A 57,019-nucleotide genomic window follows, 5' to 3' on the forward strand; every position below is an offset into this window, starting at 1 on the left:
TCACCACCCTCCACCACCAACCGCCACAGATCCTCCGGAGAACCCACCCCACCCGGATACCGGCAGCTCATCCCCACGATCGCGATCGAATCCTCGACCGAAACCGCCACGGACGCGACCGACCCGACACCATCGACACCGGTGGCACCGACCAACTCGGACAGCAGGAAACGAGTGAGCGCTTCGGGGGTCGGCTGGTCGAAGACGAGGGTCGCGGGAAGCCGCAGGCCGGTGGCCGCGTTGAGGGCGTTGCGCAGCTCGACGGCGGTCAGCGAGTCGAAGCCGAGCTCCTTGAAGGGGCGTTCCGTCTCGACCTGGTCCGGTGTGGCGTGGCCGAGGACCGTGGCGACCTGACGGCGCACGAGGTCGTTCAGGAGGCGTTCCTGTTCGGCTTCGGGCAGTCCGGCAAGGCTGCCGGTCAGGGCGTCGGCCCGGTCCGCGGGAGCGGCGCCGGCGCTGGTGTCGTCGGGGCGACCGTGGGCCGGTCGCGTGGGGGGCTTGACGAGGGCCCGCAGGAGGGTGGGCACCTTGCCTTCGGTGGCCTGTACGCGGAGACCGGCGGTGTCGAGTGGCGCCGGGAACAGGACGTCCCCGTCGGCCGCGCACGCGGCGTCGAAGAGGGCGAGGCCGGTGGTCGAGTCCATGGCGGCGAGGCCCATGCGGCGGATGCGGGCGAGGTCGGCGGAGTGCAGTTTGCCGGTCATCGCGCTGTCTTCGGCCCACAGCCCCCAGCCCAGGGACACGGCGGGGAGTCCGGCGGCGCGGCGCAGCTGGGCCAGGGCGTCCAGGAAGGCGTTGGCGGCGGCGTAGTTGGCCTGGCCGGCTCCGCCGAGGGTCGCGGAGACGGAGGAGAAGAGGACGAACGCGGACAGGTCCGCGTCCCGCGTGAGTTCGTGCAGGTGCAGTGCGGCGTCCACCTTCGGGCGCAGGACGTGGTCGACGCGTTCGGGGGTGAGGGCGGGGACGACTCCGTCGTCGGTGACGCCGGCCGCGTGGATCACACCGGTCAGGGGCCGGTCGGCGGGGATCGTGGCGAGCAGCGCGGTGAGGGCGGTCCGGTCGGCGACGTCGCAGGCGGCGGTGGTGACGCGGGCGCCGAGTGCGGTGAGTTCGGCTTCGAAGTCGGCCGCGCCCGGGGCGTCGGGTCCCCGGCGGCCGGTCAGCAGGAGGTGGCGTACGCCGTGCTCGGTGACGAGGTGGCGGGCGACGAGCCGGCCGAGGGTGCCGGTGGCTCCGGTGACCAGGACGGTGCCGTCCGCCCGGAACGGCGGCGGCGGGTCGTTCGGCGCGGTGCGGCCCGCCCGTACCAGGCGAGGCAGCAGTACGGCGTCGGCGCGTACGGCGGCCTGCGGTTCGCGGGTGCGGAGGGCGGCGCGGACGGCGGCGCGTCCGCGGTCCCCGTCGGGGTCCAGGCCGGGTTCCAGGTCGAGGAGGACGAAGCGGCCGGGGTTCTCCGACTGGGCGGAGCGTACGAGTCCCCAGACGGCGGCCTGGGCCGGGTCGAGGTCCGCGCGTTCGGCCGGGTCGGTGGCGACGCCCCGGTGGGTAACCAGGACGAGCGGGGTCGGGTCGGGGTGTTCCTCGGCGAGGGCCCGGCGCAGGAGCCCGAGGGTGTGGTGGACGGCGGCCCGTACGCGTTCGGCCGGGTCGCCCGGCGGCAGCGCGCCGTCGGGGGCGGCGGGGGTCGTCGTGGCCACGACGTGGTCGGGGGTGGGGGCGCCGGCCGGTGCGTCGGCGGGGATCCAGTCGAGGCGGAGGAGGGAGTCGACCCGGGGTCGGGTGGCCTCGCGCAGCCGGGCGGCTGAGACCGGGCGCAGGACGAGCGCGCCGATGGAGGCGACGGGCCGGCCCGACGCGTCGGCGACCAGCACCGACACGGTGTCCTTGCCGGCGGGGGTGAGCCTGATGCGTACGGCGGAGGCGCCGCCGGCCCGCAGGGTGACGTCGTTCCAGGAGAAGGGCAGCAGGCCCTGGCCGGTCTCGGAGCCGGAGAGGAGGCCGAGCCAGGAGGCGTGCAGGGCGGAGTCGAGGAGGGCCGGGTGCAGCCCGTACGCGCCGGCGTCGGGCGCGGAGCTTTCGGGGAGGGCCGCGGAGGCGTACACCGTGTCGCCCTGCCGCCATACCTGCCCGAGGCCGCGGAAGACCGGGCCGTAGCCGAATCCAAGGTCGTCGAGGAGGTCGTAGAGGTCGTCGGTGGCGACGGGTACGGCGTCGCGCGGGGGCCATACGGCGAGTGCGGACTCCGGCTCCCGCAGCGCGGTCGCCGTGGGCGGTTCGGCGTGGAGGGTACCGCCGGCGTGACGCGTCCAGTCCCCGCCTCCGGAGGGGTCCTCCGGGCGGGAGTGCAGTTCCAGCGGGCAGCGGCCGGAGGTGTCCCGCGCGCCGACCGTGAGCCGGAGCTGGACCCCGCCGTGTTCGGGCAGGACCAGCGGGGCTTCGAGGGTGAGGTCCTCGATCCGTGCGCAGCCGGCCTCCTGTCCGGCCCGGAGGGCCAGTTCCACGAGGGCGGTGCCGGGGACGAGCACGACTCCGGAGACCGTGTGGTCGGCGATCCAGGGGTGGGTGGCGAGGGAGAGTCGGCCGGTGAGCACGATGCCGCCGTCGGGGAGTACGACGGTGGCGCCGAGCAGGGGGTGCTCGGTGTCGGTGACGCCGATCGCGGTGACGTCGGTGGTCGCGGGGACGTGCAGCCAGTGGTTCTCGCGCTGGAAGGCGTAGGTGGGCAGGTCCACGCGTTCGGCGCCGCGGCCGGCGAGGACGGCCGACCAGTCGACGGGCGTGCCGTGGACGTGGAGGTGGGCGAGGGCGGTGGTGACGGCGAGGTCCTCGGCCCGGTCGGTGCGCAGCAGCGGGACGGCGACCGCGTCCCGGTCCGGGGAATTCCGGTCCGCAGAGTTCCGGTCCAGGGACTCCTGGGTCAGGGCGGTCAGGACCCCGCCGGGGCCGATCTCCAGGAAGGTGCCCACGCCCTGGTCGGTGAGGGTGTCGACGGCGTCGGCGAAGCGGACGGCCTCGCGGGCGTGGCGGAGCCAGTGGTCGGGGGTGCCGAACTCCTCGGCGGGGACGATCCGTCCGGTGAGCGTGGAGACGATCGGCAGCGTCGGGGTGCCGAAGGCGACCGTCCGCAGGACCGTCCTGAACTCCTCCGCCATCGGGTCCATGAGCGGGGAGTGGAAGGCGTGCGAGACCGTCAGCGGCTTCGTCTTCCGGCCTTCGCCGGCCAGCCGGTCGACGACGGCCGCGACCGCCTCCGCCTCACCCGAAACCACCACCGACGTCGGCCCGTTGACGGCCGCGATACCCATACGGTCCTCGAAACCGGCCAGCAGCGCCCGCACCTCCGCCTCGGAGGCCTGGACGGCGACCATCACTCCCCCGGCGGGCAGCTCCTGCATCAGGCGACCCCGCGCGGCCACCAGACGGGCCGCGTCCTCCAGCGACAACACCCCCGCCACGTGCGCGACCGCGAACTCACCCACCGAATGCCCCGCCAGGAAGTCCGGCCGCACACCCCACGACTCCACGAGCCGGAACAACGCCACCTCGACCGCGAACAACGCCGGCTGCGCGAAGACCGTCCGGTTCAACAGCTCCGCGTCCCCACCGAACACCACCTCACGCAACGGACGCTCCAGATGGACGTCCACCTGCGCGCACACCTCGTCGAAGGCATCCGCGAACACCGGGAAGGCGGCATACAACTCCCGCCCCATACCGAGCCGCTGACTGCCCTGCCCCGAGAAGAGGAACGCGGTGCGGTCGGCTTCGTCCGGGGTGGCGGATTCGGTGCCGCCCGTGATGACGGTGTGGGGTACGGGGGTCTGCGTCCCCGCGCCCTCGCCGGCGAGGGTCGCCAGGCCGCGGAGCAGTTCGTCGCGGCCGGTGCCGATGACGGCGGCCCTGCGCTGAAGGGCGGCCCTGCCGGTGGCGAGGGAGAAGCCGATGTCGAGCGGGGTGGCGTCGTCGTGGTCGAGGAGGTGCGTGCGGAGGCGGTGGGCCTGTGCGCGCAGCGCGGTGGAGTTCTTCGCGGAGAGCAGCCAGGCGACGGCGGTCGGCTCGGTGGCGCGCTCGTGGGTGGGCTCGGGCTCGGGAGCGACCGAGGGCGCGGGTGCGGGGGCGACCGAGGGGGCGGGCTCGGGGGCCTCTTCGATGATGACGTGGGCGTTGGTGCCGCTCACGCCGAAGGCCGAGATGCCGCCCCTGCGGGTGTGGTCGGGTTCCGCGGGCCAGGCGACGGGTTCGGACAGCAGCTCGACCGAGCCCGTCGACCAGTCGACGTGCGGGGTCGGGGCGTCCACGTGCAGGGTCTTGGGCAGTTCGGCGTGGCGCAGGGCCAGCACCATCTTCATCACGCCGGCGATGCCGGCGGCGGCCTGGGTGTGGCCGATGTTCGACTTGAGCGAGCCCAGCCACAGGGGCCGGTCCGCGGGCCGGTCCTGCCCGTAGGTGGCCAACAGCGCCTGCGCCTCGATCGGGTCGCCGAGCTTCGTTCCGGTGCCGTGCGCCTCCACGGCGTCGACCTCGCCGGCCGTGAGACCCGCGTCGGCCAGGGCCTGGCGGATGACCCGCTGTTGCGCGGGCCCGTTGGGGGCGGTGAGTCCGTTCGAGGCACCGTCCTGGTTGATGGCGGAGCCCCGTACGACGGCCAGCACCCGGTGCCCGTTGCGCCGCGCGTCGGACAACCGCTCCAGCAGGACCATGCCGGCGCCCTCGCCCCAGCCGGTGCCGTCGGCGGATGCGGCGAAGGCCTTGCAGCGGCCGTCGGCGGCCAGTCCGCGCTGGCGGCTGAACTCGACGAAGATGCCGGGGCCGGACATGACGGTGACGCCGCCCGCGAGGGCCAGGTCGCATTCGCCCAGGCGCAGTGACCGGACGGCCAGGTGCAGGGCGACCAGCGAGGAGGAGCAGGCCGTGTCGACGGTCAGCGCCGGCCCTTCCAGGCCGAAGGTGTAGGCGAGGCGGCCGGAGACGACGCTGGCGGCCCGGCCGGTCAGCAGGTAGCCCTCCACGCCTTCGGGGGCGCGGCGCAGGCCCGAGGCGTAGTCCTGGCCGTTGGAGCCGACGAACACGCCGGACGGGGTGCCCTTGAGGGTGGCGGGGTCGATGCCGGCGCGTTCGAAGGCCTCCCAGGTGACTTCGAGGAGCAGGCGCTGCTGGGGGTCCATGGCGAGGGCCTCGCGCGGGGAGATCCCGAAGAAGTCGGCGTCGAACGCGCCGGCGTCGTGGAGGAATCCGCCTTCGCGGGAGTAGGTGGTGCCGGGGTGTTCGGGGTCGGGGTGGTAGAGGGCGTCGAGGTCCCAGCCGCGGTTGTCGGGGAAGGCAGTGAGGGCGTCCCGGCCTTGGGTGACGATCTGCCAGAGGTCTTCGGGGGAGGTGACGTTCCCGGGGAAGCGGCAGCTCATCGCGACGATGGCGATGGGCTCGTCGTCGGCCGGTCGGGCGGCGGGCAGGGGGGCGGCGGGGGTGGTGTGCGGGTCGCCTGAGATCCGTTCGTGGAGGTGGCCCGCGAGTGCGGTCGGGTTGGGGTGGTCGAAGACGACGGTGGTGGGCAGGCGCAGTCCGGTGGCGGCGGCGAGGCGGTTGCGCAGTTCGATGGCGGTGAGGGAGTCGAATCCGGTCTCGCGGAAGGCGCGTTGGGGCGGGATGGCGTGGGCGCCGGCGTGTCCGAGGACGGCGGCGGCCTGGGTGCGGACGAGTTCGAGGACGGCCCGGAGGCGTTCGGGGGCGGGCAGGTGCGAGAAGGCGGGGACGGTTCCACCCGCGGTGGTGGGTGTGGTGGGTGCGGCGGCGTCGAGGGCGCGTCGCGCGTCGGGGAGGCGCTCCAGCAGCGGGTAGTGGCCGGTGGGGGCGAAGGCGGGGACGAAGCGGTCCCAGTCGATGTCGGCGACGGTGACGGTGGTGTCGTCGTTGTCCATGGCCCGGCCCAGTGCGGCGACGCCGAGGTCCGCGGCCATGGGGAGGATGCCGCGCCGGGTGAGGTGCTGTTCGGCGTGGTCGCCCATCATGCGGCCGCTGCCCCAGGATCCCCAGGCGATCGCGGTGGCGGGGAGGCCTTGGGCGCGGCGGTGGTGGGCGAGGGCGTCGAGGAAGGCGTTGGCGGCGGCGTATCCGCCCTGGCCTCCGTTGCCGACGACGCCGGCGATGGAGGAGAAGAGGACGAAGAAGTCGAGGTCGTGGCCGGTGGTGAGCTCGTGGAGGTGGAGTGCGGCGTCGGCCTTGGGGCGCAGGACGTGTGCGAGGCGTTCGGTGGTCATGGCGTCGAGTACGCCGTCGTCGAGTACGCCCGCGGCGTGGATGACGCCGGTGAGGGGGTGTGCGTCGGGCAGGGAGTCGAGGAGGCGGGCGAGTGCGTCGCGGTCCGCCACGTCGCAGGCGGCGAGGGTGGCGTGGCAGCCGAGGTCGGCGAGTTCGTCGCGCAGTGCGGTGGCGCCGTCGGCGGCGGGGCCGCTGCGGCCGGCGAGGACGAGGTGGGTGGCTCCGGAGCGTGCGAGCCGGCGTGCGACGTGGGCGCCGAGGGTGCCGGTGCCGCCGGTGATGAGGATGGTGCCGTGGGGGTGGGCGAGGGTGTGTTCGCCGGTGGGGGCCTTGGTGTTCGGTTCCGCGCGGACGAGGCGCCGGGCGAGGGTGCCGGTGGCGCGGACGGCGAGCTCGTCCTCCCCGTCGGGGTCGGCCAGGAGGGTGGTGAGGAGGTCCAGGGCGCGGGTGTCGAGGTGTTCGGGCAGGTCGACGAGGCCGCCCCAGCGCTGGGGGTGTTCGGCGCCGGCGACGCGGCCGAGGCCCCACAGTTGGGCCTGGGCGGGGTGGCGCACGGGGTCCGCGGGGCCGGTGGTGACGGCGCCCGAGGTGGCGCACCACAGGGGTGCGCCGATGCCGGTGTCCCCGAGGGCCTGTACGAGGGTGAGGGTGGCGGCGAGGGCGGTCGGGACGCCGTGTCCGGGGGTGACCCGGGCCGTCGGGTCGTCGGCGAGGAGGGAGAGGACGCCGGTGACCCGGTCGGCGTCCAGGCCGGCTTCGGTGAGCCGGTCGGTGAGGTGTCGTGCCGCGGCGTCCCGGTCGGTGTGGGCGGCGGGGGCCAGGGTGAGGCGTTCGACGCGGGCGCCGCGGGCGGTGAGGGCGTCGTGGACGGCGGTGGCCGTGGCGCTGTCGTGGCGGGCGGTGGTGACGAGGAGCCAGGTGCCGGTGAGCGTCGGCCGGGTGCCGCGCGGGGTCCGGTTGGCGAGGGGGGCCCAGGTGACGCGGTAGCGCCAGTGGTCGACGAGCGCGGTGCGGGTGGAGCGGCGGCGCCAGTGGGCGAGCCGGGCGACCATGGTGTCGAGGGAGGCGTCGGGGGCCAGGTCGAGGGAGCCGGCGAGGGCCTGTACGTCGGCGTTCTCGACGGCTTCCCAGAAGCGGGACTCCTCTTCACCGCCGGTGCCCGTCGCGGCGGGGGCGGCCGGGCCGGCGGCGTCGAGCCAGAACCGGCGCCGCTGGAAGGGGTGGGTGGGCAGGTCGACGGTGCGCGGGCGCAGGCCGGCGAAGGCGGCGGACCAGTCGACGGGGAGGCCGTGGACGTACGCCTCGCCGAGCGAGGTGAGGAACCGGGTGGGGCCGCCGTCGCCGCGGCGCAGCGAGGGCAGTACGTCGGCGTCGGCGCCGGCCGCTTCGGCGGTCTCCTGGAGGCCGATGGCGAGGACGGGGTGCGGGTTGCACTCGACGAAGACCCGGTGGCCGTCCTCGATGAGCCGGCGGGTGGCGGGCTCGAAGCGGACGGTGGTGCGGAGGTTGGTGTACCAGTAGGCGGCGTCGAGTCGGGCGGCGTCGACGATCTCGCCGGTGACGGTGGAGTAGAAGGGCACGCGCGGGGTGCGCGGGGTGATGCCGTCGAGGGCTTCGGCGAGCTCGGCCTCGATGATCTCCACGTGGGCGGAGTGGGAGGCGTAGTCGACGGGGACGCGCTTGGCGCGGACGCCGTCGGCGGTGCAGGCGGCGAGGAGTTCGTCCAGCGCGTCGGCGTCGCCGGAGACGACGATGGAGCGGGGTCCGTTGATCGCGGCGATGCCGAGTCGCCCGTCCCACGGTGCGAGGCGTCGGGTGACGTCGGCGAGGGGTTCGGGTACGGACATCATGCCGCCGAGTCCCGCGAGCCGGCCGAGCAGTCGGCTGCGCAGGGCGACGACGCGGGCGGCGTCGTCGAGGTCGAGGGCGCCGCAGACGGCCGCGGCGGCGATCTCGCCCTGGGAGTGGCCGATGACGGCGGAGGGCTCGACCCCGAAGGAGCGCCAGAGTTCGGCGAGCGACACCATGACGGCCCACAGCGCGGGCTGTACGACGTCGTCGGCGCTGTCGAGCGCGGGCGCGTCGGGTGCGCCGCGCAGGACGTCCTCCAGGGACCAGTCCACGTACGGGGACAGGGCGGCGGCGCAGGCGCGGAGCCGTTCGCGGAAGACGGCGGATCCGTCGAGGAGTTCGACGGCCATGCCGGCCCACTGGGAGCCCTGACCGGGGAAGACGAAGGCGACGCGGCCGCTGTCGGTCGCGGCGCCCCGGACGGTGCGCGGCGAGGTGGCGCCGGCCGCGAGGGCGCGCAGGCCTTCGGTCAGTTCCGCCGTGGTGGCGCCGGTGACGACGGCGCGGTGTTCGAAGGTCGCGCGGGTGGTGGCGAGGGCGTGGCCGATGTCGGCGGGCCGGGTGTCGGTGTGGCCATCGGCATCGGCATCGGCATCGGGGGCGGCATCGGCGTGCGCCTCGACGTGGGTGAGGAGGTCGCGGGCCCGGGCGGTGAGCGCCTCGGGGGTGTGGGCCGACAGCACCCAGGGCACGGGGGTGACGGCGGCCGGGTCGGTGCCGGTCGGGGCGTCGGCCGGCCCGGGGTCGGCGGGACCCGTCTCGGCGGGTGCCTGTTCGATGATGGCGTGGGCGTTGGTGCCGCTGATCCCGAACGAGGAGACCCCCGCGCGGCGGGGCCGGTCCGCGTCGGGCCAGCGCGTGGCCTCGCCGAGCAGCCGTACCCGCCCGCCGGCCCAGTCGATGCGCGGCGAGGGGGTGTCGGCGTGCAGGGTCTTGGGGAGGACGCCGTGCCGCAGGGCCAGCACCGTCTTGATGACGCCGGCGATGCCGGCGGCGGCCTGGGTGTGGCCGATGTTCGACTTGAGCGAGCCCAGCCACAGGGGCCGGTCGGCGGGCCGGTCCTGCCCGTAGGTGGCCAGCAGGGCCTGGGCCTCGATCGGGTCGCCGAGCTTCGTTCCGGTGCCGTGCGCCTCCACGGCGTCGACCTCGCCGGCTGTCAGACCCGCGTTGGCCAGGGCCTGGCGGATGACGCGCTGCTGGGCCGGACCGCTGGGGGCGGTGAGTCCGTTCGAGGCACCGTCCTGGTTGATCGCGGAGCCGCGTACGACGGCCAGCACCCGGTGCCCGTTGCGCCGCGCGTCGGAGAGCCGCTCCAGCAGGACCATGCCGGCGCCCTCGGCGAGGCCGAAGCCGTCGGCGTCCGCGGAGAAGGCCTTCGAGCGGCCGTCCGGGGCGAGGGCGCGCTGCTTGCTGAACTCGATGAAGGAACCGGCGGACGGCAGGACGGTGACACCGCCCGCCAGGGCGAGGGAGCACTCACCGGTGCGCAGCGAACGGGCGGCCAGGTGCAGGGCGACCAGCGAGGAGGAGCAGGCGGTGTCGACGGTGACGGCCGGCCCCTCCAGGCCGAAGGTGTAGGCGAGCCGGCCGGAGGCGACGCCGGCCGTGTTGCCGGTCAGGAGGTGGCCGCTGACGTCTTCGGGCGCCTCGTACAGCCGGGGGCCGTAGTCCTGGGTCATGGCGCCGACGAAGGTTCCGGTGCGGGTGCCGCGCAGGGTGGCGGGGTCGATGCCGGCGCGTTCGAGCACCTCCCAGCCGGTCTCCAGCAGCAGCCGCTGCTGGGGGTCCATGGCGAGGGCCTCGCGCGGGGAGATCCCGAAGAACTCGGGGTCGAAGTCGGCGGCGTCGTGGAGGAGTCCGGCCTCGCGCTGGTAGTAGCGGCCGGGCCGGCCGGGCTCGGGGTCGTAGAGGCCCTCGACGTCCCAGCCGCGGTCGGTGGGCAGGGCGGAGACGGCGTCGCCGCCGTCGGCGAGGAGGCTCCAGAGGGCCTCGGGCGTGTCGATGCCTCCGGGGAGGCGGCAGCTCATGGCCACGATGGCGACGGGTTCGTCCCAGGCGGCCGTGGAGGTGTCGTCGGCGGTCTCCTGCCGGGTGCCGAGGGCTTCGGCGAGGATACGGCGGGCCAGGGCGTGCGGGGTGGGGTGGTCGAAGGCGACGGTGTGGGGCAGGGCGAGGCCGGTGGCCCCGCACAGGCGGTTGCGCAGTTCGACGGTGGTGACGGAGTCCAGGCCCAGGTCCCGGAAGGCCTGCCGGGGGTCGACGGTCGCCGGGCCGGGCAGGTCCAGCAGGGCGGCGGTGACGGACCGGACGAGGTCGGTGGCGGCGTGCTCCCGCTCGGCCTCGGGCAGGAGGGAGAGCCTGCGGGTCAGGGTCGCCCCGTCGGCCTCGGGCGCCGGACCGGGCCGGCGGAAGGGGTAGGTGGGCAGGGCGACCCGCTCGGAGCCGGCGCCGACCTCGACTCCGGGGAAGAGGGTCGCCCAGTCGACGTCGACGCCGTGGACGTGGGCCTCGGCCAGGGCGGTGCGCAGGCGGCGGGGACCGCCTTGGCCGCGGCGCAGGGTGGCGACCGTGACCGCGTCCCGTCCGGCGGCCGACGCGGTGTCCAGCATGGCGGTGGTGAGCGACGGGTGGGCGTTGATCTCCACGAGGGTGGCGTGGCCGTCGGCGAGGAGCGCGTGGGTGGTCTGCTCGAACCGGACGGGGCGGCGCAGGGCCTCGAACCAGAAGTCGGCGTCCAGGGTGCGGCCGTCGACGATGCCGCCGCCGGCTCCGGAGTAGAGCGGGGTGTGGCCGGCGCGGGGTGCGAGGGCGGCGAGCTCGGACAGCATCCGGTCGCGGACGGCGTCCACGTGCGGGGAGTGGGCGGCGGCGCCGACGTCGACCCGGCGGCAGCGGACGCCGTCGGCCTCCAGCGCCGCGCCCAGTTCGCGTACGGCGTCCAGGTCGCCGGAGACGACGACGGACGCGGGACCGTTGTACGCGGCGACGGCGAGCCGGCCCTCCCAGGGGCCCAGTCGCTCCGCGAGCCGGTGGCCGGGCAGGGCCACCGCGAGCATGTCGCCGCCGCGCTGCCCGATTTCGGCCAGGGCATCGCCCCAGGAGGTGACGACGCGGGCGGCGTCGTCCAGCGAGAGGGCCCCGGCCAGGTGGGCGGCGGCGATCTCGCCGACGCTGTGGCCCGCGAAGGCGCGGGGGCGTACCCCGTGGGCCTGCCAGGTCTTCGCGAGCGCGACCTGGAGGGCGAAGGTGGCGGGCGCGCTCACGGCCGGGTCGTCCAGGTCGGGGGCGCCGGGGACGCCGCGGAGCACGTCGGTCGGCCGTACGCGGGTGAAGGGTGCGAGGGCCTGCTCGCAGCGCAGGACGGCGGCCCGGAAGGGGGGTGAGGAGTCGAGGAGTTCCGCGCCCATGGCGGGCCACTGGCCGCCGAGGCCGGGCAGGACGAAGACGGCCGGCCGGCCGGCTGCCGTGCCGAGGACCGCCTCGGGGGCGTATCCGCCGTCCGCCACGCCGGCCAGGGCGTCGAGGAGTTCGGTGGTGGTGTCGCCGAGCAGGACGGCTCGGTGCGCGAAGCGGTGTCGGGTGGTGGCGAGGGCGTGCCCGACGGCGGCGGGGTCGAGCCCGGGGTGTGCGGTGAGGTGGTCGTGGAGCCTCCGTGCCTGGGCGCGCAGCGCCTCGGGCCCGGCGGCGGACAGGATCCACGGCAACGGTCCGGCGGCACCGGGCCCCGCCCCCGGCCCGTCGCCGGAGCGCTCGGTGGGGCGGGCGGCGGGGTACGGGGCGGTGTGCCCGTCGCGGTTGCCGTCGGGGGTCGCGGCGCGGTCCGCGTCGGGGCCGGTACCGGTCCCGACCCCGGTCCCGGTCCCGACCGGGATCGTCGGGGCGGTGCGTCCTTCGCCCGCGGGACGGGTGGCGACGGGGGCGAGCGCGTCGCCTCCGGCGGCGGTGAACCGTCCGTCGGGGGTCAGGACGGCCCGGATCGGGTCCCCGTCGGCCAGGGCCCGGGCCAGGGGCGCGAGCAGCACGGCCCCGTAGCCGGCGGGGTCGGCGCCCTGCGCGTCCTCGCTCCTCGGCGGGCGGACGTCCGGCCCGGCGGCCAGGGCGAGGGTGCTCCGGCCCGAGGCGAGGTCGGCGCGGGCCGCGCGCAGCGCGTCGGCGCCGGACGCGAAGAGGCGTACCGACAGGGCCGCTTCGGGCGCGGACCGCAGGGCGGCGCCCACCGCCGCCTCGACCTCGGCGTCCCGTGCGGGAGCCGCGTCCTCGGGTACGGCGAGGAAGACTCCGGTGCGCGCGCCCGGCACGGCCGTCCGCGCGGACGGGACCACTCCGGCGTCCTCCAGCGCCTCCCACCACACCTCCGCCGCGGCGGGCCCGTACGGCAGCGCCGCGGTACGGCTGTCGTCGAACGGGCCTCCGGGGCGGTCCGCGAGGAATTCCGCGTCGAACGCCTCGAAGTCGGGCGTCCGGGAATCCTCGCTGCCGCCCCGCGGGCGGTGCGCCGACCCGATCGCCACGATCACGTCGTGTTCGCCGGCACCGGATTCGCCCGGCACCGAAACAGACTCGCGCATAGTGTGTGCTCCATCGACCCGTTGAACTACAGCCAATTCGCTTTTTCCGCACCGCTTTTCGGCGTGCGGGCATGCCGGGGAGAGCCCCGTGCCGTTTCCGATGTTCCGTACCGGACGCTCCCCGGCGGGCGGGTGTGGATCGCCGCCGCCGAATTCCCGGCCCGCGTCAGGGGGCGGTGATGTCCTGCCGGATGACGCGTTCGATGTTCCGCTCGGCGAGGGCCGTGATGGTGACGAACGGATTCACGCCGATCGAGCCGGGGATGAGGGATCCGTCGGTCACGTACAGGTTCTTGTATCCGTTGACCCGGCCGTAGTCGTCCGTGGCCTCGCCGAGGACGCAGCCGCCCAGCGGGTGGTAGGTGAAGTCGTCGGAGAAGGCCTTCATCTGCTTGCCGAAGAGGTCGTAGCGGTACATCGTGACGTTGGCCTTGTTGATGCGGTCGAACAGCGACTTGGCGGCGTTGACGGCCGGGGTGTTCTGGTCGCGGGTCCAGCTCAGGTTCGCCCGGTCGGTGGCCGCGTCGTAGACGAAGGTGCCGCGCTCGGGGTTCTTCGTGATGGCCAGGTAGAGGCTGACCCAGGTCTCCAGGCCGGCGGGCATGGGGGCGATCTCGGCGAACACGGGGTTCGTGGGGTTGTCCCAGTCGTCGATGCCCAGGGCGGGGATGGAGGACTGGTTGGCGCCGGTGGGGTTCCACACGTGGTTGGCGCGGGCGGTCATGATGTTGCCGTTGGGGCCCCAGCCGGTGCCGATGCGGGAGCTGAGATTCGCCAGCGCGCCGGTCTCGCGGGCGCGCAGCAGCAGTTCGGTGGAGCCGAGGCTGCCGGCGCCGAGGAACAGGTGGCGGCAGGAGATCTCCTTGGTGGCGAGCAGCCGGCCGTCGGCGTCCTTGTGCTCGACGGTCAGCAGGTAGGTGCCGTCCTTCTGCTGCCGGATGGCCTTGACCCGGTGGAGGGTCTCGATGGTGACCTTGCCGGTGCCGAGGGCGGCGGCCAGGTAGGTCTTGTCGAGGCTCTGCTTGCCGTGGTTGTTTCCGTAGATGACCTCGGCGGCCAGTGCGGACTTGGGGACCTCCCCGGCCGCCTCGCGCCGCATGTGGTCGAAGTCGTAGACGTTGGGGACGTGTACGGTGCCGAGTCCGGCCTTCTGCGCCTGGTCCCGGGAGACGCGGGCGAACTTGTACCACTCGGTGCTCTCGAACCAGCCGTTGTCGATGTGGTTGACGCGGAGCATGGAGTTGGCGCGGGGGAAGTAGCGGCCGTACATCTCGGCGGCGTCCACGCGCGGGAGGACTTCCTCGAAGTAGGAGCGCTTGGGGGCGACGGCCATGCCGCCGTTGACGAGGGAGCCGCCGCCGACCCCGCGGCCCACGTACACGGACATCTGGTCGAAGTTGACCCGGTCCAGGACGCCTGCGTAGGGGTCGATGTCGCGGTTGGCCAGGTCGAGCCAGAGGAAGCTGCCGAGCGGTGCCTCGGTGCGGTTCTTGAACCAGCTGGAGCGCTTGTCTGGGGCGAGCATCCCCGAGAAGACCTTGCCGTCGGGGCCGGGCTCGTTCCACAGTCGGCCCATCTCCAGCATGACCGTGCGCACGCCGGCCTCGCCGAGCCGCAGGGCGGACACGGCGGCGCCGTATCCGGTGCCGATGACCACGGCGGGGACGAAGGCCGGGCCGGCGGCGCGGTCGGCGGCGAGGGCCCGGGGCGCGCCGATGGTGGTGCTGCCCGCGACGGCGGCGGCGCCGAGGGCCGCCAGTCCGAGCATGCGGCGGCGTGACAGGTGCTGTTCCACGGTGTGTACCTGGCTTTCGAGGGAGGGCGAGCGGTGGTGCGGGGGGGTGGAGGGCCCCGGTGGGGAGGCGGGTGGGGCCTCAGGGGGTGGTGTGGAGGGTGATGGCCGCGCAGGGGCACTGGTCGGCGGCCTCGCGCACGGCGGCGTGCAGGGCCGCGGGCGGGCGGGGGTCGAGGAGCACGACGACGCCCTCGTCGCTCTGGTCGAAGACCTCGGGGGCGACCAGTGCGCACATGCCGGCGCCGCAGCAGCGTCGTCGGTCGACCTCCACCCGGGGCGGGCCGGCGCTCACCAGGCGACGGGCAGCGCGTACACGCCGTAGACCTGCATGTCGTGGCGGAGGCGGATCTCCTCGGCGGGGCACGCGAGGCGCAGGCGGGGGAAGCGTTCGAGCATCGCGGTGAATCCGACGCGCAGTTCGATGCGGGCGAGTTGCTGGCCGAGGCACTGGTGGATGCCGTGGCCGAAGCCGAGGTGACCGGCGGCGCGGCGGGTCACGTCGAAGGACTCCGGGTCGGGGAAGCGCTCGGGGTCGCGGTTGGCCGCGGCGAGGGAGACCATCACGACCTCGCCCTCCTTGACGAGGACGCCGTCGATCTCGACGTCCTCCAGGGCGGCCCGGGTGGGACCGTGGTGGACGATGCTGAGGTAGCGCAGCGTCTCCTCGACGGCGCCCTCGACGAGGGAGGGGTCGGCGCGCAGCGCGGCGAGCTGGTCGGGGTGTTCGAGCAGGGCGAAGGTGCCGAGGGCGAGCTGGTTGGCGGTGGTCTCGTGGCCGGCGACCAGCAGCAGGAAGGCGATCGAGGTGAGTTCCTCGTCGGTGAGGTCGGGGTCGGCGGCGATCAGCCCGCTGAGGATGTCGTCGGCGGGTTCGGTGCGCTTGAGTCGGACCAGGCCGCCGAGGTAGGCGGCCAGGGCCATGAAGGCCTCGGTGACGTCCTCGGTGGATTCGCCGAAGCTGCTCCAGACGTGGGTGTGGTGCTGGAAGGTGTCGCGGTCGGCGTAGGGCACGCCGAGGAGTTCGCAGATGACCAGGGACGGGATGGGCAGGGCGAAGTGCTCGAAGAGGTCGGCCGGTGAGCCGAGCCGTTCCATCTCGTCGAGGCGTTCCGCGGTGATCTTCTCGATCCAGTCGGTGAGCTGTCGCATGCGTCGGACGGTGAACTGCCCGACGAGGAGCTTGCGGTAGCGGTGGTGTTCGGGGTCGTCGTGCTGGATGAACATGCCGGGCGGTGCGGCGGGGGCCTCGTCGAGGGTCGCGGCGCGGGGCACCGGCGGGTGCTTGAGTTCGCCGCGGGCGCTGAACCGGGGGTCGGCGAGGACGGTGCGGGCGGCGGAATATCCGGTGACGAGCCATCCGAGGTGGCCGTCCGCGAATTCCATGCGGGATATCGGTTCGGTGCGGCGCAGTGATCGCGTCGCCGGGGGCGGGTTGAAGTATCCCTCTCGGACAGTGGAAAAGGTGACCGGTGCGCCCTGGCTCATTTCCGCCCTTCCATGGCTGGCCTCGTTCGACTGGATTTCTTCGGAGGGGCGTCTCGTGGCGGGATGGACACGCCGTCGACGCTTTCCGAGCACGGTGTTCTTCTTCGAACACCGATTTCCGCGCTGTTCGATCACCGTCGAAAATGACGGTATGGAGGCGCGGTGAAGGGTGTCAACGAAATCAATCCGGGGCGGGCTAACCCTGTGGGCGTCGGGCCGGAGGTACGGTTACCGGGGGTACCGGGAGGGCTTCGGTTCGGTTCGGTCGCCCCCGGCCGTACGGTGCGCTACGGGTGGGTGCCGGGGTCGGCGTCGGCCAGCAGCGCGGCCATCGGGGCGAGTTCCGCGCGTCCGTCGATGCGCAGCTTGCGGTAGGCGTGGGTGAGGTGCTTCTCGACGGCCCTCGAACTGACCTGGAGCCGTTCGGCGATGGCCTTGTTGGGGGTGCCGGCCGCCGCGAGGCCGGCGACGCGGCGTTCGGTGCGGGTGAGCGTCGCGACCGCGTCGGCGCCCCGGTGGCCGGCGATGGTGCCCAGGGCCCGGGTGGCGCGTTCGGCGATCCAGGGCGCGCTGCAGGCGAGGCCCTCCTCGCGGGCCCCGGTCAGGCGGTGTTCGGCCTCGGCCTCGCGTCCGGCGGCCAGGAGCCTTCTGCCGAGGAGCAGTGCGGTGCGGGCCCGTTCCAGGGCGTTGGCGGTCCGTTCGAGCGTGGCGGCGGATTCGCGCAGCAGGGCCAGGCCCTGCTCCCCCTCGGTGAGGGCTCCCCTGCCGCGTTGGGCCCGGCCGATGGCCACCGGGCCGCCCCAGTGGACGGCGCGCGCGTACTCCTCGTCCATGAGGTCGTGGGCCCGGTCGGCGCTGCCCATGCGGTGGTGGAGCACGGACGCCGAGGAGCGCCAGGGGCTGATGGCCGGGTTGCGCCTGCCGGCGCCCTCGGCGGTGCGGCCCCAGTCGAGGAAGCAGGCCAGGGCGGTCGGCAGGTCGTCGCGCAGGACGGCGGCCGCGGCCCGGACCAGGGGGCGCAGGGAAGGGCGTTGTCCCTGGCCGGTGTGCTCCCGGCAGCCGGCCAGCAGCCGTTCGCACAGGGTGGCGTCCCGGGCTTCCAGGGCGGCCACCACGACGGGGGCCAGGGTCTGGAGCGCCGCCCAGTCGGTGACGCCCCGGTCGAGCGCCTCCCCGGCGTGGGCGCGCGCCCGGGCCAGGTCGCCCCGGGCCAGGGCGAGGCGGGTGAGTTCGACGGCGATGAGGGCGCGCGGTACGTCGACGTTCTCCCGGCGGGCCCGGTCGTAGGCGGTGTGCAGCCAGGGGTCGATCGTGTCGAGGGAGCCGGCGGCGGCCAGGATGTCGGTGAGCAGCGGGAGGGCGGTGTGGACGTGGTCGGGGGTGGCGGGCTCGTGTTGGAGTACGCGCTCGGCGAGCGGTACGGCCTCGGCGGCGGTGACCTGTTGGGTGGTGACGGCGTCGTGCAGCAGTACGGTGACCAGTTCGCGTTCGGCCGCGGTGTCCAGGCGGGGGGCGGGCCCCAGGGCGCGCAGTCGGTCCCCGCTCGTGGTGGGCGTCGTGGGGCCGGTCACCGCCGCGTGGCGCAGTCGGGCCTCCAGGCGCAGGGCGTGCCCGCGCGTGGCGGCGTCGGGGGGCGTGGCCGCGAGGAGTTCCGCGGCCGTGCGGACGACGGCTTCGACGGTGGAGGGCGGGCAGCCTTCGAGCAGGAAGGGAGGGATCCGGCCGGCGGCCCGGGCGCGGCGGTCGGTGTCGGGCAGCAGGAGCAGTGCCTCGGCGAAGTGGCGGAGGGCGGCTCTGGGGGCGAAGTCTCTTTCGATCCCGGCGAGTTCGCAGAGCAGTTCGGCGCGCTCGGATCCGTCGGGGCGGCCGGCGAGGAGGGCGCGGCGCAGGTAGCGGGCGGCGTCGTCCGGGGCCGCGCGCCGCAGTGCGGCGTGCGCGGCGGCCCGTAGGACGTCGAGGGCCCAGGCCTGCTCGCAGGGGGCGGCGGCGATCAGTTGGGCGGCGGCCCGTTCCGCCGGGTGGCCTTCGTGGTGCAGCAGGAGGGCCGCGTGGAGTCGGGTCTCCTGTGTTTCGGCCGGGCTCATCGCCTCCTCGATCGCCTCGCGCACCACCGGGTGGACGAAGCGGGGTCGGGTGTCCTCGGCGAGCAGGCCGAGTCGGCGCAGTACGCGGGCGGACTCGCCGCGTCCGGTGTCGTCGAGTCCGGCGAGGCGGCCGGCGAGTTCCTCGTCGGCGCCCTCACCGAGGACGGCGAGGGCGGTGGCGAAGGCCCACACCGTGGGGCGGGCGCTGCGCAGGGCCGCGGCGAGGCGTTCACGCAGTCCGTCCGGCCGGAGCGCCCCGAGGGCCCGCAGGGCGTCGGGGGTCGGTGCGGCGGGTCCGGGGTCGGCGGCGGCGAGGGCGTCGAGGGTGGCGGTGAGCAGCAGCGGATGGCCGCCGGTGGAGGCGTGGCAGGCGTGTGCGAGGGCCTGGTCGACGGGTCGGCCGAGGTGGGCGGCGGCGAGTTCCGCGGTGGCGTCGGCGGGCAGCGGGCCCAGGCGCAGGAGGTGCGCGGCGCGGGCGGTGAGGTGCTGGAGGTGGGGTTCGTCCTCGCCGGGGTCTCCTTCGCGCAGGGCGGCGACCAGGGTGACGCGCAGCCGGGGCAGCCGTGCGGCGAGCCGGCCGAGCCGGTGCAGGGAGGGGAGGTCGGCCCATTGGAGGTCGTCCACGAGCAGGAGCAGCGGTTTGCGCCGGCCGTGTTCGGCGACCAGGGCGAACAGCGCGGCGTCGTGTTCGGCTCCCGCTCCCGGGTCCGCGCGGTCGTCGGGCGGTGCGAGGTCGGTGCCGGGCAGCAGGGGGGTGAGGAGTTGGTCGAGCACCCCGAGGGGGAAGGCGCGTTCGTGGACCGACCCGGCGGCGGTGACGACGCGGATGCCGCGGCGTTCGGCGAGCGCCGGCAGGGCCCGTAGCAGGGCGGTCTTGCCCATGCCGATGCCGCCGGTGACCACGATCACGGATCCGCCGCCGCCGGCCGGCCGGGCGATGGCGTCCAGCGCGTCGGTGATCAGGGCGAGTTCCTTGCGCCGGTGGAGCAGTGGCCTCATCGGGTTTCCTCCCTCGTCGTGCGCTCCAGGGCTTCGGCCAACCGGGGGCGTCCTCGGATGCCGAGCTTGCGGTAGGCCTTCGTCAGGTGCAGTTCCACGGTGCGGGGGGTGACGGCCAGTTCCTCGGCGATGGCCCGGTTGGACATGCCGCCGGCGGCGAGCGTGGCGACGCGCGACTCGGCGACGGTCAGCGGCCCGCCCCCGGCCGGGGTGCCGGCCGCGCGGACGCCTCCGCCGTCCGGGGCCGCGGCGCCGGCGGCCCGGGGCGGGGGCCCGGCCGGCTGTGCGGAGGACGGCGCGGTCGGGGACTGCGTACGGGACGCGGGCGGCGGCGCGGTCGGGGACTGCGTACGGGACGCGGTCGGGATCTGGCCCCGGGGGGCGGGGATCGGCGCGGGACGGGGGGCGCGGACGGGTGCGGTCGCACGGGGCGGGGTCGCCGGCGGCTCGGGCGCCTGCGGTCGTGCGGGCCCGCCGGCCGGGGGCCGCGGCGCCCCGCCGGGCCGGTCCCCGCCGGGCCGGTCCGCGCCGGTTCGGTCCGCGCCGGTTCGGTCCGCGCCGAGCAGGCGGTCGACCGTGAGGTGGCCGGAGAACGGGGCCGTGCCGAGGGCGACCAGTGCCTGCCGGTAGCGCCAGCCGGCCGGCGGCGGTGGTGTCGTTTCCCGGGGGGCGCCGCCCCCGGGGGTCTCCCCCAGCGCCGCCGCCAGGGCGGCGGGCGAGCCCCACAGCAGGGCCCGCCTGCGCTCCTCGGCCAGCAGCCGCACCGCCAGCGGGTCCTGGGGGTCCCGGGTCCGCGCGGCGTACGAACGCCAGGGCAGCACGGCGGGGTTGGGCGCCTGCCGGGCCAACAGCTGTCGGCCGCACTCCAGCAGGTCGGCCAGGGCCGCGTCGCGCTGCCCGCGGGCGAGCCTGACCCGGCCGCGGGCGTAGAGCAGGTACGCCCAGGGCAGCCCGCCCTCGGCGCCCGGCGGCAGCCAGGTCACCAGGGTCCGTTCGGCGGCGTCCGGGTCGCCGCGCCGCAGGTGCAGCAGCGCGCGCAGTGCGAGGGGGCCGGGAGCCATCAGGGGGTGGTGGCGGCGCCTGGGCATGATCTCCTCGCACCGGTCGAGGGCGTCCGCGGCGGCGGCGTCGCGCCCGTCGCGCAGTTCGGCGACGCAGGTGACGAGGAGGACGAGGCCGGCGACCGGGGCGGCGTCACGGTGTGCGGTGCGCACGAGGACCGCGTCGAGGGCGAGACGGGCCTGCGCGAGGTCCCCGCACAGGACGAGCGCGTACGCGGCCGCCGCCAGGACGGTGCCGGGGACGGGTTCGCGCGCCTCGGGGGCCAGGGCCGTCCGGGCGAGCCGTCGGGCCCCGTCGATGTCGAGGCCGCGCTGCGCGGTGCGCCAGGCGGCCACGGCGGCCTCGGCGGCCCGCTCCGGGCCGGGGCGGACGAGGTCGGGCGGGGCCGGGGCGCCGTCCTCCGGGTCGGGGCGGGCGTACTCGGTGATCCGGTACAGGGCCCGCAGGCCGGAGTGTTCGGCGCTGCCCGGCCGCGCCTCGGCGACGGCCCGGGCGATCAGGGGCCGGGGGGTGACGATGTCGCCGCGGGCCACCAGCAGTTCCGCGGCGCGCAGCCGGGCCCCGGACATCGCCTCGTCGACGTGGCCGGGGCCGGAGCCAAGGCCGGAGCCGGGACCAGGGCCGGGGCCGAGACCGGGACCAAGGCCGGGACCAAGGCCGGCGCCGGGACCAGGGCCGGAGCCGGGACCGGGTGCCGGGACGTGCAGGGCCCGATGCAGGTGGCGGCTCGCGGTCTCGGGCTCGGCTGGCAGGACGGCCGCGGCGAGTTCGGTCAGCAGCCGTACGCGCAGGGCCGGCGCCACCGGTTCGCGCAGGGCCCGCTCCAGGAGCCGGGCGGCCCGGGCGGTGCGGCCGTCGGCCCGGCACGCGGCGGCCTCGCGGCGCAGGCACTCCACGGCCCATCCGGCGCCGGTCCTGCGGGCGAGCAGCAGCATCCGGGCCACGGCGCGGTCGGGCAGGGCGGCGCGGTGGGCCCATTGCGCGGCGCGGGCGTGGAGTTCCTCCCGCCGGGCGGTGTCGAGGTCGGCGAGGACGGCGCGGGCGGCGGCGTCGTCCCGGAAGGCGGGGCGCGGTCCGGGGGCCGGCAGGCCCGTGCCGGACAGCAGGGTCAGGGCGCGGGCGGTGCCGAGGGTGCGGTGGGCGGTCAGGGCGTCGATGAGGCCGGGGGTGGCCTCGGGCCCCGCGACGGCGATGGCCCCCAGGACCTCGCGCAGTTCGGCGGGGAGCAGGGCGAGCGTGCGGACGGTGCGTTCCCTGACCGCCTCCGCCGCGCTCTCGGCCAGGTGGTCGAGGTGGTCGGCGTCGTGGCTCCAGCCGTTGCGGACGAACCGTTCGACGACCGAACGGAGCAGGGCCGGGTTGCCCGCCAGGTGGTGGTGGGCGGCGGCGCGGAAGGCCGCGTCGGCGGGGGCGCGCCCGTCGGCGGCGAGGACGGCGGCGACGGCCTCGTCCGACAGCGGGGCCAGGTCCAGCCGGTGGTGGGCGACGGCGCGGGCGTCGGCGAGCGGGCAGGGTTCGATCCGGTCGTCGGGGGCCTGCGGCACGGCGCTGTTGTGGGAGGTGAGCAGCATGAGGGGCGTTCCGGCCAGGCGTCGGGCCAGCGCCTGCAGGCGGCGCAGGGACTGCGGGTCGGCCCATTGCGCGTCGTCGACGACGAGCAGCAGCGGCCGGTCGCGGGCGGCGGCCAGGAAGGAGGCGCCCCGGTCCTCGGCGCGACGGCCCATCGTCCCGCCCGGGTGGCCGGGGTCGACGGCCGCGCCCGGGCCTGCGGCCGTGGTCGGCGGGGCGTGGCCGGCGGTCGGGGCGGTCGCGGTGGGGCGGGGTCGGGCGAGGGGGGCTGCGGGCGGCCGGGCGTGGAGTTGGGCGTGGAGTTGGTCGGTCACGCCGTGGGGCAGGTGGGTCTCCTCGGGCGACGCCTGGGCGGCGGCGACCCGGATCCCCGCGTCCCCGGCCAGGGCCGTCGCGTGGTGCAGCAGGGCGCTGCGTCCGATGCCGGGCGGGCCGTGCACCTCGACGAGCGCGGCCCGGCCCAGACGTACGTCGCCCAGCAGGCCGCGCAGCAGCCGGTGTTCGGCTTCCCGTCCGGGCGGCGCCGCCGTCGGGTCGCCGGGGGCGTCCGGCCGGTGCCGGCGGGTCGGGGACGCCGATGTGGTGCGTGCCATGGCTGTCCGTCCTCCTGGATCTCGTGGATCGATCGGGCTCCCCGGCGGTCCGCCGGGGCCGCGCCGGCCGCGCGCCCGCGCGGCGTTCAGGACGCCGTCAGCCCGTCCGCGGGCCGGGGCGCGGCGGTGGGCCCGACGGGGCGGGCGCGGGCGTCGAGGCCGCGGTGCAGGTCGGCGCGGCCCCGGACGCCGAGCTTGCGGTAGACGTTGGTCAGGTGCATCTCCACCGTGCGGGGAGTGATGAACAACGTCTCGGCGATCTTCTTGTTGCTGTGGCCGCGTCCGGCCAGCGCGGCGATGCGGCGTTCGCTGTGGGTCAGGGAGTCCAGCGGGCCGGCGGCGAGCTGGGGCATGCGTCCGCCGGCGGTGAGCAGCGCCTCGCGGGCGAGGGCGGTGAGGACGTGGTAGCCGCAGCGGGTGGCGAGTTCGATGGCGTGGCGCAGGTGGCCGCGCGCGGCCCGGGCGTCGCCGAGGTCGAGCAGTTCGCGGCCCAACCGGTAGGCGGCCTTCGCTCGTTCGAGGCGGGCGGGTGAGTCGGCGAGCGTCTCGACGGCCTCGGCGAGCAGGGTCGTGCGGGCGCGCCCCTCGGCGACGGAGGCCGCCGCGACCGAGGCGAGGCCGAGGGCGCGCGCGGTTCCCCAGCGGCGGGCCCGGTCCTGGGCCTCCTCGACGGCCTCGGCGGCCTCGTCGGCCCGGCCCAGGCGGGCGAGGGTGGTGGCGGTGGGCAGCCACCAGGGGGCCAGCACGGGGTTGGCGATGCCGGCCTCCCGCTGGCTGCGGCCGCAGCGCCGCCACAGCGCGAGCGCGCCTTCGAGGTCGCCCAGTTCCCGCAGGATCCGGCCCTTGGTGTACAGGTAGTGGTGCCATTCCCAGACGCCGCGTTCCAGGTGGGGCGCGGTGCGGGCGAGGGTGTCGAGCACGGCGCCGGCGCGCCGGGCGTCGCCCTGGGACAGGAGTGCGGAGCCGAGCGCGATGTGGGCCAGCGGCGGGACGCCCGCGGGTGCGGTCGCCCCGACGGCCGCCAGCGCGTCGCGTGCGGCGCCGGGCACGTCGCCGATGCCGTGCAGGATGAGGGAGCGGCCGGCGAGGGCGGCGTGGCGCGGCCACAGGGGCGGGTGGGTCCGCGTCGGGGACAGCGCCTGGTCCAGTGCGGCGAGGGCCTCGTCGACGTGGTCGGCGAGCGCGAGGACGGCGGAGGCGCAGAACACCCCCCATCCGGCGGTGCCCGGCTCGTCGGCGCGCAGGGACTGCCGGGCGAGGTCGGCGGCCCGGTCGGCCGCTCCGCCGTCCAGGGCCGCGACGGCGCCGAGGGCCGCGAGGACGCGGCGGTCGGCGGGGCCGTGTCCGCCGGGTACGGCCATGCCGGCGGCGCGGGCCCGGGCGGCGGGCAGGGCGTCCCGGTCGTTCACGGCGGTGGCCAGCAGGGCGGATTCGACGGTGGCGCGGACCTCGCGGTCCGCCGGGTCAGGGGCGTCGCTCGCCGCGGTGGGCAGGTCGTCCAGGAGGCGTTCCAGTAATCGCAGGGCCTCGCGGGCCCGGCGGGTGCCGAGCGCCATCATGGCGTACCGCACGGCGACGGGGGCCCGCTCGCGCGGTTCGGGGGTGAGGGCGAGTGCCCGGCGCAGGTGCCACAGGGCGGGGGCCGGGGCGACGGCGGTGCGGGCGGCCGCTTCGGCCAACTCGACGTGCAGGCTCTTGCGTTCGGTGTCGGTGAGTTCGCGGCCCGCGTCGCGCAGGCCGCGGCCGGCGGCCCGGAGGGTGGCCCGGGTGGGGGCCTCGGCGGCGGCGTCGCGCAGGACCGCGAACATCCAGGGTTCGTCGATCCGGTCCAGCGGGGCGAGTTGCTCGGCGACCTCGGCCGCGGGCCGTCCGGCGTCGTTGAGGACCCGGGCGGCCCGTATCCGCAGGTCGCGCAGTTCGGGCTCGGCGACGCCGGTGAGGACGGCCGTACGGATCTCCTCGCGCATCCGCGGCGGTCCGTCGGCCGGTACGGCCCCGATCCGGCGCAGCCGGGCCAGGGCGGACTCCACGCGTCGGGCGTCCGTGCCGCAGAGCGCGGCGAGCGGGTCGACGGTGGTGCGGCCGAGCACCGCGAGGGCGGTGGCCACCCGTCGTACGGATCGGGGTCCGACGGCGAGGAAGCCGGGGACCAGGGGGGTGAGCGCGGTCTGGTGGAGGGTGCCCAGTCGGTGCAGGCCGTCCGCGTCCGGCGGGACGTCGGCGGCGCGCAGGACGGTGAGCAGGCGGTCGAGCAGCAGCGGGTTGCCGCCGGTGAGTTCGGCGCAGCGACGGGTGAAGGACGCGTCCGCGGGTCTGCCGAGCGTCCGGGTGATCAGGCGTCGGGTGCCGGCCTCGTCGAGCGGGCCCAGGCGCAGCAGGGCGCAGCGGTCCTGGGCGAGGATCCCGTCGAGTACGGGCGTCCCGGGGCCGGGGGCGTCGGTGCGGTGGGCGAGGAGGAGCAGCAGGGGGTGGCCGGTGGCCCGGCGCAGGATGAAGTCGAGGCAGCGCAGGGAGGCTTCGTCGCACCACTGGGCGTCGTCGACGAGGAGGGCGGTGGGACCGGCCGCCAGGAGGTCCAGGGCGTGTCGTTGGAGCCGCCGCCAGTCGTGGTGGACGTCGTACGGTTCGGGGGCGGCGCCGGTGCCGGGGTGTTCGGGGCGGGGGTGTTCGGGGCGGGGGTGTTCGGCACCGGGGTGTTCGGCACCGGGGTCTTCGGGGCGGAGGTGTTCGGTGCCGGGGTGTTCGGCACCGGGGTGTTCGGGGCGGGGGTGTTCGGCACCCGGGTGCTCGGGGCGGGGCGGCGCGGGTGGCGGTGTGAGGAGGGCGTCGACGGCGCGGGTGCCGGCGCCCTGCGGCCGGCCGGTGACGTGCCGTACGGCGAACGCGTCCGCCGCGAGCCGCTCCCCCGCCGCCGCGAGGAGGCGGGTCCTGCCGATTCCGGCGGGCCCGGCCAGCAGGACGGCCCGGGCGGCTCCGGCGCGGACTTCGGCGGCATGGCGCAGCAGCGCGGCGAATTCGGCGGTGCGACCGTCCGGGACCGGGGTCCGGGTCGGTTCCTGAACCGTTCCGGGGGTGAACGCCACCGCGGTTGCCTCCTCTTGCGCGAGAGGGCTTCCGGTTCCGGCTTTCCGCTCGCCGGCCGTCGGAATGTCCCTGCCTGACCAGGATCGTAGGGGATGGGATTTACCGACTCAGGGGGGATCCGGCCGATTTGAGACACAATCGGCGGTGGTGTGGCCGAAGTCCGGCGGGCTTCCGGAGGCCGTCGGCGTGCGATCGCGCCGCGTTTCGGACTTTCCCTTTCCTCCCCTTGTCCCGGGTCCGGAGAAACAAAGGGAATGGATCCGTGAGCGGGTTTCGTCGCGGCCGATATCCGGCCATTGATCCGCCCCCGTCGGGCTGGGTTATCGTGCCCGGGCAGTGGTCCGCCGCCGACCGAACGGAGTGTCCCCGTGCAGCAGTCCTCCTTGGAGCGCGCCTTCCCGCCGCCGGGCTGGACGCCCGCCCCCTGGCCCACGACGCGGCCCGGCCCCGCGGAGGGCGCGGTGGACCTGTGGCTGTTGCGGGTGCCGGACGCCGGGGCCGCGTCGGTGACCTTGGACCGAACCCCGTTGGACGCGGAGGAACGCTCCCGCGCCGCCGGGTTCGCGCGCCCCGTCGACGGGTACCGCTACACGGCCGCGCACCTGGCCCTGCGCCGGGTGCTGAGCGCCTACCGGGGGGTGGGCCCGGGCGAGTTGGGCTTCTTCCGGGAGCCCTGCCCCGGCTGCGGCGCGCCCCACGGCCGGCCGGCCCTGACCGGCACCGGGGGGCCGCACTTCTCGCTCTCGCACACCGGCGGCATGGTCCTGATCGCGGTGGCGGGGCGACCGGTCGGCGCCGACGTGGAGGGGCTGCCGGCCCCGGACCGGGTCGCCGGCGTGGTCGAGGCGCTCCACCCCGCGGAACGCGCCGCCGTCGGGGCCGCGCCGCCGGCCCTGCGCCCCGCGGTCTTCGCCCGTCTCTGGGCGCGCAAGGAGGCCTACCTCAAGGGGCTCGGCACCGGCCTGGGGCGCGGGCCGGACCTCGACTACCTGGGCGACCCCGGCCCCGGCGCACCGCCGCGCCCCTCCGGTTGGACGGTCCGCGACGTACCCCCCGGACCCCGGCACGCGGCGGCCCTGGCCCTGGCACACCCCCCGGGCGCCCCCGACCTCGCGGTCGGCACGTTCTTCCTCGGAACCCTGGACGACACGACGGCCCGAACACTGACGGACCGCTAGGCCGCGCCCCGCTCAGAGGTCCTCGGCGTCCGGCCGTCGCGGAACAACGCACCCGGTACTCCGGTGCGACTTCGTCATTCCACGTCCCGTCGGGCTCGCGTGGTGACTGTCAAACGGTGTCCTGCCCGATCGCCCGGAGGACATCGGCAAGCCAGACCAGGTGGTAACCCACGGCCCGGTCCGGGGCGGCGAGTAGGCCTTCGAGGTGCTGCCACGATTCGGAGAGTTGGCCGATCGTGATCGTTCTCGGTTCGTTGGGGACGTCGTAGAGTTCGTCGCCCGGAACGGACCAGAAGTAGTCGCGTTCGAGTGCCACGGTGCTGCCGGCTGACGCTTCGATGTGTTGCAGTGCCAGCTCGAAGGCGTGCCGGAGCTGGTCAAGCGGGATCTGCAGGGGTTCGTCGTCCATGCGCTCATCTTGTCGATCAGGGGCCGTCGGGCTGGAGCAAGGGGTTCGGCGCCGCCCTGGACCCGGCCGGGAGTGGGAGCGGCCACCGCGTGGTCATCGGGGGTCGCGTGGACTCCTGAAGATCGTGCGGTGGCCGCGGGCCATAGCGTAGACGCTGCCCGCCGGCGGGGGACGGGCGCCGATCGACCCCGGCCGTCGCCTGTTCCGCCCGGGTACGGATCGACTCCGGCCGCACCCTCGTCCGCGCGGACACCGTCACCGGCCGTCTGCCCCGCGAAGTCGGACCGGAGGACTAGGCCGGCGCTGTCCAGTCGGGGTCGCGGCCGCTCAGGCCGATCGCCCGGGCGAGCAGTGGGGCGGTGTCCGGTACGGGGACGGCGGGGCCGAAGAGGCCGTCCGTGCCGTCGGCGGACTCGGCGGCGGCCTCCGCGAGGAAGGCGTGGGCGGCGCCGAGCGCGGCCCGGTCGGGTACGTACTCCTGGCCGGTGGCGCGGGCCAGGTCCCACCCGTGGACCACCAGTTCGTCGACGGCCACGGCGCCCGCGACCGCGCCGGGCAGGTCCACGCCGCCCGCGCGGGTCATGCCGGTCCAGGCGGCCGGGTCCTGCCAGGCTTCGGCCAGCTCGCCGAGGACCCGGGGCAGCCGCGTGCGCCAGTCCGGGGGCAGGGTGGGGGTGGCCGCGCTCGGGTCCGTGTCCGTCGTGGGGCCCAGGTCCTTGCGGGCGGCGTCGCGGAAGGCGACCGCGAGTCCGGTGAGGTGGCCCAGGAGGTCCGCGACCGAGTAGTCGGGGCAGGGCGTCCGACGGTCGAGCCGGGAGTCGGGGACGCCCTCCGCGAGACGGGCCACGATCCGGGCCTGTGGTGCGAGGTCGAGCACTGTCGTTTCGGTCATCCGCCGCTGCTCCGCCGCTCTCCCGGACGATGGGGCTGCAGCGTAGGACGCCGGCGGTGGCGGGCCGCGGCGCGACGCGACCCGGCGCGGGAAGTTCCCCCGGACGGAGCTGCAGGCGCCCGCCGGCCGCTGCGGTCAGCCGCCGTTCAGGATCTGGATCAGGTTGCCGCAGGTGTCGTCCAGGACGGCGGTGGTGACCGGGCCCGTCTCCAGCGGCTGCTGGGTGAAGCGCACGCCCAGCCGGCTCAGCCGCTCGAACTCGGCGGACACGTCCTCCACGGCGAAGGCGGCGAGCGGGATGCCGTCCTCGGCCAGTCCCTCCCGGTACGCCTTGACCACGGGGTGACGGGCGGGTTCCAGCAGCAGTTCGGTCCCGTCGGGGGCCTCGGGCGAGACCACGGTCAGCCACCGGTCCTCGCCCAACGGGACGTCGTGCTTCTTCACGAAGCCGAGCACCTCGGTGTAGAAGCGCAGGGCCTTCTCCTGGTCGTCGACGAAGACGCTGGTGCGGTGGATCCTCACGGGGCACTCTCCGGGGTGTCGCGCCTGAGCCACCGGGACGCGATGCGCTCAAGGGGTTCGGTTTTCAGGTCGTGGAACTTGTAGCGGCCCTCGCGCCGCGATGCGACGAGGCCCGCGGCCTCCAGTACGGCCAGGTGCTGGCTGATCGCCTGGCGGGAAAGGCCCAGGCCGTGCCTGGTGACCAGTCGCGCGCATATCTCGAAGAGGGTCTGGCCGTCCCGTTCCACCAGTTCGTCGAGGATGCGCCGCCGGGTGGGGTCGGCCAGCGCCTTGAAGACGTCTTCCGCCATGACCACCATCATAGGCAAGTGACGGCTTGCCTATCAAGTCGGGTGCGGGGGCAGCGGCCGATCGGCCCTGTGACATGATCTTGCCGCCGCGTCCCGCCGCCCCGTCACGGCCGCCGCGGCGGCCGGCGTCGTCACCGCCGGCACCCTCCGACCGGGGAGCGCGCGCCATCTCCTTCCACCTGCGGTTCTTCTTCGAGTACGGCGTCGACACCCCGGTGTGGCCGGGCCCCTCGGGCGCGCCCGACCTCGACAGCCCCTACGGATACCCCTGCGCTCCGCGGGACCTGCCCGTCACCGCGGCCACCGCGACCGAGCTCGTCCGGCTCGCCGACGTGTACCAGTCCTCCCTCGACTGGAACGACCCTGCGGGCCCCTCGCCCTGGACCGCGGAGCGGTGGGAGTCGTTCGGCCGCGAGGCGGACGCGGCGCTGGGGGCGTTGCGCCGCGACCTGGGTGACGGCTGGACGGTCGAGGACCGCAGACGGTGAGCGCCCGGACGGCGCGGCTGGTCACCGACGGGCTCGCCCCCAGGACGTGGATCGCCGCCGACACGGTGATCGTCGGGTGGCACACCGCCGGTCCGGCCGGCGTCGGTTGGGGCCTGGTCGGCGTCCTGTTCGCCGCGGTCCTTCCGTTGGCCTTCATCAAGCGCGGGATGCGGCGGGGCCGTTGGGCGGACCGGCACGTCGCGTCGAGGCGCCAGCGCGTCGTCGTGATCGGCTTCGCCGCCGCCTCGGTCGCCACCGGCGTCCTCGCGCTCTCGGTCCTCGGGGCCCCGCGGACCGTGATCGCGCTGATCGTCGCCATGCTGGTCACCCTCGCGGCCCTCCTCGCGGTGACCCCCCTCTGGAAGATCAGCGTGCACACGGCCGTGGCCGCCGGAAGCGTCGCCCTGCTCGTCATGGTCCTCGGTCCCCTCCCGCTCCTCGCCCTCCCGCTGGTGGCCCTGGTCGGCTGGTCGCGGATCGCGCTGCGGGACCACACGCCCGCCCAGGTCCTCGCGGGAGCCGCGGTGGGCGCGGCCGTCGCGGCCGGTGCCTTCGCGCTGTTCCGTTAGCCCCGTTCGGAGGCGGCCCGACGCGGCGTTTCATCGGGATGTCATCGCCCCCTGCCACGGTCGTGCGGTGCACCGGCCCGGGCGCGCTCCGCGTCGGGCCGGGACGCGCAGGCCGACGAGACGGCGAGATGACGAGATGGGGAGGACGGAAATGCGAGCCAGGAGGATCACGTCCGCGTTGGCGGGGCTTCTGCTGACGGTCGGGCTTTCGGCGGCGCAGGGGACGGGCGCCTCGGCGGCCCCGGCGCGGGCGACGGCTCCGTGCGAGGGCACCTACACGATCGTCGTCGGGGGCACCGGCAGTTCCTGGAACAACGACGGCTTCACCGGCAACATCCAGCAGCACGTCGGATATCCCACCCAGATCCCCAACGGTGCGAGCGCCCGGGCGGGCGTCAACGAGCTGAACCGGCTGGTGCGCGACCAACGCCGCGCCTGTCCGGGCCAGCACGTCAAGATGGGCGGCTACTCGCTGGGCGCGGCCGTCGTGCACATCTGGGTCACCGAGAACTGGCAGACGTTCGACAACGTCAACGCCATCCTGATCGCGGACCCCAAGCGCCAGGGCGGTCCCGGGGCCAACGGCGGATCGGTGCCCTTCGGCGGCATCGTCGGCGCTCCGCTCGCCGGGGCCGACCGGTTCTTCGGCAACGTCCCCGTCAAGTCGATCTGTCACTGGGACTACGTCTGCGACGAGTCCGCCGGGATCTGGACCTACCCCGGCAACCACGTCAGGAACTACCCCATGGACTTCAACATGGACCACCACAACGACGGCGCCCACGAGCAGTGGTACAACGGCGCCTGGTACCCCTGGTAGGCCCGTGGGGCGCGCCGGCCGGACCCCTCACCGCCCGTGGGTGAGCGGCGCCGGCCGGCGCCCGCCGGAGGCTTCGTCGCCGGCTTCGTCGCCGCGCAGGATCCGCGCGTGCGTCCGCTCCAGCATCCGGCTCGGTGGCACGCCGAGGTCGTCCGCGAGACGGCGGCGGACGCGGTCGTACACGGCCGACGCCTCGGTCCGCCGACCGCACCGGCACAGCGTCCGCATCAACGTCGCGGCCACCGACTCGTCGAGGGGGTGCGCCGCGTGGAGGGCGAACAGCTCGGCGAGGGCGTCGAAGTGCCGGCCCAGCCGCAGCTGCCACTGCGACTTGCGCCGTACGAGGGCGATCCCGCGCTCGGTGAGCCGCAGCCGCTCCCGCTCGGCCAGCGGTCCGGGCAGTCCGGCCAGCGGTTCCCCGCGGAACAGGTCCAGGGCCTCGGAGCACAGGCGGACCACCTCGGCCCCCTCACCCGCCCGATCGGCCCGCCCGATGGCGGTGAGGAGTTCCTCCAGGCACGCCACGTCCACCTCGACCGCGCCGGGGGCCAGCCGGTAGCCGCACCGGTCGTGCTCGATCACCGGTCCCCGCACGTCGCCGGTGCCGACACCGTCGCCGCCCTCGCCGATGTGCAGCGTCTTGCGCAGCCGGTAGACGTACACGGGCACCACGTTGGTGAGGGGTGGTTCCATCCCCCATACGCCGTCGAGCAGTTCCCGCCGGCTGACCGTGCGCCCCGCGCCCAGCGCGAGGGCCGCCAGTACGGCCTGCCCGCGCAGGTGGCCCAGGTTCAGGGGGCGGCCGTCCTGCCAGGCCTGGAGCGGGCCGAGCAGGGAGATCCGTACCCTCGGTCCCGGCTCCCGCTCCGGCGTCCGGCCGACGACGGTCCGCGGCACGGTCCGCACCGCCCGGGTCCGGGGGCCGCGGCCGGGGACGACCAGTCCGCAGTCGAAGGCGTGGACGATGGCGGCGGCCCGGTCGCGCAACCCCAGCGCGGCGAGGATCCGGGCGAGGTGGCGGGCCACGGCGTCCTCGGGGATGGCGAGGTCCGCGGCGATCTCGTCGTCCCGCAGGCCGCAGCCGACGGCGTGCAGGACCTCGCGTTCCCGGTCCCGGAGCACGGTGGCGGCCGGCCGGCCGGTGGTGGCGGTCGTCGGCATCGCTGCTCCCCTGGCTCGTCGCCCGGCCCGTCGCTCCGGCGTACGCGTCGACAAGCTAGCGGCGCCGCCGCCGGTCGAGGCATCCGGAACGCTCCGGGGTGACGGCCTCGGAACCCGGCGCACGCGGCCCGGCGACCCGGGCCCGGTGGGGCGGAGGGCGTCACGTTCGGCGCCGCCGGTCCGTCCCCTCCTCGGAAGCGCGAGAAGGGATCGCCGTGAAGGTCGTCGTCGTGTGCGTCTCCGTGTCGCACGGCCATACCCCGCGCCTCGCCCGTGCCATGGCCCCGGTGCCGGACGGCGACGGGCGCCGTCAGCGGGCGGGTTCGATGCCCCAGGCGGCGGCCCGGGCCGCGGCGGCCGCCCGGTTGGGGAGGTCGAGCTTGGCCAGGATGTGCTCGACGTGGGTGCCCACGGTGCGCGGGGTGACGTACAGCCGCGCGGCGATCTCCCGGTTGGTGCGGCCCGCGGTGAGTTCCGCCAGCACCTGGAGTTCACGCGGCGAGAGTCCGCCCGGGCCTCGCCCGGCCGTGCCCGGTCCGGCTCCGGCGGCCGTTTCGGGCGCGGGGCGGGCGCGCGGGGCGACGGCCGCGGCGAAGGCCTCGCTGAGGAGCGTGACCACGGCGTGCGCGGGGTCGGGGGTGCGCCGGGGCCGGCGGGTGCTGACGTTCAGCATGCCGACGTAGCGGCCGTCGCCGTCGAACAGGCACTGGGCCACGCCGTCCTCGATGCCGAGGGGGCGCAACACCTCCTGGAAGCCCGGGGAGGCGGCGAGGAGGCGGCGGGGGACGTCCCTGAGCCAGAGGCCGCCGCTGTCCGGGCTGCGGAGCACGGGGAACACCGGGTCGAGGTGCAGACGGGTCTCGATGTAGGCCGTGGCGTCGTCCGGGTAGCTCCCGGCGAGGGTGGAGTGGCGTCCGCGCAGGGGGTCCCAGCGGGTGAGGGACGCGTGGTCGTACTCCATCACCTCCGACAGGGCCGCCAGGACCGTGTCCACACCGTTCTCGCCGGTCGTGGCGTTCCTGGCGGCTTCACGGACGTGCACGGCCGCGTCGAGGATGTCTGCCGTGCTCCGCTCCGCGCTCATGATCAAACGATCATAAGGTTCCCGAAAGGCGTCAGTCGCCCGGGGTGTCGTGCACGGCGTCGTGCGCGGCCTCGTACACGATCCCGCCGTTCATGACGGTGAGCACGACGGGCATCGTCGGGATGTCGTGCGGGTCCGCGGCGAGGAGGTCCCCGTCGAGCACGCACAGGTCGGCGACCTTGCCCGGCTCCAGGGAGCCCTTCCAGTCGTCGGCGAAGTCCTGCCAGGCCGCGTCGATCGTGTACGTGCGCAACGCCTCGGCCAGGCCGATGCGCTGCTCCGGGCCGCTGACCCGGCCGGCCGCCTTCGACTCGCGCAGCATCATGGTGGCGACGCCCTGGCGCCAGTCCGGGTGGGTGACGGGGGCGTCGGACCCGCTCGCGACCCGCACGCCGGCGTCGAGGGCGTCGCGGTAGGGCCACGCGTAGGCGGCGCGGCCGGCGCCGACGAACTCCTCCTCCATGTCGGCGACGGTCCACTTGATGGTGGGGTTCATGTTGACGCCGAAGCCGTGCGCGGCCAGCACCTTCATGCTGTGCGCGGTGAGGAAGTCGCCGTGGATGACGTAGTGGCGGGCGTCGGGCCGCGGGTGTTCGGCCATGGCCGCGGCGAAGGAGTCCGCGACGGTGTCGATGGCCCGGTCCCCGGTGACGTGGATGCCCAACTGGTATCCGGCCAGGTGGGCGTGGCGGACGATGGCGTCGATCTCGGCGATCCGCTCGTCGTCGGTGTCGCCGCCGACGCACAGGGAGCCGCAGCCGCCGCCGACGTACGGCTCGTGCATCCAGGCCGTCTTGTTGGGGACGATGCCGTCGGCGAAGACCTTGACCCCGTGGATCGCCAGGCGGCGCGGATCGGCGCCACCGGTGTCGCCGAGGCCGGCGAGGACCTCCGCGAACTCCTCGGCGGTGCTCGCCATTCCGGTGGGCAGGAGCAGGACGCCGAGGCGGGCGGTGAGTTCACCGGCGGCCAGCAGCTCGCGGTAGACCTCCAGGGTCTGCGCGCCGAGCGCGCCCCGCATGATGCCCTCGCCTCCGGGGCCGAGGCCGGGCTCGGTGTAGCTGGTGACGCCGAGGCGGGCGAGCGTGTCGAGGGTCGACCTGATCGCGTCGGTCCGTTCCTGCCGGCCGAGCGGCGGCAGCGCGTTCTGGACCAGGGCCTGGGCCCCCTCGTGGAGCATGCCGGTCGGCTCCCCGGCCTCGTCCACGACGATGGCCCCGCCGGGCGGTGCGACGGTGTGCCGGTCGATGCCGATGAGGTCCAGGGCCTTGGAGTTGACCCAGGTGGCGTGCCCGGAGAAGGAGTACAGGACGACGGGGTGGTCCGGGCTCACCGCGTCCAGGTCGTGCCGCGAGGGCGTGCGCGAGGGGTCCGCCAGGCATTCGTCGAGGTATCCGGTGTCCCAGCCGTGCCCGGTGATCCACTGCCCGTGCGGGGTGCGTGCGACGGCCTCCTCCACGGCGCCCGCCACGTCCGCCAGGCGGGAGACGGCGGGATGGCCGAGGTCGAGGGAGAGCGGCGGCGACGCCATGCCGAAGGCGCACCCGTGCAGGTGGGAATCGTTGATCCCGGGGAGCAGCGTCGCCCCCCGCAGTTCGACGACGCGGGTGTCGGGTCCGATGAGCGGTGCGACGTCGTCGGGCCCGCCGACGGCGCTGATGGTCCCACCGGTCACGGCGAGGGCCGAGGCGACGGAGAACTCCGCGTCGACCGTGACCACTCGCCCGCCGAGAAACACCAGGTCCGCGTACGTGTCCACAGAAGGTCAGTCCTTTCGAATACCCGGGCGTGCCGTCTCGACCCCGCCCGCGAACGATCTCCCGAGGACTATGGCGGGGGCGCCGCCCCCGCCACATCGGTCATTCCACCGATGGTGCCGGGCCGTCAGGCCCCCGTGCCCGTCCGGGCGCCGTACTTGCCTCCGCGGGAGGCCAGTTCCTTCAGCACGACGGCGGTGCGCCCGGTGAGGCAGGTCCGCCGCGGGGTGTCGTCGGGGCGGGTGAACTGGCCGACCGCGTCCTTGCGTCCGAGGGTCACGGCCCGCGCGAGGTAGCGCGGGACGTACGGCTCGGGCGCGCGGCCCTCGACCAGGCGGACGAGGTTGTCGGCGGCGCGCGCCGCCTGCGGTCCGGCGAGGGCGCAGGCGAACCGGGCCCCGGGGATCGCCGCGCAGTCGCCCACGGCGAAGATCCGTTCGTCGTCGACGCTGCGGAGGCGGTCGTCCACGAGCGCGCGGCCCCGTGCGTCGACCGCGAGCCCGCTGCGGGCCGCGAGGTCGGGGACGTCCGCGACGACGGCCCACAGGGTCAGGTCGGTGGTGAACGACCTTCCCGAGTCGAGGTGCGCGAGGCCGCCGGCGACCCGCGTCACGCCGTCGTCCACGACGTCGACGCCGAGCTTCTCCAGGCCGGCGCGGACCCGGGCCCGGGCCCGGTGGGAGAAGTCCGCGGCCACCGACCGCCCGACGATCCGCACCCGCAGGTCGGGCCTGGCCTCGGCCACCTCGGCCGCCGTCTCGACGCCCGTCGCGCCGCCCCCGATCACCGTGACGGCGCTGTCCGGGGCGAGGGCGGCGAGTGCCGCCCGGGCCTCCTCCGCGCCCTCCCAGGTACCCACGGGGACCGTCCCCGGCATCGCCCGGGCGGTGCTGCCGACGGCGAGGAAGGCGTGGTCGAAGTCGAGGAAGGTGCCGTCGTCGAGGACGACGGCGCCGTCGCCGATCCTGTCGACGGTGGCGACACGGGAGGCGATCCCGGCACGGAGCATCGACGTCAGGGGCGTCGCGGCGAGGGTGGTCCCGGCCACCTGCTGGTGCAGCCGTACCCGTTCCACGAAGTCGGGGCGCGGGTTGATCACCGTGATCTCGGCCCCCTTCAGCCTCCTGGCGAGTCGGTTCGCCGCGAACACGCCCGCGTATCCGGCGCCCACCACCACGATCTTCACGCTCTTCATGCCGCTCTCCCTGTCCGTCTGTCGGCCTGCCGGCCCGTCCGCCTGCCGGCCCGTGCGTCGTCGCCGTGGGACCGGTCGGACAGGAGATGCCGGCGGCGCGCGGCCTGTGACACGCCTTCGCCGTGTCGCACGTCACACCACGGCGGGTGTCACAGCTCGGGGCCGGTCGGTGTCCTGTGGGTGATCACACCGGCGGGGGCGACGCCCGATCGACCCCCGATCGACCCCCGACCGACGGTCGAGAGACTGGAGAGACCCGATGACCGAGGCCGACCGCGCGAACCCCGCCACCGAGGTGTTCGTGGCCCACCGCAACCTGCTGTTCACCGTGGCCTACGAGATCCTCGGGTCGGCCGCCGACGCCGAGGACGTGCTCCAGGAGACCTGGCTGCGCTGGGCGGGCGTCGACCTCGACGCGGTGCGCGACCGGCGCGCCTACCTGGTCCGGATCACCACGCGCCAGGCGCTCGGCCGGCTGCGCGCGCTCGCGCGCCGCAAGGAGTCGTACGTGGGCCCCTGGCTTCCCGAGCCGCTGCTCACGGCGCCGGACGTGGCCGAACACGTGGAGCTGGTCGAGAACATGTCGATGGCGATGATGCTGGTCCTCGAGACGCTCGGGCCGACCGAGCGGGCCGTGTTCGTCCTGCGGGAGGTGTTCGGCGTCGGCTACGAGGAGATCGCCGAGGCCGTCGACAAGACCCCCGCGGCCGTCCGCCAGATCGCCCACCGGGCACGGGCCCACGTGGCCGCCCGCCGCCCCCGCGCCGCCGCCGGCCCGGACGAGACCCGGGCGGCGCTCGACGCGTTCCGGCGGGCGATCGAAACGGGGGACATGCGGGGCCTGTTCGACCTGCTGGCGCCGGACGTGGTCGCCCTGAGCGACGGCGGCGGCATCAGGCAGGCCATGCCGCACCCCACGGTGGGCGCCGACAAGGTGGCCCGCCTGCTGGTCGCGGGTGCGGCGGTGTGGGGCCCCGTGGCGACGCTGGAGCCCACCCACGTCAACGGGCATCCGGCCCTGATCGTCCGGGTCGACGGGGAGATCGACCTGGTCGTGGCCCTGCGGATCGAGGGCGGACTCGTCACCGGCATCTACTCGGTGCGCAACCCCGAGAAGCTGACGCACATGGAACGGGAGACCGGCGTCAGCCTCTGAGTCCCGGGGCGCTGGGCGCGCCCCGCGCCCCGGAGGGCGCGCCCCTATCGCCCGCCGCCCGCGTCGGGGAGGGCGCCTCGGCGGCCCGCCCACCATCCGAACCCGCCGGCGGCCACCGCGACCGCGGCCGTGACGGCGACCCCGACGCCCACCGAGCCGGCCTCGTGCCATCCGGTCCGGTCCAGGTTGGCGTGGACGAGGGACGCCTGGGCGCCCGTCAGGAACACGCCGCCCGACAGCAGCCCGGCGCCCGCCCACGGCCGCGCGGCCCCGCCCCCGAGCCGTACCGCGAGGGCGACGGAGAGCGCGAGGAGCACCCAGATCGCGGCCGGCAGCACCGACGTGGCCCACAGCGGTGTCGCGCCGTCGGGCTCCCCGGCCCGCCAGTGCGTGGCCAACGGGTCCGGGAGCCGGCCGCCGGCAGCCGGTGGCAGGGCCGCGAGCACGGCCAGGACGACCCCCGACCACAGGACCGCGCCCCGCGAGCACCGCTTCCGCCTCTTCTCCCGCTTCCCGGCGTCGTTCACGAAAGCCCCCTGATCGGTTCGACGGGCCCGCTCCGGCCTCCGTACCCAGGAAACCAGCGCCATCGGGTTCCCCACGCCCCGGGCCGGCGGATGCGGGCGGCGGCGGGCTGCTCTAGCGTCGGAAGAGGGGCGATCGAGGCCGGGGCGAGGCAGGTCCGGCCCCGCTCCCACGCGGATCCGGCACGTCCGGGTGCCGGCCCCGCGCCGATCCCGGAAAGCAGGTGCGTCCCATGCGCGCGTCGGCCCGTATCGCAAGCGTCCTGACCGGCCTGACCCTCGCCCTCGGCGGCGTCGCCCTCACGGCGCCCGCCGCCCACGCGGACGTCACGGCCTGCATCAACGAGGTCGAACGGGAACTGCGGGGCGGCGAAGCCCCCGACTCCATCCGCATGGCCTGCTACGTCGGCCTGACGGGGGACCACGAACAGTGCGTGACCGGCCTCACCGGGAGCGGCGTGACGAACGGAACCGCCGTGAGCGCGTGCAGGGTGGCCCCCCGGTAGGCGTTCCTCCCCCGGCGTTCCCCCTGGTGAGCGGCGCGCATTGGAGTTTCCGCCGATGCGGTGCGGCGTCCATGGTTCGGTAGGCGCCTTGCGCCCGGACCCGTTCGGGGCTTGGCTTGCCAAGATCAAGAAGGCGGGGCTGCTCCCCTTCGGACACCGGCGCGGGGGGAAGCGAATGTCCTACAGGCTCGACGGCGGCACCCCCTGGCCCGAGGAGTTCGTCGACCGCTACTGGATGGCCGGGCACTGGCGCGGCGACACGTTGGACGGTCTCCTGCGCGACCGGGTCCGGTCGTCGGGGCCGCGCACCGCGCTCGTCCACGACGGCGAACGCGTCACGTACGCGGCCCTGAACCGCCGCGTGGACCGCATGGCGGCGGGCTTCCGACAGCTGGGCCTGCGACCGGGACAGCAGGTCGTCGTCCAACTGCCGAACGTGCCCGAGTTGGTCGTCGTCCTGTTCGCGCTGATGCGCGCCGGCGTGTTCCCCGTCTTCTGCCCGCTCTCGCACCGCACGCCCGAGGTGTCCGCGCTCGTCCGCCTCACCGAGGCCGTCGGCTACGTCGGCCCCTCCACTCACCAGGGCTTCGACCACACCGCGATGGTCGCGGAGATCGCCGCCGAAGGCCCCTTCCTGCGGCGGGTGTTCACCTTCGAGGCGCCGGGCGCCTCCTCCCCGTACGGCGGCTTCACGACCGACCCCGCCGGCTGCTACTACGTCCCCCTGCACGCCGTCGACGCCCCGCCCGAGCCCGCGCTCGCCCTGAGCGCCGGCCAGGTGGCGTTCCTCCGGCTGTGCGAAGCCGAGGGCGAGGACGACGGCGGTCGCGCGGAGCCCCGGCTCGTGCCGCGCACCCACAACGACTACGCCTACCAGGCGCGGGCCGCCGCCGAGCGGGCCGCGCTCACCGAGGACGACGTGTACCTCGCCGCGCTGCCCGCCGGATCCGACTTCGCCTTCGGCTGCCCGGGGGTCGTCGGGACCCTCGCCGTCGGCGGCACCGTCGTCCTCTCCGAGAGCCCGGAGCCCGCCGCTTGCCTGCCGCTCATCGAGCGGGAAGGGGTCACGGTCACGGCGCTCACGCCCGCCGTCGCCGGATCGTGGCTCGACGCGCTCCCCACGAGCACGGCCGACGTGAGCGGTCTGCGGCTCGTACAGATCGGCGGCGCGCCCCTGCCGCGCGGCGTGGCAGAGCGCCTTGGTCCCGAACTGGGCTGTCGCCTCCAGCGGGCCTTCGCGCTGCCCGAGGGGGTGCTCACCCTCACCCGCCCCACCGCCCCGGACGAGACCGTGCACGCGACGCAGGGGCTCCCGCTCTCGCCCGACGACGAGATCCGCATCGTCGACGCGGACGACCGGGACGTGCCCGACGGGGAGAGCGGCGAACTCCTCGCGCGCGGCCCGTACACGCCCCGGGGTTACTACCGGGCGCCGGAACTCAACGCCCGCCGTTTCACCGCCGACGGCTACTTCCGCACCGGGGCCCTCGCCCACCGCGCTCCGGACGGGGACCTGGTGGTGACGGGCCGCGTCACGCCCCGCGCCGGCTCCCGTCCGCCGCGCCGTCCCTGAAACCGCCCCGCGGTGACGGCGAAGGCGACGGCGACCAGAGTCCGGCGGCCGTGCCCTCGCGGAGGTGCCGTTCGTAGGTCACGACCTTGTCGTGGACGACGTCGAGGCTCGCCCGCAGCTCGTCCATCCTGGCGCGTACGGCGTCCTCGTGCGCGCGCAGCAGCGCGAGGCGCTCCGCCTCGTTGCCTGGTCCCGATCGCACGAGTGCGGCGAACTCCCGGATCACGGCGATCGGCATCTCCGAGGCCCGCAGGCGCCGGCACAGCAGCAGCCAGTCCACGTCCGCCTGTTCGTAGACCCGCCGGCCGCCGCCGGAGCGCGGGATCTCCCGCAGCAGCAGACCCTCGCGTTCGAAGAACCGCAGCGCGTCCACGCTCATGCCGGTCATCCCGGCGACCTCGCCTATGGACAGGCCGCCCCGCTCCTCGCTCATCACGGCAACGTACCCCGCCCTTGACCTGGACCGCGCTCCAGCCACCAGCATCGTGGTCATGATCACGAAGCAGACGCGCATCGGCACCGGCTTCGGTGCCCACAGCACGGCCGACGACGTCCTCGCGGGCGTCGACCTCAGGGGCACGACCGCCCTGGTCACGGGCGGCCACTCCGGCCTCGGGCTGGAGACCACCCGCGCCCTGGCCCGGGCGGGAGCGCTCGTCGTCGTCCCCGCCCGCCGCCCCGCGACCGCCGAACTCGCCCTCCACGACGTCCCCGGGACGGAGGTGCACGCCCTCGACCTGGCGGACCCGGACAGCGTGCGGGCCTTCTGCGCGGGCTTCCTCGCGACCGGCCGCCCGCTCGGCATCCTCGTCAACGGCGCCGGGGTGATGGCCTGCCCCGAGACGCGTGTCGGCCCCGGCTGGGAGGCGCACTTCGCCGTCAACCACCTCGGGCACTTCGCGCTGGTGCAGCACCTCCTGCCGGCCCTGACCGCCGGCGGGGCGCGGGTGGTGTCCGTGAGCTCCTCCGGGCACTTCCTCTCCGACATCCGCTGGGACGACCCCCACTTCCGCGCCGGCTACGACCGTTGGCGGGCGTACGCCCAGTCCAAGACCGCCAACTCCCTGTTCGCGGTGGGTCTCGACGGTCTCGCCTCGGACCGGGGCGTGCGCGCCTTCGCCGTGCACCCCGGCAGCATCCTCACGCCGCTGCAACGTCACGTTCCCCGCGAGGAGTGGTCGGCGCTGGGTTGGGTGACCGCGCGGGGCGAGCCGGCCGAGGGGTTCAAGACCCCGGAGCGGGGTGCGGCGACGGCCGTGTGGGCGGCGACGTCCCCCCTGCTCGACGGCCTCGGCGGGGTCTACTGCCAGGACTGTGACGTCGCGGAGCCCGCCGCCGGCGACGACATGCTGATCGGCGGGGTCAAGCCCTGGGCCGTCGACCCCGCTTCCGCGTCCCGACTCTGGGAGCTCTCCGCCCGCCTCACCGGGCTGGACGCGCTGCGCTGAGGCGCGCCACGAGGCGGCCCGGGCGTCCTCACGGCGCGCGCACGTCCTCACGGCGCGCGCAGGGTGAGGACGTAGGCCGCGGTGAGCGCCACGGCCCGGTCCTCGTCCCGCGACAGCTCGACGAGGGCGCGCGAGGCCGTGGTTCCGGGGACGTCCGCGAGCGCCTGCGTCAGCCGTCGCCGGGCGGCCGGGCCGAGGGCTCCGTGGGCCAGCCGGTCCACGAGCGCGGTCGCGATCCGCTCCGCCGGGGCGGGACGGGTCGCGAGGGCGCCCAGCGCGTCGGCGGCGTCGACGTCCGCGCCGTTCGTCTCGTCGACGATCATGTCGATGAGCGTGGGGACGGCGTCGACCGCCCCGCGCTCCCCGAGCGCCAGGGCGGCGCGCCGGCGGACGACGACGTCGGGGTGGGTGAGGGCCGCGCGCAGCAGAGCGGTGGCCCCGTCGTGCGGGAGCTCGGCGAGGGACCGTACGGCCCGTTCGCGCACCTCGGCCGACGGGGAGTCAAGCGCCTCCCCCAGCAGCGCCGACCCGCCGTCGCCGGACCGTGCCAGGGCCCACCGCAGGGCCCCGGCGACGATCGGATCCGCCTCGCCGAGGACCGCCTCGACGAGGGCTTCCACCGGCACCGCGTTCGGCTGCGTCGAGGACAGGGCCGCGCGCTGGCGCTTCCCGGCGCTGTCCGAACCCAGGGCCTGGAGGAGCGCCACGATCTGGAGGACGTCCTCCCAGTCGGCGGGTCGGGCGGCGTCGATCCGCCGCAGTCGGGTCAGCAGGTCCGTCTCGGCGGCGATGCGTTCCCGTGTCTGACGGATGAGGTCGTCGACGAGCTCCGAGGGCCTGAAGTCGGGATCGTCCAGCGCGCTCCCGACCTCGCGCAGCGACAGCCCCAGTGTCCGCAGGCTCTCGATGTGGAAGATCCGTCGGATGTCCTCGTCGGCGTACTCGCGGTAGCCGGCGCCGGTGCGGCCGGTCGGGCGCACCAGGCCGAGCGACTCGTAGTGCCTGAGCATGCGAGCGCTGACCCCGGACCTTCGTGCCACGTCACCGATCAGCACCGTGCCTCATTCCTCCTCGCCGCCGCTCTCGCCGCTGCCGTCGCCTTCGCCTTCGCCGTCGCCTTCGCCTTCGCCTTCGCCGTCGCCTCCGGCACCGTCGCCGCCGAGGACCATGATCCGCTTCGCCTCCTCGATCGCGAACTCGAATCCGGCGTCCGGGTCGCGCGCCAGCCGCTCCGTGGCGATGGCGTGGCGGCGCACCTCGGGGTCGGGGTCGGCCGTCGCCCCGCGCAGGGCGGGCGCCGCCGCGTCGCCGAGCGCGATCAGGGCCCGGCTGAGGCTCAACCGGGTCTCCCGCCCGCCGCCGCCGAGCCGTGTCGCCAGTACCGCGGCCAGCTCGACCTCCTCGCCCTCGGGGACGAGTACGACGGCGGCCCGCCACGCGCAGCGCGCCACCTCCTCGTCGGTGTCGGAGAGGAGTTCCCGGGTGATCGCCGGCCACGCCCGCCGGTCGCCGATCTTGGACAGCGTGTGCAGGGCCTGGCTTCGGGCCTGTGCCCGCTCCGAACGCAGTGCCTCCACCAGCCCCGGCAGCGTCCGCGCCGGCGCGTGGCGGGTGAGCGCCCAGGTGAGCATCTCGCGTACGGAGAAGTCGGGCTCGACGGCGCAGCGCTCGATGAGGCCGTCGACGTGGCTCGGGTGCGGGGTCGTGCCGATCTCCAGCGCCGCCCGCAGCCGCACCGACGGGCGGCCGTCCTCCAGGGCCCGCAGCGCCCGCGGCGCGAACGCCTCCTCCTCCCGCCCCGCTCCGGTGTCCACCCTCGTCCGCGTCTTCGGGTGCGCGTCCTGCCTCGCCATGGTCATCGGGACCACCTCCTCGGACGCAGTGAAGGGCTTGCCACCGTGTCAAGGTCAAGCGCACGACCCCGAACCGCCGCGGGGAGGGCGCGCCTCCCGCGCGGGTGCGGGCCGGCACCGACACCGTCGCCGCGGTCGTCCGCGACGGCGACGAGGACATCGAGTCGCGCCAGGACGTCACCCTGGCCGCCCACGAGTCCCGGGCGGTCGCCCTCGCGCCCGACCGGAACCCCCGCCCGCGCCTGGGCCGTCCCCGCGTGTGGTGGCCCGCCGGCATGGGCCCGCAGCACCTGTACGGGCTCACCGTCACCTCGTCGACGGCCTCGACACACCGGTCCTGCCGGTCCGTTGGGACGACAACCAGGTCACCCTGTGGCCCGGCGAGAGCACGGTCCTGAACGCCACGCACCGCTCCGCCGGCCCCGACGGCGCGCTCCCCCGCGTCCGCGTGTCGGGCTGGAACATCCCCACCACGCACGTGACCGCGCACGTCGGCGCGCCCGGCCGGGCCGGCTGACGCCTCCCCCTCCCCGAGCGGGGCGGGGGGGGGGAGGCGCCGCTCACGTCGCGCCGGTCGGGTCAGCCGTTCGCCGCGGCCAGGAGGACGTCCACGAGCCGCTCCGCGGCGTCCGGGCGGCCGTACGCGCGGGCCCGCTCGGCCATCGCGGTCCGTCCGGCCGGGTCGACCAGGAGGGGGCCGACGGCCTCCGCGAGGGTCTGGCCGGTGACCTCACCGAGCAGGGCCACCGCGGCGCCGGCCTCGGCCAGGTGACGCGCGTTGTGCGCCTGCTCGTTGCCGGCCGAGGTGGCCAGCGGTACGAACACGGCGGGCTTGCCGAGCGCGGTCAGCTCGGCCAGGGTGCCCGCGCCGGAGCGGGAGATCACCACGTCGGCGAGCGCCAGCACGTCCGGCAGCTCCGGCCCGACGAAGCCCGTCAGGTGGTAGCGGCCCGCGAGGACCGGGTCGAGCACGGAGGCGGCGGAGCGCAGCTCGTCGACGTTGGCGGGCCCGCACTGGTGGATCACGTTCGCGTGGCTCAGCAGCCACGGCAGCACCTCGCGCACCACGCCGTTGATCTGCTGGGCGCCCTGGGCCCCACCGGTGACGTACACGGTCGGCAGGCGGCGGTCGAAGCCGGTCAGGTTCAGGGCGTGCAGCGCCTTCTCGGGGTGGCCGGTCAGGACCTCCGGGCGGACCGGGTTGCCGGTGACGACCGCCCGGCCGCGCACCTCGGCCGGCAGCAGCGGCAGCGAGGACTCCGAGGACACCGCGATGCTCGTCGCCGAGCCGGCGAGCTTCCGGTTCGCCAGTCCCAGCCGGACCGTCTGCTCGTGCAGCACGAGGGGGCGCTTGCACAGCCGGGCGGCCAGGCCGGCGGGGACGGCCACGTAACCGCCGGTCGCCAGGACCACGTCCGGCTCGAACTCGGACACGATGGTGCGCGCCTGGGCCACGCCGAGCGGCACGCGCGCCATGTCCTTCATGTTGGCCGCCGACAGCATCTTCAGGGGGTTCGCCGATCGGCGGATCTTCCCGGTGGCGACCGTCTTGAACGCGATGCCCTCGGCGGGGGCGACGCGCGCCTCCAGACCGTCGGCGGTCCCGATCCACAGCACGTCGAGCGTGCCGCCTCGGGCCGCGAGCCGACCGCGCAACGTGCGGATCGCCGTGAGGGCGGGGTACGTATGACCGCCGGTCCCTCCGCCGGTCACGAGCAGGCGGAAGGGACGGGAGAGCGAGGAAGTGTCCATCCGGCGACCCTACCGGCTGCCCCCGCGCCGCCCGCCAACAGCCTCCGGTTCGCCACGACGAGGGCGCCCTCGGGTGGGGGTCGGGCCCCTCCCCGAGGGCGGTTGCGGCGCCTACGGTCGCCGGTCGTGCGGGGTTCCCGTCCCCCGTCCGGCCGCCGTGAAGGCGGTCAGGAGGGTGCGCGCCCGGTCGCGGAAGGCCTCGTCCCGGGGGACGATGCGGCCTTCGACGCCCGAGCGGACGGTCCGGGCGTCGCCGTCGGCGAGCCGGGCCAGCCGGCGCAGGTCGTCCGCGGTCGGGGCCCCGTCGCCGCCCGTCGCCAGGAGTTCGAGGGCGTCGAGCGCGCCGGTGGGGTCCCCCTCCCGTTCCGCGGAGTCGAGGACGGCCGCCATCCTCGCGGGCAGGCCGGGCGAGGCGCGGTGCCCGAGGGAGGTGAGGGCCAGGACGGCGGCCGGCGCGGTGACGGGCCCGCCCACGAGCGCCTCCAGACGGGCGGCGAGCGGCCGCGCCCGCGGGCCGAGCAGGGCGGCCGTTCGGGCGGCCCGCGCCGCCGACCGGTGGGACCAGGGGCTCGCCGCGGCCCCGTCGAGCACCGCCCCCAGGGCCGCGACCACCGGGGCGGCGTCGCCCGTGACGTGCCACAGGGCCTCGGCGAGAACGGTCGCGGTGTCCAGCGCGGGCCCGGTCGGGAGGTCCGGGCCGTCGAGGGCCCCGTGCAGCGCGGACCGCAGTGCGGGCGCGAGTGCGGCGGCCCGGGGTCCGAGCGCGGCGAGCGCGGCGACGGAGTCCCGGAGGGCGCCGCCGCCCGCCGCCAGGTCGCGGTCGAGGAGGCGTACGAGGGGCCCGTGTTCGCCGGTGAGCGCGTACGAAGCCCTCGCCGCGGCGATCCCGCCCGCCTCGGCCTCGGTCCGCAACCGTGCCGCCGCGCGCTCGCGTTCGTCGGGCGGGCAGTGCGCGGCGACGGCCGCGACGGCGCGGGCGGCGGCTTCCGGGGCGTGCGGGAGCGCCGCGTACAGCTCGGGCAGCGCCGCCGCCGCGCGGGCCCCCCAACCGGCGAGGAGCCCCGCGAGGTGCGCGGTTTCGTTGCCGGTCAGGGTCCGGGGGTGGGCGAGCACGCGGCGTACGGAGTCGAGGAGTTCGGCGTCGTAGGGGAAGGGGGCGCCGTCGGGGCCCGGGAACTCGCCGGTCGCGGCGAGCGCGCGTGGGCGGCGCCCGAGGGTCCGTGCCAGGAGCGGGGCGGCTTCGGCGGGGGCGACGCGCACGAGCGCGGCGAGCGCGCGGTCCGCGAGGTCGTCTTCCCGGTCGGGGTCGCGGCCGGCGAGGGGGGTGAGCACGTCGGCGGCGGGCGCGGCGAGGGTGCCGAGGCCGCGCAGGAGGGCGGCCACGGACAGTACCGCGTCCTGGTCGACGGCTGCGGCCCGCAGGGCGGGGAGCAGGCGCGCCGGGGCGGCGCGCGAGTGCGCGCAGGCGCGCTCGGCCGCCCAGATCGCCTCGCCCCGCACCTCGGGGCGGTCGTCCCGCAGGGCGGCGTCGATCAGGGTGAACGCCGCCTCCCGGTGCGTCGCGTCGCCCCGGCGCAGCAGCGTGTCGGTGACGGCCGCCAGGGGTTCGCCGCGCGCGTGGTCGAAGCGGCCGAGGCCGATCGGGTCGGCCGGCAGGAGGGACAGCATGACCGCGTGGTCGGTGCCGGTCCAGGGCCGGTCGGCGTCGAGGCGGGCGAAGAGGGCGGCCATGCGCAGGCGGGCGGGGGCGGACGGGTGCGGCACGCCGGCGGCGGCGTCCGCCGCGACGTCCCGGTCGAGTCGGGAGATCCCGGCCAGGACCTCCGCCCGCACGCGGGGGTCGGTCTCCTCGGTCCAGCGGGCGAGGAGGGCCGGCAGGGCGGTGTCGGCGGAGCGGGTGTGGGACACGGCCCAGGCGGCGGCTTCGCGCACCTGCGGCTCGGGGGCGCTCAACAGCGGCAGGAGCAGCGGTAGTTGTCGGGTCACGGCGGCGCGGACCGCCCCGGGCGGCACCCCGTGCTCGTCCTCGCTCTCCGCCATGCCGCCGAGGAGTTCCACCACGTCGGCCGTACGGTGACCGGCGGCGGCGATGTCGGCGAGGAAGGGGGCGACCTCCGCGGTGGCCGGGTAGACGGTCCCCTGGTGCAGCACGCATCCGTACAGTTCGGTCAGCGCCTCCCGGGCCTCCTCCTCGTCGTCGCCGGTCAGGGCGTGCAGGAGTGCGGGAAGGTCCTCGGCCGTGCCGTAGGCGTGGGAGAAGGCTCCCCACGGGTGATTATCGAGCATGCGTGCGAATTCCATGGGGGCATCCTGCCGGCCGGGACCGACAGCCGACCTCCGCCGCTACGGGCCCGGGGACGGGCCGGGGTTCGGGTGCGGACCGGGGCCCGGGTGCGGGTGCGGGTGCGGGTGCGGGTCGAGGGTGCGGTGGGCGTGGTTGACCCGGGCGATGAGCAGGGCGATGTCGTCGTCGGCCGAGGCGGGCACGAGGTGGGTGATCAGGGAGTCGCACAGGTGGTCCAGCGACTGCTGCGGTTCGGTGAGCAAACGGGTGAGTTCGCCGAGGCGTTCGTCGATGTCCCGGTTGCGGGCTTCGACGAGTCCGTCCGTGTAGAGCACCAGGAGGCTGCCCGGGGCCAGCGTGAGGTCCGTGGTGGTGAAGGCGGTCCCGCCGACGCCCAGCGGGGTGCCCGGGGGAAGGTCGAGGAGGCGGACGGTGCCGTCGGGGCCGACCGTCGCGGGCGGCGGGTGACCGGCGAGGGTGATGCGGCAGCGGCCGGTCGCGGGGTCGATCACGGCGTACAGGAAGGTGGCGATCATCGGTTCGGCGAGGTCGTCCAGGGCGGCCTCCAGCTGGCGCAGCAGGTCGTCGGCGGCCAGGTCGAGCCGGGCGAGGGCGCGGACGCTGGCGGAGAGCCGTCCCATGACCGCCGCCGCCGCGATGCCGTGGCCCATGACGTCCCCGATGAGGAGGGCGGCCTTGCCCCCGGGCAGGCGCAGGACGTCGTACCAGTCGCCGCCGATCTCGTTGACGTCGCTGGCGGGCAGGTAGCGGTGGGCGACCTCGATGCCGGGCGGGGGCGTGATGTGCTGGGGCAGCATGCTGCGTTGCAGGACGACGGCGGTCTCGTGTTCGCGGTGGTAGAGGCGGGCGTTGTCGATGCTGATGGCGGCGCGGGTGGCCAGCTCGCCCGCGAGGGTGAGGTCCTCGGCCCCGAAGGGTCCGACGGGGCTGGTGCGGTAGAACGTGGCGACGCCCAGCACCAGTCCCCGGGCGATGAGCGGGGCCATCATGAAGGAGTGCACGCCGACCGTGAGGAGCTGCGCGGGTCGGCTCGTGTGGCGGGCGGCGGCGGCGATGGACTGCTCGTCGAGCCGGTCGATCAGGAAGGGCCGGCGGTCGGTGAGGGCCTGGGTGTACGGCGCGGCGCCGGGGAAGGTGAGGGTCCTGCCCAGGGGGGCGAGGATGCCGGTGACCTCCGAACCGGTCAGGGGGGCTTTGCCCAGGCGGCGCAGGGCCACGCCCCCGGCCAGCCCCGTGCCGGGCTCGTCGCCGCCGGCGAGGGCGTCCAGTACGTCCACGGTGACGGCGTCGGCGAGGTACGGGACGGCCAGTTCGGCCAGCTCCTGCGCGGTGCGTTCCAGCTCCAGGCTGGCACCGATGCGGACGCTGGCCTCGCTGAGCAGGGCGAGCCGTCGGCGTCCCGCCTCGGCCTCGGTGTGGTCGCGTTGCTGTTCGGTGATGTCGAGCAGGGAGGCGATCACGCCGATGGGGCGCCCTCCTGGGTCCTCCACCCGGACGTAGGAGCAGGACCACACCCGGTCGTGGTGGGGATCGGCCGGGGTGCGGCCGGAGCGGCGGCGGTCCAGCACCGGCTCACCGGTGGCCAGGACCCGCCGCATCGCGTCCTCCATGTCCTCCGCGTTGACCTCCGGCAGCACCTGTGCGAGACGGCGGCCCACGTGGGCGGACTCCGACAGCCCGTTCATGGCCTCCAGGGCCGGGTTGACCTGGAGGAACCGAAGTTGCGTGTCGAGCACGGCGATGCCGACGGGCGAGCGGGCGAACAGCCCGTCCCAGACCGCCGACGAACCCCGGATGCGGCGGGCGGCGTGGGCGTCGGCGGCGAAGACCAGGATCGCGGAGGGACCGTGGCGGCGGCTGGGGACCGGGCAGGCCCAGATCTCCAGCTCCAGGGGATGCCCGTCCAGGTGCCAGGCGGTGACGGTGCCCATGACCCCGCGCCCGGAGGCCGCCGTCTCCCACAGGGCCCGTCCCAGACTGCGGTCGGCGCCGGGGTGCAGGAGGTCGGAGATGTGCCGGCCGACGATCTGGGGCGGCGCGTACCCGAGGAGCTCCTGCGCCGCCAGGTTCCAGCGCACGATGGTGCCGTCCGAACTGGTGGCGACCTGGGCCACCAGCAGGGAGCCCAGCCACCCGCCGGCGTCCTGGGCGGCTCCGCTGATCAGCTCCTCGATCGGCGTCTGCTCGTTCATCCGGCCCCCTCGCGGGGGGTCTCGCACACGGGTCTCGCCATCACCAAGCCCTCCAGCGCGCCCCCACCCCTCCAGCACAGACCAGACGGTGCGTGATCGCATCCGTAGCCCGCCCCCGGCCGGGGCACGGCGGGCCTCCGGCGTGGCCGGGGGCGGGAGGTGCCGCGATAATGCTGGAGTGGAGTGATCGACCGACCCGCGTCGCGGAAGGTGGTTCGCGCATGGCGATGGACAGCGGTCCGGTGGTGGGCGGCCCCTGATGCCGCTCCGGCCCCCCACCGAGGTCGTCACCGACGAGAGCGTGCTCTCACCGGTCTCGCCGGTGAGTTCGCACAACGAGTGGGACCCGTTGGAGGAGGTCGTGGTCGGCCGCCTGGACGGAGCCACGATCCCTTCCAGCCACCCCGTCGTGACCTGCAACATCCCGCCGTGGGCGGCGAGGATGCAGGGCGTCGCCGCCGGGTTCAGGTATCCGCGCGCCCTCGTCGGGCAGGCCCAGGAGGAACTCGACGGGTTCGTCGCCCTGCTGCGGTCCCTCGGCGTCACGGTCCGACGGCCGGACGCCGTCGACCACAGGCAGCGCTTCGCCACCCCCGCGTGGAGTTCCCGCGGCTTCTGCAACACCTGCCCGCGCGACAGCCTCCTCGTGGTCGGCGACGAGATCATCGAGACGCCGATGGCCTGGCCGTGCCGCTACTTCGAGACCCATTCCTACCGCGCGCTCCTCAAGGACTACTTCCGGCGCGGCGCGCGGTGGACCTCCGCGCCCAAGCCCGAGCTCACGGACGAGCTGTTCGACCCGGACTTCACCGTCCCCGGGCCCGGCGAGCCGATGCGCCACATCCTGACCGAGTACGAGCCGGTCTTCGACGCGGCCGACTTCGTCCGGGCCGGCCGCGACCTCTTCGGGACCCGCAGCAACGTCACCAACCGGATGGGCTTCGACTGGCTGCGCCGGCACCTCGGTCCCGGCTACCGCGTCCACGAGATCGAGAGCCGCTGCCGCACCCCCATGCACATCGACACCACCTTCCTCGTACTGGCGCCCGGAAAAGTGCTGGTCAACCCCGAGTACGTGGACGTGGACCGGCTGCCCGCGATCCTGGACTCCTGGGACGTGCTCGTCGCCCCCGAACCCGATCCGATCGACGAGCGGCTGCTCAAGCTCACCTCCATGTGCGGGAAGTGGCTGAGCATGAACGTCCTGATGGTCGACGAGAAGCGGGTCATCGCGGAGCGGCACCACACCGGAATGCTGCGGGCCCTGGAGCGGTGGGGGTTCGAGCCGATCCCGGGCAACCTCCTGCACTACGCGCCGTTCGGCGGCTCCTTCCACTGCGCCACCCTCGACGTCCGCCGTCGGGGCACGCTCGAAACGTACTTCGACTGACCTCCCCCGCATCGACGGCGCGTGGGCGGAAGGGTGCGACATGGTGGACCGGGACCGGATCGTGGACCGGAAGGCCTCGGTACGGGTGGAGCGGGACGGTCCGGTGTTCACGGCGACCGGCCGGTCGGCAGGACAGCGGAGGGCGCTGCGGGCCACCCTCGGCTCCGCGGGGCCGGCGGAGGGGCCGTGGAGGTCGCCTCCCGTCCTCCGCGACCCTGCGGAAATCGGTCACGGCGGCCGGTTCTCCGTGACAGGGTGATGCCATGATCATCGAGGTACGCCCCGCCACGGTCTTCGAGGACGTCCGCGCCGTGCTGGGACCGAAGTCGCCCGGGGCCAACGTGTGCTGGTGCCTGAGCTACCGGCTGCCGTCGAAGCTCAACAACGAGCTGCGGGGGCCGGCCCGCGGGGAGTACGTCGCCGACCTGTGCGGCGGCGATCCCCCGCCGGGCGTGCTCGCCTACGACGGGGACGTGCCCGTCGGTTGGGCCGCGGTGGCGCCGCGCGCGCAGACCTCCTTCGCGCGCAGCCGCACGATCCCGTACGTCGACGAGCTGCCGGTCTGGTCCGTGTGGTGCGTGCGGGTACGCCCCGGGCACCGCAAGAAGGGGATCACCCACGCCCTGATCGCCGGCGCGGTCGACTTCGCCCGCGCGCAGGGGGCTCCGGCCGTCGAGGCGTACCCCCTCGACAGCGGGGACGCCCGGGTCGACCTGACGATGGCCTACGCGGGGATCCGGCGGAACTTCGAACGGGCCGGGTTCACCCACGCGGCCGACACCACCTCGGTGTTGGCCGGGCATCCGCGGGTGCTCATGCGGCTCGACCTGCGCTGAGGCCCCTGCCGCGGTTCCCGGACATCACCGCGGCCGGCGCGGCCCGGCGGGGGGGGAACCGCCCGGTCCCGCCCCGGGCCCCGTGGTAGCTTCCGAAGATGGAACAGCGCCTCAGTCTGGTCACCCTGGGTGTCACCGACCTCGATCGCTCCCGGAGGTTCTACGAGGCCCTGGGCTGGCGGGGGCAGGAGGTCGAGGAGACGGTGTTCTTCCAGGCGGGCGGCCTCGCGCTGGTGCTGTGGGGTCGTGACCGGCTGGCCCGGGACTGCGGTCTGGACTCCGAACGGGGCAGCGGGTTCGGCGGGATCGTCCTGGCCCACAACACGCGGTCCGCGCAGGAGGTGGACGCCCTGCTCGCCGCCGCGCGGCAGGCCGGCGGGACGGTCACCAAACCGGCCGGGGCCACCTCGTACGGCGGTTACGCCGGCTGTTTGGCCGATCCCGACGGCCACCTGTGGGAGATCGCCCACAACCCGGGCTTCCCCCTGGCCCCGGACGGCTCGCTCACCCTCCCGGACTTCGGCACCCCGTAGGCTCCGGCACGTTCCCCCGTGCCGGGGCGCGGGAGCGGCGCGGGAATAGCCGCCCGTCGGCGGTGACTTGGTACCGGACATGAACGCCACCGCGTACGACCCGCGCACCCTGCTCGCGAAGAGCCGCCTCGGTGTGCTCGCGACGATCAAATCGGACGGACGGCCGCAGCTCTCGCCCGTCATGCCCTTCTACGATCCGGAGTCCGACGTCCTCTACGTCTCCATGACGGAGGGACGCGCGAAGACGACGAACCTGCGGCGCGACCCCCGGGCCGCCCTTGAGGTCACCGCCCCCGACGGCTGGTCCTGGGCGACGGCGGAGGGCACCGTCACCCTCACCGGTCCGGGCACCGACCCGCACGGGCCCGAGGTCGAGGAGTTGGTGCGGTACTACCGCGCCGCCGCCGGGGAGCACCCCGATTGGGACGAGTACCGGGCCGTGATGGTCTCCGACCGCCGGGTCCTGATGACGATGCGGGTCGAGCGCGTGTACGGCGAGCGGGTGCGCTGATCGGCCGGCCGGCGCGGGAGCCCCGTCACCCCATGGCGGAGCGCAGCATTCCGGCCGTCCTGGCCATGGCGTTCCTCGCCGGCTCGTCGGCGGCGCTCCGGGCGGCGTCCTCCAACAGCAGGGCCGCCGCCTGAAGGAGCCCGATGTGTACGGGGACGGTCTCCAGCCCGGTGAGCGCGGCCATGGCCTGATCGGCCGCGCTCTGCGGGATGAGGGTGTTGACGCCGCGTCCGACGCCGCGTGGGGACTGCGATGGTGTGCTCACGGGAGGATTCTCCCGCGTCCGGCGGAGCGGCCGAACCGTCGGCGTCGGCCGGGCGTACGGCGGGGGGAACGGCCCGCTGTCGATCCCCCCTCCACGCCCGATCCGGCCGGTCCGCCCGGTCCGGCCGCTAGTCGGCGATGTCGATGTGCATGTTGAACCGCACCCCGCCGACCTTCACGAGCAGGTTGCCCTGGACCCCGCGTTTGGCCAGGCTGCCGCCCACGTTGCCCTTGCCGAGGGCCGCCTTGTCCTGCGGCGGGAAGCTGTGGAAGTCCGTGAAGACCCCGCCCGTGGCGAGCGGCGCCGCCTGGTTCCACTCCGTGCGCAGTTCCTCGTACGCGTCCGGGTCCATCGCGGAGCCGCCGAGACCGAGGTTGACGCGCTCCCCGCCCACGTACGTCGCCGCGCACTGCTTGAGGATGGTCAGGATGAGCGAGTCCTTGAGGGAGTAATGGGTCTGGATCTTGCCGATGAGGTTGGCGGCGTCGTTGTCGACCTTCTTCTTCCGGGCCTCGCGGGCGCCGGCCTTCACCATGTCCGTGCGGTCGGAGTCGATGGCCTTGTAGGCCTCGACGTAGCCCTTGTCCTTGGTCCGGGCGATCCGGATCGTCGTGTCCCATGCGTCGGACGAGATCCACTCGGGGTCGAAGCCGATGGACTCGCAGTACTCCAGGAGGCTCCGGTTCGCGTCCTCGTCGTTCTCGGCGTACTTGGGCATGTGTGGCGTCCCCCTCCGTCGTGCGCGCTGACGGCCCAAAACTGCCATGCGCGAAGGGAGCTGTCAGCCCGTTTCGCGCAGATCGTGAAACGGGTGCCGGACGAGGTGGATGGGGCCCGCGCCGGCCGGCCGGATCTCGACCGCGGCACCACCGTCCCCGCGTGTCGCACCCGGTGGTCGGCGGTCCCGTACGGGGAAGGCGGGAGGATCGAGCAGACCGGCAACCCGTCCGCTCCCGCCCCGGAGGCACCGTGCCCCTGTCCGAAGCCGAACGTCAGTCCTTCCTGGCCGAGCCCCACATCGGCGCGCTCGCCGTCACCGACCCCCGACCCGAACGGGCCCCGCTGACCGTCCCCATCTGGTACGCCTACGATCCGGGCGGCGAGCTGTGGATCACCACCGGCCACGACTCCGCCAAGGCGCGCGCCCTCGCCGCGGCCGGCCGGTTCTCCCTGATGGTCGACCGGGTGGCGCCGACCGTGCGCTACGTGTCGGTGGAGGGCCCGGTGGTGTCGACCGAGCCGACCACCGAGGAGGAGAAGCGGTACATGGCCTCCCGCTACCTCCCTCCCCCGGCGGTGGAACCCTTCCTCCGCCTCGCGGAGCGGGAGCACGGCCCCCAGCTCACGATCCGGATGCGCCCCGCGCACTGGCTCTCGGCCGACCTCGGCGGCGCCTGAACCGGCGTCTGAACCGGCGCCCGGCCGGCCCCGGCCGTCAGACGTCGAGCGGGACCAGCGTGGCGAAGAAGGCGCGGACGTCGGCGACGAACGCCTCCGGCTGCTCCAGGGCGAGGAAGTTGCCGCCGTGCTCCAGCTCGCTCCAGTACGTGACGTTGTGGTCCCGCTCGGCGAAACGGCGGATGGCGACGTCGGTCTTCAGCGCGACGGCGACGCCGGTCGGGACGGTGCCGCGTTCCTTGGGGGCCCAGGCGTCCGCGTCGTGGCCCGCCTCGTAGTAGAGGTTCGCCGAGGAGCCGGCCGTACCGCTGAACCAGTAGACGCTGATGTTGGTCAGCAGGCGGTCACGGCCCACCGCGTCCTCGGGGAGTTCGGCGGCGGGGTCCGTCCACTCCTTGAACTTCTCGGCGATCCAGGCGAGCTGGCCCACCGGCGAGTCGTGCAGCCCGTAGGCGAGGGTCTGCGGGCGGGTGGACTGGATGGCGTTGAAGCCCATCTTGTCCTGGCGGAAGTCCTCCAGGCGCGCCAGTCGCTCCTGCTCGGCGGCCGTCAGCCCCTCGAATTCGGCGGGGTCCCCGGAGGGGAAGGTGATCAGACCGTTGACGTGGACGCCGATGACGCGGTCGGGCGCCCGGCGGCCCATCTCGGCGACGATCCAGGCCCCGCCGCCCGTGCCCTGCACCCCGTAACTCCCGTAGCCGAGGCGGCTCATCAGCTCGACGAACGCACTCGCGATGCGCCCCGTGTTCCAGCCTGCCTCCCAGAGCGGACCGGAGAAACCGGTGCCGGGCGTGGAGGTCACGATGACGTGGAAGTCCCGCGCCAGCGGGCGGATGACGTCCACGAACTGCACGAACGAGCAGGGCCAGTCGTGTACCAGGAGCAGCGGGACGGCGTCGGCCTTCGGCGAACGCACGTGCAGGAAGTGGATGTTCTGCCCGTCGATCTCGGTGGTGAACTGGGGGAACGCGTTGAGTTCCGCCTCCGCCGCGCGCCAATCGAAGCCGTCGGCCCAGTACGCGGCCAGGGCCTTGAGGTAGTCGGTGGGCACGCCCCGGCTCCAGCCGGTACCGGGGACCTCACCGCCCCAGCGGGTGCGCGCGAGCCGCTCGCGCAGGTCGTCGAGCTCCTGCTGCGCGATGTCGACGCGGAAGGGGTGGATCCGGGCTTCGGTGCTGCTGCTGGTCTCCATGGGCAAGACACTATGCTCGATATAGGCACGCAGCCTTCCTGATATTCCCCGAGACTCGGTCCCATGTCGGAAACCTCCGCGCGATTGCCGCGCCTGCCGTCCCTGTTGCAGACCCCGCGCTCCTGGCCCGGATCGGAGCCGGCCGAACGCCTGGGTGTGAGCGGACGGACCGTGCGCAACGACGTCGACCGGCTGCGCGAACGGGGCTACCCCGTCGACGCCATGCGCGGAGCCACGGGTGGCTGCGTCGGCTCGCGGACCGCTACGCGCGCGCCACACCACCGGCCGCCGGGACCGCGGCGCCGGGGTCGGATTCCCGTCGAGGCGGCGGGGACTGACGGGGCAGGGCGGCCCGGGGCGTCGCTCAGTGCCGGATCAGGCCGCCGACCGGGACGGGGGCGACGTGACCGCTCGCCGGAAGGGTCCGCTCCAGGGCGAGTCCGACGTCGACCAGCGAGGAACGCCGCAGGCCGGCGACATCGTGCAGCGGGGTCCAGACCGACTCGGCCGTCTCTCCGTTCGGCTCGGGCCGCAGCCGGCCGCCGGTGACGCGGACCCGGTAGAAGACGCCGACGTTCTGGTGCTCGGATCCGCCGGGCACCAGGCGCTCGGCCGCCGGGATCACCCGGGAGTCCACGCCGAGCAGTCGTTCGACGACCGACGCGTAGCCGGTTTCCTCGGCAACCTCCCGGACCACCGCGTCGAAGGGGTCCTCGCCGTGTTCGACCCCGCCGCCCGGCAGGGTCCAGGTGGGTTCGCCCTTCGGCGGCACGTGCCGGGCCAGCAGCACCTCGCCGCCCCTGACGCAGACGGCGTACGCCGCCAACCGGAAACTCATCCCCGCCCCTTCCGTCCGGCCGCCGCGACGAACGGGATCCGCGCGTCGCCGGGCCTCCTGCCGTTGCCCGCCACCGGTCCATGATCTCCGATGGCGGCGGACGGCGCGGGCCCCTCGGGCGGCGCGGTCCCTACTGGCCCACCCTGCCGTCGACGCACTCGCGCAGCAGGTCGGCGTGGCCGCAGTGGCGGGCGTACTCCTCGACCCGGTGGACCAGCAGCTCGCGGATCGAGATCCCGTCCTTGCCCACGCGCTCGCCCAGGTCCGGGTGCGCCGCGAGGGCGGCGTCGGTCAGGGCCTGCTCGCGCTCCAGGTCGGCGTACGAGGCGTCCACCACGGCCTGGTCCGCGACGGCGCCGTCGAAGTCGCCGTCGCGCACGCCGTACAGCTTGGGCAGCGGGTCCCCGTCGACGAGCCAGCTCTGCCAGTCGCGTTCCACCTCGGCGAGGTGGCGCACCAGGCCCAGGAGGGACATCGTCGACGGGGGGACGGAGCGGCGGGCCAGTTGTTCGGGGTTCAGGCCCTGGCACTTCATCAGCAGCGTCTTGCGGTAGTTCGTCAGGAAGTCCTGGAGCGTGGCGAGTTCGCCCTCGGGGGACTCCTCGCTCTCGCGGGGGTCGTCTGCCGGGTCGGTCCACATGTCGGGGTACACCGTGGCCTGGGTCCATCGTTCGGGTCGGTCGTTCATGATCCGGATGATCGTCGACGGCGGGCACGTCGCGCCACCTCATTCCCGCCCGTACCGCGACGTGCCGTCAGGGCGAACACGAGCGCCCCCAGGGCCAGGCAGATCCCGGCGAGCCACCACAGCAGGGTGTGGAACGCCGCGTCGTAGGAGCGCGATGCGGTGAGGGTGGTGAGCACGGAGCCGTACAGCGCCACCGCGACGGCCTCGCTGCCGAGCCTCAGGGTGTTGAGGAAGCCCGCGGCCATGCCCGCCTTCGCGGGGTCGACGAGCGCGAGGGCCTGCCCGTCGACCAGCCCCGCGCCCAGCGCCATGCCCGCCCCGGTGACGATCATCGGCAGGGCCACGACGG

General features: G+C 75.2%; 42 protein-coding genes and 1 pseudogene (1 of these 43 cut by a window edge). 15 read left to right on the forward strand and 28 right to left on the reverse strand.

All coding sequences use genetic code 11. From position 1 onward, the window contains the following. From ACZ6ZI_RS04685 to ACZ6ZI_RS04715, 7 genes are all read right to left on the reverse strand, one after another. The coding region (locus tag ACZ6ZI_RS04685) for a type I polyketide synthase (protein ID WP_469515904.1) at positions 1 to 12,674 on the reverse strand (12,674 nt) is incomplete at its 3' end. 166 nt (positions 12,675 to 12,840) lie between these two features. Next, on the reverse strand, positions 12,841 to 14,442 hold the full coding sequence (locus ACZ6ZI_RS04690) for a GMC oxidoreductase (RefSeq protein WP_469517613.1): 1,602 nt from the start codon (positions 14,440 to 14,442) through the stop codon (positions 12,841 to 12,843). A gap of 106 nt (positions 14,443 to 14,548) precedes the next feature. Further along, the gene (locus tag ACZ6ZI_RS04695) at positions 14,549 to 14,761 is read right to left on the reverse strand and encodes a ferredoxin (protein WP_469515907.1); all 213 of its coding nucleotides are present in this window, start codon (positions 14,759 to 14,761) and stop codon (positions 14,549 to 14,551) included. Continuing rightward, positions 14,758 to 15,852 carry a cytochrome P450 gene (locus ACZ6ZI_RS04700; protein ID WP_469515910.1) on the reverse strand — a complete coding sequence of 365 codons (1,095 nt, stop codon included), beginning with the start codon at positions 15,850 to 15,852 and terminating at the stop codon, positions 14,758 to 14,760. Before ACZ6ZI_RS04700 ends, ACZ6ZI_RS04695 begins: the two co-directional genes overlap by 4 nt. A 389-nt stretch (positions 15,853 to 16,241) precedes the next feature. Continuing rightward, complete coding sequence (locus tag ACZ6ZI_RS04705; RefSeq protein WP_469515915.1) at positions 16,242 to 19,037, reverse strand: AAA family ATPase; 2,796 nt, start codon at positions 19,035 to 19,037, stop codon at positions 16,242 to 16,244. Further along, entirely contained in the window at positions 19,034 to 22,261 is a 3,228-nt protein-coding gene (locus ACZ6ZI_RS04710) for a helix-turn-helix transcriptional regulator (protein WP_469515918.1), read from the reverse strand. The genes ACZ6ZI_RS04705 and ACZ6ZI_RS04710 overlap by 4 nt, the downstream gene beginning before the upstream one ends. A gap of 86 nt (positions 22,262 to 22,347) precedes the next feature. Further along, positions 22,348 to 25,344, reverse strand: coding sequence for a helix-turn-helix transcriptional regulator (locus tag ACZ6ZI_RS04715; protein WP_469515921.1), 2,997 nt, complete (start codon positions 25,342 to 25,344; stop codon positions 22,348 to 22,350). 369 nt (positions 25,345 to 25,713) lie between these two features. On the opposite strand from ACZ6ZI_RS04715, the gene ACZ6ZI_RS04720 reads away from it, so the two are divergent. Then, positions 25,714 to 26,523: a 4'-phosphopantetheinyl transferase family protein gene (locus tag ACZ6ZI_RS04720; RefSeq protein WP_469515926.1), complete on the forward strand. Its 810-nt coding sequence runs from the start codon at positions 25,714 to 25,716 to the stop codon at positions 26,521 to 26,523. 109 nt (positions 26,524 to 26,632) lie between these two features. Here the strand turns inward: ACZ6ZI_RS04720 and ACZ6ZI_RS04725 are convergent, their stop codons facing one another. The 4 genes from ACZ6ZI_RS04725 to ACZ6ZI_RS04740 form a co-directional block, all read right to left on the reverse strand. Further along, on the reverse strand, positions 26,633 to 26,932 hold the full coding sequence (locus tag ACZ6ZI_RS04725; protein ID WP_469515929.1) for a hypothetical protein: 300 nt from the start codon (positions 26,930 to 26,932) through the stop codon (positions 26,633 to 26,635). A 292-nt stretch (positions 26,933 to 27,224) separates the two neighbouring features. Next, positions 27,225 to 27,824, reverse strand: coding sequence for a TIGR03086 family metal-binding protein (locus ACZ6ZI_RS04730; RefSeq protein ID WP_469515932.1), 600 nt, complete (start codon positions 27,822 to 27,824; stop codon positions 27,225 to 27,227). Positions 27,825 to 27,959: 135 nt separating this feature from the next. Further along, positions 27,960 to 28,346 carry a VOC family protein gene (locus ACZ6ZI_RS04735; RefSeq protein WP_469515936.1) on the reverse strand — a complete coding sequence of 129 codons (387 nt, stop codon included), beginning with the start codon at positions 28,344 to 28,346 and terminating at the stop codon, positions 27,960 to 27,962. Continuing rightward, positions 28,343 to 28,636 carry an ArsR/SmtB family transcription factor gene (locus ACZ6ZI_RS04740; RefSeq protein ID WP_469515939.1) on the reverse strand — a complete coding sequence of 98 codons (294 nt, stop codon included), beginning with the start codon at positions 28,634 to 28,636 and terminating at the stop codon, positions 28,343 to 28,345. Before ACZ6ZI_RS04740 ends, ACZ6ZI_RS04735 begins: the two co-directional genes overlap by 4 nt. A gap of 74 nt (positions 28,637 to 28,710) precedes the next feature. Between ACZ6ZI_RS04740 and ACZ6ZI_RS04745 the strand changes: the two genes are divergently transcribed. The 3 genes from ACZ6ZI_RS04745 to ACZ6ZI_RS04755 all read left to right on the forward strand — a co-directional run bounded on the left by ACZ6ZI_RS04745 (position 28,711) and on the right by ACZ6ZI_RS04755 (position 30,513). Beyond that, on the forward strand, positions 28,711 to 29,124 hold the full coding sequence (locus ACZ6ZI_RS04745; RefSeq protein WP_469515942.1) for a hypothetical protein: 414 nt from the start codon (positions 28,711 to 28,713) through the stop codon (positions 29,122 to 29,124). Further along, a complete protein-coding gene (locus ACZ6ZI_RS04750) occupies positions 29,121 to 29,693 on the forward strand; it encodes a phosphatase PAP2 family protein (protein ID WP_469515946.1) in 573 nt (190 codons plus the stop codon). The genes ACZ6ZI_RS04745 and ACZ6ZI_RS04750 overlap by 4 nt, the downstream gene beginning before the upstream one ends. A 151-nt stretch (positions 29,694 to 29,844) precedes the next feature. Then, on the forward strand, positions 29,845 to 30,513 hold the full coding sequence (locus ACZ6ZI_RS04755; protein WP_469515949.1) for a cutinase family protein: 669 nt from the start codon (positions 29,845 to 29,847) through the stop codon (positions 30,511 to 30,513). A 27-nt stretch (positions 30,514 to 30,540) separates the two neighbouring features. Here ACZ6ZI_RS04755 and ACZ6ZI_RS04760 read toward each other — a convergent pair whose 3' ends face one another. From ACZ6ZI_RS04760 to ACZ6ZI_RS04775, 4 genes are all read right to left on the reverse strand, one after another. After that, complete coding sequence (locus ACZ6ZI_RS04760; RefSeq protein WP_469515952.1) at positions 30,541 to 31,674, reverse strand: AfsR/SARP family transcriptional regulator; 1,134 nt, start codon at positions 31,672 to 31,674, stop codon at positions 30,541 to 30,543. A 310-nt stretch (positions 31,675 to 31,984) separates the two neighbouring features. After that, entirely contained in the window at positions 31,985 to 32,758 is a 774-nt protein-coding gene (locus ACZ6ZI_RS04765) for a helix-turn-helix transcriptional regulator (protein ID WP_469515957.1), read from the reverse strand. Positions 32,759 to 32,789: 31 nt separating this feature from the next. Continuing rightward, positions 32,790 to 34,517 carry an amidohydrolase gene (locus ACZ6ZI_RS04770; protein ID WP_469515960.1) on the reverse strand — a complete coding sequence of 576 codons (1,728 nt, stop codon included), beginning with the start codon at positions 34,515 to 34,517 and terminating at the stop codon, positions 32,790 to 32,792. Between the two features lie 125 nt (positions 34,518 to 34,642). Then, positions 34,643 to 35,710 (reverse strand): NAD(P)/FAD-dependent oxidoreductase, encoded by a 1,068-nt coding sequence (locus ACZ6ZI_RS04775; protein WP_469515963.1) that lies wholly within the window; start codon positions 35,708 to 35,710, stop codon positions 34,643 to 34,645. Between the two features lie 259 nt (positions 35,711 to 35,969). Between ACZ6ZI_RS04775 and ACZ6ZI_RS04780 the strand changes: the two genes are divergently transcribed. After that, entirely contained in the window at positions 35,970 to 36,866 is an 897-nt protein-coding gene (locus ACZ6ZI_RS04780) for an RNA polymerase sigma-70 factor (protein ID WP_469515967.1), read from the forward strand. A 44-nt stretch (positions 36,867 to 36,910) separates the two neighbouring features. On the opposite strand, the gene ACZ6ZI_RS04785 is transcribed toward ACZ6ZI_RS04780, so the two are convergent. Continuing rightward, positions 36,911 to 37,393 (reverse strand): hypothetical protein, encoded by a 483-nt coding sequence (locus ACZ6ZI_RS04785; RefSeq protein WP_469515969.1) that lies wholly within the window; start codon positions 37,391 to 37,393, stop codon positions 36,911 to 36,913. A 230-nt stretch (positions 37,394 to 37,623) separates the two neighbouring features. Here ACZ6ZI_RS04785 and ACZ6ZI_RS04790 point away from each other — a divergent pair, with 230 nt between their 5' ends. Together ACZ6ZI_RS04790 and ACZ6ZI_RS04795 are read left to right on the forward strand one after the other, a co-directional pair. Continuing rightward, a complete protein-coding gene (locus tag ACZ6ZI_RS04790; protein WP_469515972.1) occupies positions 37,624 to 37,896 on the forward strand; it encodes a hypothetical protein in 273 nt (90 codons plus the stop codon). Positions 37,897 to 38,071: 175 nt separating this feature from the next. Then, the gene (locus ACZ6ZI_RS04795) at positions 38,072 to 39,469 is read left to right on the forward strand and encodes an AMP-binding protein (protein ID WP_469515974.1); all 1,398 of its coding nucleotides are present in this window, start codon (positions 38,072 to 38,074) and stop codon (positions 39,467 to 39,469) included. Here the strand turns inward: ACZ6ZI_RS04795 and ACZ6ZI_RS04800 are convergent. Continuing rightward, positions 39,429 to 39,902 carry a MerR family transcriptional regulator gene (locus ACZ6ZI_RS04800; protein WP_469515977.1) on the reverse strand — a complete coding sequence of 158 codons (474 nt, stop codon included), beginning with the start codon at positions 39,900 to 39,902 and terminating at the stop codon, positions 39,429 to 39,431. The two genes, ACZ6ZI_RS04795 and ACZ6ZI_RS04800, sit on opposite strands and share 41 nt — an antisense overlap. 58 nt (positions 39,903 to 39,960) lie before the next feature. On the opposite strand from ACZ6ZI_RS04800, the gene ACZ6ZI_RS04805 reads away from it, so the two are divergent. Continuing rightward, positions 39,961 to 40,917, forward strand: a complete 957-nt coding sequence (locus ACZ6ZI_RS04805) for an SDR family NAD(P)-dependent oxidoreductase (protein ID WP_469515980.1) — start codon at positions 39,961 to 39,963, stop codon at positions 40,915 to 40,917. Positions 40,918 to 40,964: 47 nt separating this feature from the next. Here the strand turns inward: ACZ6ZI_RS04805 and ACZ6ZI_RS04810 are convergent, their stop codons facing one another. Together ACZ6ZI_RS04810 and ACZ6ZI_RS04815 are read right to left on the reverse strand one after the other, a co-directional pair. Next, positions 40,965 to 41,972 carry a HEAT repeat domain-containing protein gene (locus ACZ6ZI_RS04810; protein ID WP_469515983.1) on the reverse strand — a complete coding sequence of 336 codons (1,008 nt, stop codon included), beginning with the start codon at positions 41,970 to 41,972 and terminating at the stop codon, positions 40,965 to 40,967. Between the two features lie 6 nt (positions 41,973 to 41,978). Further along, on the reverse strand, positions 41,979 to 42,770 hold the full coding sequence (locus ACZ6ZI_RS04815; protein ID WP_469517616.1) for a HEAT repeat domain-containing protein: 792 nt from the start codon (positions 42,768 to 42,770) through the stop codon (positions 41,979 to 41,981). Between the two features lie 262 nt (positions 42,771 to 43,032). Between ACZ6ZI_RS04815 and ACZ6ZI_RS04820 the strand changes: the two genes are divergently transcribed. Further along, positions 43,033 to 43,287 carry a hypothetical protein gene (locus tag ACZ6ZI_RS04820; protein ID WP_469515986.1) on the forward strand — a complete coding sequence of 85 codons (255 nt, stop codon included), beginning with the start codon at positions 43,033 to 43,035 and terminating at the stop codon, positions 43,285 to 43,287. A gap of 62 nt (positions 43,288 to 43,349) precedes the next feature. On the opposite strand, the gene ACZ6ZI_RS04825 is transcribed toward ACZ6ZI_RS04820, so the two are convergent. The 3 genes from ACZ6ZI_RS04825 to ACZ6ZI_RS04835 form a co-directional block, all read right to left on the reverse strand. Then, on the reverse strand, positions 43,350 to 44,522 hold the full coding sequence (locus tag ACZ6ZI_RS04825) for a UDP-N-acetylglucosamine--N-acetylmuramyl-(pentapeptide) pyrophosphoryl-undecaprenol N-acetylglucosamine transferase (protein ID WP_363054573.1): 1,173 nt from the start codon (positions 44,520 to 44,522) through the stop codon (positions 43,350 to 43,352). 111 nt (positions 44,523 to 44,633) lie between these two features. After that, a complete protein-coding gene (locus ACZ6ZI_RS04830) occupies positions 44,634 to 46,823 on the reverse strand; it encodes a HEAT repeat domain-containing protein (protein WP_469515990.1) in 2,190 nt (729 codons plus the stop codon). A gap of 42 nt (positions 46,824 to 46,865) precedes the next feature. Beyond that, the gene (locus ACZ6ZI_RS04835; protein WP_469515993.1) at positions 46,866 to 49,019 is read right to left on the reverse strand and encodes a SpoIIE family protein phosphatase; all 2,154 of its coding nucleotides are present in this window, start codon (positions 49,017 to 49,019) and stop codon (positions 46,866 to 46,868) included. Positions 49,020 to 49,278: 259 nt separating this feature from the next. On the opposite strand from ACZ6ZI_RS04835, the gene ACZ6ZI_RS04840 reads away from it, so the two are divergent. The 4 genes from ACZ6ZI_RS04840 (at position 49,279) to ACZ6ZI_RS04855 (ending at position 52,289) form a co-directional block, all read left to right on the forward strand. After that, entirely contained in the window at positions 49,279 to 50,409 is a 1,131-nt protein-coding gene (locus ACZ6ZI_RS04840) for an amidinotransferase (protein ID WP_469515996.1), read from the forward strand. 263 nt (positions 50,410 to 50,672) lie between these two features. Beyond that, entirely contained in the window at positions 50,673 to 51,245 is a 573-nt protein-coding gene (locus ACZ6ZI_RS04845) for a GNAT family N-acetyltransferase (RefSeq protein ID WP_469515999.1), read from the forward strand. A 98-nt stretch (positions 51,246 to 51,343) separates the two neighbouring features. After that, positions 51,344 to 51,778: a VOC family protein gene (locus tag ACZ6ZI_RS04850; protein WP_469516002.1), complete on the forward strand. Its 435-nt coding sequence runs from the start codon at positions 51,344 to 51,346 to the stop codon at positions 51,776 to 51,778. A 79-nt stretch (positions 51,779 to 51,857) separates the two neighbouring features. Next, the gene (locus ACZ6ZI_RS04855) at positions 51,858 to 52,289 is read left to right on the forward strand and encodes a PPOX class F420-dependent oxidoreductase (RefSeq protein WP_469516005.1); all 432 of its coding nucleotides are present in this window, start codon (positions 51,858 to 51,860) and stop codon (positions 52,287 to 52,289) included. 25 nt (positions 52,290 to 52,314) lie between these two features. Here the strand turns inward: ACZ6ZI_RS04855 and ACZ6ZI_RS04860 are convergent, their stop codons facing one another. Continuing rightward, positions 52,315 to 52,554 carry a hypothetical protein gene (locus tag ACZ6ZI_RS04860; RefSeq protein ID WP_469516007.1) on the reverse strand — a complete coding sequence of 80 codons (240 nt, stop codon included), beginning with the start codon at positions 52,552 to 52,554 and terminating at the stop codon, positions 52,315 to 52,317. 127 nt (positions 52,555 to 52,681) lie between these two features. After that, on the reverse strand, positions 52,682 to 53,272 hold the full coding sequence (locus ACZ6ZI_RS04865) for a hypothetical protein (protein WP_469516010.1): 591 nt from the start codon (positions 53,270 to 53,272) through the stop codon (positions 52,682 to 52,684). A 251-nt stretch (positions 53,273 to 53,523) separates the two neighbouring features. Between ACZ6ZI_RS04865 and ACZ6ZI_RS04870 the strand changes: the two genes are divergently transcribed. Then, a complete protein-coding gene (locus ACZ6ZI_RS04870) occupies positions 53,524 to 53,952 on the forward strand; it encodes a pyridoxamine 5'-phosphate oxidase family protein (protein WP_469516013.1) in 429 nt (142 codons plus the stop codon). Between the two features lie 37 nt (positions 53,953 to 53,989). Here the strand turns inward: ACZ6ZI_RS04870 and ACZ6ZI_RS04875 are convergent, their stop codons facing one another. Beyond that, positions 53,990 to 55,144, reverse strand: a complete 1,155-nt coding sequence (locus ACZ6ZI_RS04875; protein WP_469516015.1) for an epoxide hydrolase family protein — start codon at positions 55,142 to 55,144, stop codon at positions 53,990 to 53,992. 63 nt (positions 55,145 to 55,207) lie between these two features. On the opposite strand from ACZ6ZI_RS04875, the pseudogene ACZ6ZI_RS04880 reads away from it, so the two are divergent. Next, positions 55,208 to 55,387: pseudogene (locus ACZ6ZI_RS04880) on the forward strand (HTH domain-containing protein); the annotation flags it as partial. 121 nt (positions 55,388 to 55,508) lie between these two features. Here the strand turns inward: ACZ6ZI_RS04880 and ACZ6ZI_RS04885 are convergent. The 3 genes from ACZ6ZI_RS04885 to ACZ6ZI_RS04895 form a co-directional block, all read right to left on the reverse strand. Continuing rightward, complete coding sequence (locus tag ACZ6ZI_RS04885; RefSeq protein WP_469516019.1) at positions 55,509 to 55,982, reverse strand: NUDIX hydrolase; 474 nt, start codon at positions 55,980 to 55,982, stop codon at positions 55,509 to 55,511. Between the two features lie 130 nt (positions 55,983 to 56,112). Continuing rightward, on the reverse strand, positions 56,113 to 56,670 hold the full coding sequence (locus ACZ6ZI_RS04890) for a DinB family protein (protein WP_469516021.1): 558 nt from the start codon (positions 56,668 to 56,670) through the stop codon (positions 56,113 to 56,115). Beyond that, positions 56,667 to 57,019: the 3' end of an MFS transporter gene (locus ACZ6ZI_RS04895; protein WP_469516024.1), read on the reverse strand. It continues 1,141 nt past the right edge of the window; 353 of the gene's 1,494 nt are visible here — the last part of the coding sequence; its start codon lies off the right edge, out of view; its stop codon occupies positions 56,667 to 56,669. Before ACZ6ZI_RS04895 ends, ACZ6ZI_RS04890 begins: the two co-directional genes overlap by 4 nt.

It is taken from the genome of Streptomyces sp. NPDC103540 (assembly GCF_055584445.1).

Bases quoted from the DNA above. Each gene is read 5' to 3' on its own strand.
- ACZ6ZI_RS04690 (WP_469517613.1), bottom strand. From the start codon at position 14,442: ATGCTCGGACTGGCGGCCCTCGGCGCCGCCGCCGTCGCGGGCAGCACC.
- ACZ6ZI_RS04700 (WP_469515910.1), bottom strand. From the start codon at position 15,852: ATGGAATTCGCGGACGGCCACCTCGGATGGCTCGTCACCGGATATTCC.
- ACZ6ZI_RS04705 (WP_469515915.1), bottom strand. From the start codon at position 19,037: ATGAGGCCACTGCTCCACCGGCGCAAGGAACTCGCCCTGATCACCGAC.
- ACZ6ZI_RS04710 (WP_469515918.1), bottom strand. From the start codon at position 22,261: ATGGCACGCACCACATCGGCGTCCCCGACCCGCCGGCACCGGCCGGAC.
- ACZ6ZI_RS04725 (WP_469515929.1), bottom strand. From the start codon at position 26,932: ATGGACGACGAACCCCTGCAGATCCCGCTTGACCAGCTCCGGCACGCC.
- ACZ6ZI_RS04730 (WP_469515932.1), bottom strand. From the start codon at position 27,824: ATGACCGAAACGACAGTGCTCGACCTCGCACCACAGGCCCGGATCGTG.
- ACZ6ZI_RS04740 (WP_469515939.1), bottom strand. From the start codon at position 28,636: ATGGCGGAAGACGTCTTCAAGGCGCTGGCCGACCCCACCCGGCGGCGC.
- ACZ6ZI_RS04745 (WP_469515942.1), top strand. From the start codon at position 28,711: ATGATCTTGCCGCCGCGTCCCGCCGCCCCGTCACGGCCGCCGCGGCGG.
- ACZ6ZI_RS04755 (WP_469515949.1), top strand. From the start codon at position 29,845: ATGCGAGCCAGGAGGATCACGTCCGCGTTGGCGGGGCTTCTGCTGACG.
- ACZ6ZI_RS04760 (WP_469515952.1), bottom strand. From the start codon at position 31,674: ATGCCGACGACCGCCACCACCGGCCGGCCGGCCGCCACCGTGCTCCGG.
- ACZ6ZI_RS04765 (WP_469515957.1), bottom strand. From the start codon at position 32,758: ATGAGCGCGGAGCGGAGCACGGCAGACATCCTCGACGCGGCCGTGCAC.
- ACZ6ZI_RS04775 (WP_469515963.1), bottom strand. From the start codon at position 35,710: ATGAAGAGCGTGAAGATCGTGGTGGTGGGCGCCGGATACGCGGGCGTG.
- ACZ6ZI_RS04780 (WP_469515967.1), top strand. From the start codon at position 35,970: ATGACCGAGGCCGACCGCGCGAACCCCGCCACCGAGGTGTTCGTGGCC.
- ACZ6ZI_RS04790 (WP_469515972.1), top strand. From the start codon at position 37,624: ATGCGCGCGTCGGCCCGTATCGCAAGCGTCCTGACCGGCCTGACCCTC.
- ACZ6ZI_RS04795 (WP_469515974.1), top strand. From the start codon at position 38,072: ATGTCCTACAGGCTCGACGGCGGCACCCCCTGGCCCGAGGAGTTCGTC.
- ACZ6ZI_RS04800 (WP_469515977.1), bottom strand. From the start codon at position 39,902: ATGAGCGAGGAGCGGGGCGGCCTGTCCATAGGCGAGGTCGCCGGGATG.
- ACZ6ZI_RS04805 (WP_469515980.1), top strand. From the start codon at position 39,961: ATGATCACGAAGCAGACGCGCATCGGCACCGGCTTCGGTGCCCACAGC.
- ACZ6ZI_RS04815 (WP_469517616.1), bottom strand. From the start codon at position 42,770: ATGGCGAGGCAGGACGCGCACCCGAAGACGCGGACGAGGGTGGACACC.
- ACZ6ZI_RS04825 (WP_363054573.1), bottom strand. From the start codon at position 44,522: ATGGACACTTCCTCGCTCTCCCGTCCCTTCCGCCTGCTCGTGACCGGC.
- ACZ6ZI_RS04830 (WP_469515990.1), bottom strand. From the start codon at position 46,823: ATGGAATTCGCACGCATGCTCGATAATCACCCGTGGGGAGCCTTCTCC.
- ACZ6ZI_RS04835 (WP_469515993.1), bottom strand. From the start codon at position 49,019: ATGAACGAGCAGACGCCGATCGAGGAGCTGATCAGCGGAGCCGCCCAG.
- ACZ6ZI_RS04840 (WP_469515996.1), top strand. From the start codon at position 49,279: ATGCCGCTCCGGCCCCCCACCGAGGTCGTCACCGACGAGAGCGTGCTC.
- ACZ6ZI_RS04845 (WP_469515999.1), top strand. From the start codon at position 50,673: ATGATCATCGAGGTACGCCCCGCCACGGTCTTCGAGGACGTCCGCGCC.
- ACZ6ZI_RS04850 (WP_469516002.1), top strand. From the start codon at position 51,344: ATGGAACAGCGCCTCAGTCTGGTCACCCTGGGTGTCACCGACCTCGAT.
- ACZ6ZI_RS04855 (WP_469516005.1), top strand. From the start codon at position 51,858: ATGAACGCCACCGCGTACGACCCGCGCACCCTGCTCGCGAAGAGCCGC.
- ACZ6ZI_RS04865 (WP_469516010.1), bottom strand. From the start codon at position 53,272: ATGCCCAAGTACGCCGAGAACGACGAGGACGCGAACCGGAGCCTCCTG.
- ACZ6ZI_RS04875 (WP_469516015.1), bottom strand. From the start codon at position 55,144: ATGGAGACCAGCAGCAGCACCGAAGCCCGGATCCACCCCTTCCGCGTC.
- ACZ6ZI_RS04885 (WP_469516019.1), bottom strand. From the start codon at position 55,982: ATGAGTTTCCGGTTGGCGGCGTACGCCGTCTGCGTCAGGGGCGGCGAG.
- ACZ6ZI_RS04890 (WP_469516021.1), bottom strand. From the start codon at position 56,670: ATGAACGACCGACCCGAACGATGGACCCAGGCCACGGTGTACCCCGAC.